A 42,050-nucleotide genomic window follows, 5' to 3' on the forward strand; every position below is an offset into this window, starting at 1 on the left:
TACCCGGACCTCCTTGCCGTTCAGGGTGTTTCGCTGTACCTGCAGTTTACCTGAACGCATCCTGATAGCACAAGCGTTCTATAAGAAAAATTTTCGAATAATGTCGGTGAGATCAACACCGGCGCCGACCGTGCACCTGCCAATGGCTGCTGGCGCAACGTGGCAAGCAGGCGTAGATCGTGCTCATCCTTGGCGCGCGGCTCGTACCCGCGGTGAAAGAGCTCTTGCTGCTCCAACGACAGGCACGGCACCGATCGAACGTCGAACCGCACAGGAAAGCAATCGGTCTCGACGACGTGGCGCCAGCCGCGAGATACCGGATGCAGAGACCAGCACTTCAGCCCGCCCCGAGGGCCAGCCCTGCGCCGCCAGCAGTCCGCGAGTGACGCGCAGAGCACCGAGCGACGCAGATCCACCTGCGTCACTCGGTGCGTGCGGCTGCGTCAGTCGACCTCAGCCCAACACACCCGCCGGGTCGGCATACGCCATGCCATGCGCTTCGGCGACCGGCTCGCAGACGACCTGCCCGTCGTACGTGTTCAGACCACGCGCCAGCGCCGGGTCGTCGCGCAGCGCGTCGCGCCAGCCGCGGTTCGCGAGGCGCACGGCATACGCCAGTGTCGCGTTGGTGAGCGCCCAGGTCGACGTGTTCGGCACGGAACCGGGCATGTTCGCGACGCAGTAGAACGTGCTGCCATGCACCTGGAAGGTGGGGTCGTCGTGCGTCGTGGGGTGCGTGTCCTCGAAACAGCCGCCCTGGTCGACCGCAATGTCGACGAGCACCGACCCGGACTTCATGTTGGCGACCATCTCGTTGGTCACCAGCTTCGGAGCGCGCGCTCCGGGGATCAGCACCGAGCCGATCACCAGGTCGGCGCCCAGCACCTGCTCGCGGACGGCGAGCGTCGAACTCGCAATCTGCCGCACCCGGTTGTCGTAGCGCCAGAACGTCATTCGCAGCTTTTCCAGGTCGGTGTCCAGGATCGTGACGTCGGCGCCCATGCCGAGCGCGATGTTCGCGGCGTTCTGCCCGGTGACCCCGCCGCCGAGCACGACGACCTTGGCGCTGGCGACACCGCCGACGCCACCCATCAGCACCCCGCTGCCGCCCTGCGCCTTCATCAGCGCGTGGGCCCCGACCTGCGGTGCGAGACACCCGGCGACCTCGCTCATCGGATAGAGTAGCGGCAACATTCCGGACGGCAATTGCACTGTCTCGTAAGCGATCCCGGTGACCTTGGTCTTCACCAGTTCACGCGTGAGCGCCTCATCGGCAGCCAGGTGCAGGTAGGTGAAGAGGGTCAGTCCCTCGCGCAGCCGGTGATATTCCTCGGCGACCGGCTCCTTGACCTTCATCACCAGGTCGGCCTCGCCCCAGACGTCGTCGGCGGCGTCGATGATCGTGGCGCCTTCGGCGGCATACGCCTCGTCGGCGATCGAGCTGCCCTCGCCCGCGCCGCGCTGGATCAGCACCTGGTGGCCTGCGCGCACCAACTCGTGCACACCCACCGGCGTGATGCCGACCCGGTATTCGCCGGACTTGACCTCTGTCGGAACTCCGATCTTCACTGCTGGCTCCTTCGATGCATCGACTGTCGGCCGGCGCGCGTGCGCCGTCCCGAATCGACGCTAGACCCCCGGCGACCCGCTCACGAGCTTTTCACCTCCGTGCGGCCGACCCGCCAGACACCAATCACTCCTGGCACGGCAACCCAGATCGCGAAGGCGACCAGCAGCTGGAGCATCCCGGTGCCGGTCATCTTGTCGTTGTAGAAGTTGCCGGTCGCCTGACTCAGGTCGACCCACGCCTCGGCCGATTTCAAGCCGGGAACCGTCGAGAAGACGGCGCTCCACACGTTCGGCAGCACGTAGAACACGACGACGGCGGCTGGAGTGACGAGCAACGCCATACCGAACGCCGTGCCCTCCATGAGTCCGATCAGCATCACCAGCGTGATGCCGCCGAATCCGGAGAGGCCGAACGACCAGCTGCCGTTGCCTGCGCGCAGCGTCGCTCCGAGCACATTGCCGACCGCGCAGGCGGCGAACATGACTGCCGTTGCAGCGATCCCAAGAGCAAGCACGGCAACACACTTCGCGAGCAGCACCCGGCGACGGCGCGGCACGAGCGTGAAGGTGACCAGACCGGTGCGCTGGCTCCACTCGCTGGTCACCGAAAGTATGCCGAGCGCGGGCAGCAGCAGCTTTTCCGGTGTCGAGGAGAAGTCGACCAGCTTGTTGAACGTCAGCTCCTTCGGCGCGAGCGCCACGACCAACACGCCGATCACGATGGGCGTGATCGCCGCGATGGCGATCAGCAGCCAGCGACTTGCCCGGGTGTCGTAGGTCTTCCGCAGTTCGGTGCGCACGAGGCGATCGAACGGTATGGCGAGATCGCGCTCGTCCGTCATCGGTGCCGGCACCGCCGCAACCGCACTCATCACGCCACATCCTCTCGGCCGTGGTCGGCGGTCAGCGTCAGGAAGAGGTCCTCCAGGTCGCCACCGGCCGCGTCGAGCAGGCTGCGCTTGCTGCCTGCGGCAATCACCCGCCCGCCGCCGATGAAGACCAGGTCGTCCGCCACCGCTTCAATCTCCGCGAGCAGGTGCGACGACAGCAACACCGCACCGCCGCGGTCCGCGAACTCCCGCAACAGCCCTCGCATCCAATGGATCCCAGCCGGGTCGAGGCCATTGGCCGGCTCGTCCAGGATGAGGACCTCGGGGTCTCCCAGCAGCGCGCTCGCAATGCCGAGCCGTTGCCGCATGCCCAGCGAGTAGGTGCCGGCCCGGCGGTCAGCTTCAGCCGGGGTGAGACCGACCCGGTGCAGCATCTCCTGCACCCGGTCGAGCGGTAGTCCCATGACCATGGCGTTCAGCCGCAGCACCTCGCGCCCGGTCCGGCCGGCGTGCTGCGCCGACGCGTCCAGCAGGACGCCTACCCGGCGGCCTGGGTTGGGCAGGTCGCCATACAGCCCGCCGAGCACCCGGGCGGCGCCGGCCGTGGGCGTGGTGAGGCCGACCAGCATCCGCAGCGTGGTCGACTTTCCCGCCCCGTTCGGGCCGAGAAACCCGGTCACCGACCCGTGCTGCACGGAGAACGACACGTCGTCCAGCGCGCGGTGTGGTCCATAGCTCTTGCTCAGACCGGCCACCTCGATGGCAGCCGGGCTCGATGATCGATCGTTCATTGATTGCTCCCGTCCGATGAACCAACAGTGTTGGAAACTGACGAGATACAGCCTCTTTGGGATCGGCCCCCGGATCGTCACCCCGCACGCCGATCTTTCGGCTACGCGTTCGGGCCGACGTCGTACGCCGGATGTTGAGCAACCCGGGCGGATTACGGCACGACCAGACCGGACTGGTAGGCGAAGACGACCAGCTGGGCACGGTCACGAGCGTGCAGCTTCATCTTCGCCCGGCCGACGTGCGTGCGCGCGGTCGCCGGACTCACCACGAGCTCCGCGGCGATCTCGTCATTCGTCATCCCCAGAGCCACCAGCGCCACGACCTCGCGCTCGCGTCCGGTGAGTCGCTCGAGTCCGGACGGGACGACGGAGGGTCGCTGCGGATGTGCCACGAACTCGGCGATCAGCCGGCGAGTCACACTCGGCGACAGCAGCGCTTCTCCCGACGCGAGCTCGCGCACTGCGCGCACGAGGTCGGCCGGCTGCGTGTGCTTCACGAGGAAGCCGCCCGCTCCTGCGCGCAGCGCGTCGAACACATACTCGTCGAGCTCGAACGTCGTCAGGATGAGCACGCGGACGTCCACGAGCCCCGGGTCTCCGGCTATCCGGCGGGTCGCCTCGAGCCCGTCCATCCAGGGCATCCGGATGTCCATGAGCACGACGTCCGGCCGCACCCGTGCGATCAGCTCCAACGCCGCCGCACCATCGTCCGCCTGGCCGACGACGGCGATGTCCTCCTCCGCATCCAGAATCATTGCGAAACCCGCCCGCACCAGAGGCTGGTCGTCGGCGAGCACCACGCGGATCATCCGCCGCGCCTCCATCGCGCGCTCACGGCGAATCCGCCATCCGGAGTGGCGCCCGCGAGGAACGAGCCGCCCGTGGTCGTGACGCGTTCTCGCATTCCGCGGATGCCGGCGCCGGTCCCCTTTGCCGCGCCGGTGCGGGCCGGACCGGCATCCACGATCCGGACGTCGATCTCGGAGTCCGGCCGCGCGGTCACCGACACGGCCGCCGCGCCGGACGCCGAATGACGCATGACGTTGGTGAGCGACTCCTGCACCACCCGGTAGGCGGCGGTGCTGACCGACGACGGGACCTGTTGCGATGGAGCGTTCATCGTCAAGTCGACTCTGAGCCCGGATTGGGTTGTGCTGTCTACCAACCGGGCGATGTCCCACAGACCGGGCGTCGGCAGCAGGTCTGCGGCCCGACCGTCCTCGCGCAGCACGGCGAGGATGACCGACAGTTCCTCCAGCACCTCACCGCTGGCCCGCTGGATCACGGCCAGTGCCTCACCCGCCACCTCCGGTCGCACGCTCAGCAGATGGATCGCGGCGCCCGCTTGGACGTTGATCGTCGCCATGGCATGCGCGACTCCGTCGTGCAGATCCCGCGCGATGCACAATCGGTCCTCGGCGAGGCGACGAGCGAGCTCCTGCTCTCGGGTGCGCAGGATCGCGGCGTTGCGCTCGCGACGCTCGGCGATGTAGCCGCGCTGGGTCCGGATCAGCTCGCCGAGCGCGATGCCCGCAACACCCCAGCCGATGTAGAGGACCGACTCGAGGAGGCCACCATGTCCGGCGCCGATCGCGGTGACGGACAGGGCCGTCATCATCCCGGCGATGCCCACCACCGAAGTGCGCCGGTCAGTGCGCAGGGCCAGCACCACCAGCACCACCCACCCGGTGATCCAGACGGGGCTGTTGGGATAGTCACGAGCAACGAAGACGCACAGGACTGCCGTCACGGCAATCGTCGCCAGACGTGGCCAACGACGGCATACGCCTGTGCTGATGCCCGCGATCACCAGCAATACCAACGCAGTTCCATCGAGCGGGCGCTGTCGACCGTCGGCCGGAATATGGGCTGACAACGCAAGCACCACGACGGTTGCCGCGCCGCACAGGACTGCGTCGGTCGTCCAGTGAGGGTTCCGCAGGGCAGCCGGCAACGTCATACTTCAATCGTCCGCGCCGCGTGAACCCGCGTCATCAGCGTGACGACGACATTCCGGCTACGCCGTACGACGTATGTCGAGGTGCGTTGCGTATGCCGCAGCTGCTCGCGCCGCACACAAACCGCGACGCAGGACAGGCTGCGCTTGGTTGGGACAGCCTTCACTTCCTTGCGAGCACCCCTCAGATCGACGATTCTGGACTGCATCCAGTTACGGCGAAAGGTAGCGAGCAATGGCAACAACCAAGTCCTCCACGGCGACGACGTCCGAATTGGCCTCCGGTGCCTCGCAATTCCTCACCCCCGTGGTGATCGACCTCGAGGCGCTCGTCGTCAACGGCAAGCAGGCACACTGGCACACCCGGGGCGGCAGCTTCATCGGCGTCCACGAGTTGCTCGATGACGTCGTCGCGCACGCCCAGGAGTATGCCGACACGGCCGCCGAGCGCGTCGTGGCCCTCGGACTCCCGCTGGACTCACGGCTGCAGACCGTCGCGGAGAAGACCACCCTCCCGGCACTCAGCGAGGGCTTCCAGCAGTGGCCGGACACGGTCGCCGAGGTCGTCGCGCAGCTCGACGCCGCCCTGGTCACCGTCCGGACGGCGATCAAGGGTCTCGACGAGGTCGACCTGTCCAGCCAGGACGTCGCGATCGAGATCGAGCGCGGCCTGACCAAGGACCGCTGGCTGCTCGAAGCACACATCGCCGGCTGAGGGCGGACCCACGAAGGGGCGGCCGGCCAGTGGCCGGCCGCCCCTTCGCCTACGTGCACACACCGACCCCCGATTTTTAGGTAAGGCTTGGCTTAGTTACAGTCAGGGGTATGACGCGTCATCGCCGAGGTCCCTCGACCCACGTGCTCGTCGCCGGCACCGAGCACGACCTGCGCGTGCTGCGCACCCTGGTCGCCGCGCTGCCTGCGGACGCATTCGGCCAGATCCTGCTGGAGACTCCGCTCGCGGCCGGCATGCCGGCACTCGTCGCACCCGAACGCGTCAGCGTGCAGTGGCTGCCCCGGCCCGAGGGTGCGATCGCGGGGGCACGGCTGGCCGAGAGCCTGGCCGGCTGGGCCCGCGAGTGGCTGGTGGACGGCGACCGCGATCTGCTCGACTGCCACCACCTCTTCATCGGTGCCGCGGGCTTGCGCCCGGTGCAGATCGTCCGGGAGGTGCTCTTCGTGGACACCTGCCCGCACGTCGAGTCGCTCGGCGACATCGCGGTCACCCTGCCTGCACCGGGAGCGCTGCCCGGCTGAGCTCAGGACACCGTGATCGCCGCGTCATCGATCACGAAACTGGTCTGCTTGCTGGAGTTCTCCGACCCGGTGAACTTCAGCGTGACCGGCTGCCCGGCATACGCCGACAGGTCGAACGTGTGCTGCCCGTATCCGGTGTTCGCGTTGAGGTTGGAGTAGGTGTAGAGGTTTCGCAGCACGTTGCCGGAGCTGTCCAGCAACTGCACCTTCAGTGTGTCGTTCTTCGCGGTGGTGGTTGTCTCGGCGGTGTCGATGTGCAGCCAGAACGTCAGCGATGCGCTGCATCCCGACGGCAGCGTGACCGTCTGGGCGAGGGTGTCCGTATGCGTCCTGCCGTAGCCGTCGAGCCAGGCATCCCACGAGCCGGTATGTGCGGGCTCGCGGCTGCCGTCATACAGGATCTTGGACGACGACACGGTCCACGGCGACGCGGTGCCGCTCTCGAAACCGCCGTTCCCGAGCAGCTGCCCGCTGCATGAGGTGCCGCCTCCGCCACCCCCGCCGGACGATCCGCCGAAGTCGTTGTCGAAGGCCTGCTCGACGCCGTTGATGACGCCGGTGTCGCTGACGATCAGGCCGAGTTCGCGGTTGTCGTTGAGGGAGTTGTTGGAGAAGTTCTCCGAGCCGAGGAAGACCCGCTGGTTCGCCGTGCCGTCGTCGACGACGATCGCCTTGGCGTGGATGTAGTAACCGGTGGAGCTGGTGTAGGTCTTCACCTGACCGCCCGCCGCGGTCACCTCGTTCAGCTCGGTGGTGTTCGCGTTGTCCTCGTTCTCGGCGACGACACGCACGGCGACGCCGCGCTGGGCAGCCGCGACCACGGCGTTGACCAGGGTCGGGTCCTCGAACTCTTCCTGCTCGATGTCGAGGGACGTCTTCGCGCTGTTGATGAGCGCGAGCAGCTGCGACTGGGAGTCGGTGGGCGACCACACCAGGTCGGCGCCGTCGGAGGGGGTGATCGAGTGCTTGGCGTAGTCGGCGTTGAAGACCGACTCGATGGCCGACACGTCCGCCTGGTTCGTGTCGAAGACCCCGAAGTCGCGCGACGTCGCGTAGTAGGTGGTGTCGAAGTTGCCGGTGCTGATGTAGGACTCCCGGTCGTCGACGGTGATCGTCTTCTGGTGCGTGTAGGTGAACGCGGAGGACGAATACGTAACGCCGGCTCCCGCGTTCTGCAGGGCCGTGTATGCCGGGCCGTCGATCGACGAGTGCTGTGCGTCGAAGATGACCCGCACCTTCACGCCGGCCTTCTCCTTGGCCACCAGGTCGTTGACGAGGGTGGTGTCGCGCAGCTCGTAGATCGTGATGTCGATCGACGTGGTCGCGGAGTTGACGAAGTTGTAGATGGCGCTCTCGCCCTGGTCGGGCAAGGTGACCAGCGAATAGTCGCTTGCGGCATGCGCCGTCGCGGCGAACGGGACGAAACTTGCCGCCGCGACGGTGGTCGCAACGGCGACGGATCGGACGAGCCATGGGATGGCTTTCACGGACTGCCTCCTGGAAGGTGGGAAGGAAGCGAAACCGTCCGGCCCAGAGGGTGATCGGGCTGGCCGGATCGGCTCTCGCGCATCGCATCGTATGAGCGATCCGGCCGGCAAAACCGGCTGCTGAGCGAACGCGAACTGAACACAGACCTGCTCTTTGCCGTTCAATCAGCTTGTGCTCGTGGGTCTTTCAGCTTCCTTCCCGCCTCCACGTGACGCGTCGCCGACGCGTCACGTGGTCACCACGGCCACTGCCACGGGACCAGCCAGCAGAAAGTGGTCGAACTCGCGGCGCCGGTCGCATCCGTCGCGGTGACAGTCACCCACGAAAAGCCCGCAGTGCTCGGTGTGCCGGAGATCAGACCGGTCGACGGGTCGATGGACAAGCCGGCCGGGAGGCCCGCCGCCGAATAGGTCAGCGCGCCGCCGTCGATGTCGTACGCCTGCGCCTGCAGGGACGTTGCGGACCCGATTGCCGAGGTCTGAGTGCCCGGGTTCATGACCGTGACCGAATTGGTCGCACTCTTCTCGAAGTCGTGGTCGAAGGCACGCTCGACACCCCAGGTCACGCTCGGGTCGTTGATGATCAGGCCGAGTTCGCGATTGTGGTTCAGGGAGTTGTCGGAGAAGTTCTCCGACCCGACGAAGACCCGCTCGTTGCGCGTGCCGGCGTCCACCACGATCGCCTTCGCGTGAATGTAGTAGGCCGTGTCACTGGGACTCGTGTATGTCGCAACCTTCCCGCCGGCTGCGGTGACCTCGTTCAATTCTGTGTTGTAGTCGTGATAGTCGTTCTCCACGACGACACGCACGGCAACGCCGCGCTTCGCGTCCGCGATGACTGCGCCGACCAGGGCCGGGTCACCGAACTCCTCCTCCTCGACGTCGAGTGACTTCTTCGCACTGTTGATGAGCGTGAGCAGATGCGCTTGGGAATCCGTCGGGGACCAGACCAGGTCAGCGCCGTCGGACGGGGTGATCGGCTGCTTGGCGTAGTCGGCGTCGAACACGGCCTCGATCGCTGACACGTCGCGCCGGTCGGTGTCGAAGACCCCGTAGTCGCGCGTCGTCGCGTAGTAGTGATCGTCAAAGTTGCCGGTGCTGATGTAGGACTCCCGGTCGTCGACGGTGATCGTCTTCTGGTGCGTGTAGACGAAGGCGGGGGACGAGTAGGTGACGCCCGCGCCCGCGTTCTGCAGGGCCGTGTATGCCGGGCCGTCGACCCACGAGTGCTGCCCGTCGAAGATGACCCGCACGTTCACGCCGGCCTTCTCCTTGGCCACCAGGTCGTTGACCAGAATGGGGTCGCGCAACTCGTAGATCGTGATGTCGATCGACTTCCGCGCCGACTCGACGAAGTCATAGATCGAGTTCTCACCCTGATCGGGCAGCGCCACGAGCCGGTACCGGCCGGCCCCGGGCGCGCCCCACGCGGGGCTGACGCGATCGGCCGCATGCGCGACGCAGGCGGAGGGAATGAACGCGGCTGCTGCGACGGTGGTCGCTGCGGCAACGGTCCGGACTAGCCAATGAGCCCTCACGGGTGGCCTCCTCTATCGGTGGATGGGAAGCGGCAGCCACCGTGGCGCACGAGAGTGCTCGAACCGTCCGGGACGGGCTGTCACGCGCCGCATCCTATGGACGAAACAGCAACTTGCGGTGGTCTCGTGAATGAACGGAGACGGAATACAAACCGCCTCTTTGCCAATCAATCAGCCTGCCATCACTGGACATCCAGCACATCGGGAGAAATGCGCGGCCGACGGGGCAGCCGTGCCGCCATCCGCGTGGCGGGGACGCTCCTCGGCATTCCTCCGACCACCGGCGAGCACCCCTGACATGATGGGACGGAGACATTCCCTCGCTCGCACGCGGCCGCTTCCGGCAGTGCCACCGCGGCAAGGGCAGCTCGACCCGGCATCCACCAGGAGGTAGTTCGCACCATGAGCACGACCCCGACATACCAGGTGACCGACCCCGTGACCGGCGAGGTCGGCCAGACCTTCCCCTTCGCGACCGACGCCGAGATCGAGGAGGCGCTGGCTGCCTCGGCCGCGGCGTTCCAGGCGTGGCGCGCGCGCCCCGTCGAGGAGCGCGCCGCCATCGTCAGCAAGGTCGCTCAGCTCTTCGCCGAACGCGCGACCGACCTCGGCGCGCTGATCACCACCGAGATGGGCAAGCGCCCCGCGCAGGCGGTCGGTGAGGCCGAGTTCAGCGGCGAGATCTTCGGCTACTACGCCGACAACGGCCCGAAGCTGCTGGAACCGACGCCGCTGCCCGGCCACGACTCGGCCTATGTCGAGCGCCTGCCGATCGGCCCGATCATCGGCGTCATGCCGTGGAACTACCCCTACTACCAGGTCGCCCGGTTCGCCGGTCCCAACCTGGTCGCCGGCAACACGGTGCTGCTGAAACACGCCGAGAACTGCCCGACCTCGGCGCTCGCGATCGCCGACATCATGCGTGACGCGGGCGTGCCCGAAGGCGTCTACCTCAATCTTTTCGCGACTCACGAGCAGATCGCCACGATGATCGCCGACGACCGCGTGCAGGGTGTCTCGCTCACCGGCTCCGAGCGCGCCGGGCGGGTCATCGCGGAGACGGCCGGGCGCAACCTGAAGAAGGTCGTGCTCGAACTCGGCGGCTCCGACCCCTACATCATCCTCGACAGCGACGACGTCGCTGCCGCCGCGAAGACCGCGTGGGTGACCCGCATGGAGAACGTCGGGCAGGCGTGCAACTCCAACAAGCGGCTGATCGTCGCCGACGACGTGTATGACGAATTCGTCGCCAAACTCACCGAATTGGCGTCCGCCACGTCACCCCGCAAGCCCGGTGACGACTCCGCCAAGACCTACTCGCCGATGGTCTCCCGAGCCGCCGCTGAGCGGCTGGCCGAGCAGGTCCAGGACGCGGTCGACAAGGGCGCGACCCTGCACGTCGGCGGCGAGCTGGCGGACGACGCGAGCGCCTATTACTCACCCGCCGTGCTGACCGGCGTCACCCCCGAGATGCGCGCCTACCGCGAGGAGCTCTTCGGCCCGGTCGCGGTGGTCTACCGGATCGGCAGCGACGACGAAGCCGTCGAACTGGCCAACGTGGTCGACTACGGCCTCGGGGGTGCCGTCTTCAGCACCGACGTCGACCGTGCCCGTGCGGTGGCGAGCCGCCTCGAGGTCGGTATGGCGAACGTCAACACCCCCGCAGGAGAGGGCGCCGACCTGCCGTTCGGCGGGACCAAGCGCTCCGGTTTCGGCCGCGAGCTCGGCCCTCTCGGCATCGAGGAATTCCTCAACAAGCGGCTGTTCTACGTCGAGAGCTGACCGGGCCTTCACGCACTGAGCAGATGCCGAACGGACGTCATACGCGACCGTTCGGCATCTGCCGTTTTCGCCGACCAACCGCCCGCGCACCTCATACGTCATACAGTCAACGAACGTTCGAGGAGGCGCACCATGAAGATCTACGCGCGACGACCGGCGGCACTGGGTGCCGCGCTCGCGGTCGCGACGGCAGGTATGACGCTCGCGGTGGCACAGCCGTCGCACGCGGCGGTACCGGCAGCGACGCTGGCGAGCTGCCCGACGCACCCGGTCACCTATTACGGGCAGATCGGCAGCTGCGTCAAGCTCGCCCAGCAGCTACTGATCAAGCACGGCTACTCGGTGGGGTCGTCGGGCGCCGACGGCGTCTTCGGCAAGGACACCCTGGCTGCGGTCAAGCGCTTCCAGGCGGCGCGCAACCTCGACGCGACGGGTGTCGTCGACACGCTGAACTGGAAGGCGCTGCTGGCGTTCGGCCCGACCGGCGCGACCTGCGTCGCCAAGACGACGAAGGACCTGACCACCGCGGAGCGGGTCGGCCAGTTGCTGATGGTCGGCATTGAGCAGAGCAACCAGACCGAAGTGCACACGATGATGAAGGACTACCACGTGGGCAACCTGGTCTACCTCGGCGGCTGGAACGGCAACGGCACCGTCGGGCGCACCTCCGACGCCAACCAGGCGCTCGCCTACACCTCCTGGACCGGCAACGTCCCGCTGCTCATCGCGGCTGATCAGGAAGGCGGCTATGTCCAGCAGCTCAAGGGCACCGGCTTCACCACCCTGCCCACCGCGCTCACCCAGGGCGGCTGGTCCTCCAGCCACCAGCGGTCGACGGCCGCCACGGTCGGCCAGCAGCTGCGCGACGTCGGCGTCAACGTCAACCTCGCCCCGGTCTCCGGCACCGTGCCGCAGTCGCTCGGCACGGGCAATGGCCCGATCGGCTACTACTACCGCGAGTACGGCTACACGCTCTCGACCGTGTCACGCGCCGTGACCAATATCGTCTCGGGCCTGCAGAGCCGCGGCGAGATCGCCACCCTGAAGCACTTCCCCGGCCTGGGCCGGATCAAGAACAACACCGACACCTCGAGCACCGGCATCACCGACAACACAATGACGATGACCGACCCCTACCTGACGCCCTTCAAGTCGGGCATCTCGGCCGGCGCCGGCATGGTGATGGTGAGCCTCGCCTGGTATCCGAAGATCGACGCCTCGAACCAGGCGGTGTTCTCCTCAAAGATGATCACCACGTTGCTGCGCGGCAAGCTCGGCTTTAAGGGTGTCGTCGTCAGCGACTCACTGAGCGCCGTTGCGGTGGAACATGTTTCGGTCGGCGACCGCGCCGTGCGCTTCATCGCAGCCGGTGGCGACATCGCGCTCACCGGTAGCCCCAGCGAGATCCCCGCCATGTCTGCGGCGATCCTCGCGAAGATGAAGACGAGCCCGACTTTCGCGGCCCAGGTGAACGCCGCGGTCAACCGGGTGCTCACGCTCAAGTCGCAGCACGGGTTGCTCTTCTGTTCGTGAGACGGGGATTTCGTTCCTCATCCCCATCTCACTCACCTGATGTTGTTGGTCCGCCCTTCGGGCGGCACGCGAGATGGGGACCGGTTCCTCATCCCCATCTCACTCACCTGATGTTGTTGGTCCGCCCTTCGGGCGGCACGCGGTGCTTGTAGGTTGCAGGAGTGTCCGACATACCTGCCCTGCACGGTCCGCTCCCCCTCACCGACGGCTCGGCGCTGAGCGAGGACGGCCTGGCCGCGGCATACCCATGGCCGGACCGGAACGTCTGGGTGCGCGCCATGATGGTCACCACCCTGGACGGGGCTGCTGCCGGGTATGACGGGCTCAGCGGTTCAGTGTCGTCCGACGCCGACCAACTCGTCTTCAACGCGGTACGCCGGCACGCGGATGCCGTGCTGATCGGCGCGGGGACGCTGCGCGCCGAGCAATACACGCCCATGCGCGCGAAACCCGAGGACCAACAACAGCGTTCGGCGGACGGACAACGGCCGGCGCCGGTGCTCGCCGTGGTCAGCGGCTCACTGAATCTGCCCTGGGACCTGCCGGTATGGCGAGAGTCCACTCACCGTCCGCTGGTGCTGACCTCGGCGCACGCCGACCCCGGTCAGCTGGCGATCGCCGGTAAACACGCCACCGTCGTGACGCTGCAGGACATCACGCCGACCACGATCGTGACGGCGCTGACCGAGCGCGGGCTGACCCGCATCGTCTGCGAAGGCGGACCTCGGCTGCTGCGCGACCTGGTCGCCGCCACACTCGTCGACGAGGCCGACATCACCCTCAGCCCGGTCTTCGCCGGCACGGCGCACTCACCCACGACGGCCGCACTGGCGCAGGTCAGCACGTTCCGGCTGGGGCACGTGCTCCAGGGCGACGGCGCCCTGATGATGCGCTACCTGGCCGACCGATGATCAGCCTGGCCGCGCTGTCCGCGCTCGCCGACGAGTTCTCCGCAGAGCTGGCGACGCCGGTCGCGCCATTGCGGATCGCCGGGCAGGACTTCGACACCGACCAGCGACCGGTGCTGATGGGCGTGGTCAACCTGTCGCGCGACTCGTCATACCGGGAGAGCGTCGCGGTCAGTTCCGCGTCGGCGCTGCGCAAGGCGCGGGTGCAGGCGGCAGGCGGCGCGGACCTGGTCGATGTCGGTGCCGAGTCGAGCCGTGCCACGGCAGCCCGCGCGGGAGATGGCGAGCAAGAGCAGCACCTCACTCCGGTGATCGAAAGCCTTGCTGCTGAAGGCATTGCGGTGTCGGTGGAGGCATACCGGGCGTCGGTCGCCCGCGCCGGGCTGGCCGCGGGAGCTTGTGTGCTGAACCTGACCGGATCCGATGACGACAACAGGATGTTCGAGCTGGCCGCCCGGTATGGCGCGACAGTCGTGCTCTGCCACGTCCTCGGCCCGCACGCACGCGCCCTCGACGGCCGGCCGGCAAATCCCGATCCGGTGCCGGCCATGCTCGACGGCTTCGGGGCACGCATCGAACGCGCCCGGCACCTCGGGGTGCCCAGCCTGGCGATCGACCCGGGGCTGGGCTTCGGTTTCCACCTGGACGACCAGCGCGCCCGCGCCCGGCACCAGACCGTCGCATTGCTGCACAGCTTCCGGCTGCGGCAACTCGGGGTCCCGATCTGTCATGCGTTGCCGCACGCCTTCGACGTCTTCGAGGACCAGTTCCGCAGCGCGGAGGGCTTCTTCGCCGTGCTCGCTCACCTGGGCGGCACCGGCATCTACCGCACCCACGAAATCCCTTTGGTGCGAAGCGTGCTGGACGCCTTGCACAGTTTCAGTGTGATGCCGGCAGGTGACTGACCTCAGATCAGGTAACGCAGCATCGGGCTGTCCGCCGGGAGTGCTTCGACGACCAGCGGGGACGCCGCGGCGCGTGCCAGCAACGCGTCGAACGTCGCCGGATCGCCGAGTTCGACCCCGACCAGTGCCGGGCCGACTTCCCGGTTGTTCCGTTTGACGTATTCAAAGAAGGTGATGTCGTCGTCGGCTCCGAGGATGTCCTGCAGGAAGCGGCGCAGTGCGCCCGGTTCCTGGGGAAACTCGACGAGGAAATAGTGCTTGCGTCCTTCGTGCAGGAGCGCGCGCTCGATGACCTCGGCATACCGGCTGACGTCGTTGTTGCCGCCGGACAGGATCGCCACCACCGTCGATCCAGGTGCGATTCCGCGGTTTTCGAGGTCTGCCATGGACATTGCGCCGGATGGTTCGGCGATGATGCCGTCGACCTGGTAGAGCCGCAGCATCTCCTGGCAGATCGCGCCGGTCTCGACCGTCACGACCTCGACGCCGGAGTTCCGGATGATCTCGAAGGGGTGCTCGCCGACCTTGCGCACCGCGGTGCCGTCGGCGAACGTGTCGATCTCGGCCAGGTCCAGAGGCCGGCCGGCTGCGAGCGCGGCCTGCAGACTGGCGGCACCCGTGGGCTCTACCCCGACGACCCGGCAGCGGTCGGCGCCGAACTCCGCGGGTGCTTCGGCGAGGGCGAGCAGCGCGCCGGCCAGCAGTCCCCCACCACCGACCGGCACCAGGAGTATGTCGGGGGCATGTCCCAACTCCTGCAGCACTTCCCGCACGACGGTGCCCTGCCCGGCGATCACGCGCGGGTCGTCGAACGCAGGCGCGAGCGTCGCGCCGGTGCGGGAGGCGTCGAGGACCGCGGCCTTCGACGCGTCATCGTAGGTGTTCCCGTGCAGGATCAGCCGCACGTGGTCGCCGCCTAGCTGCGCGACGCGGTCCCTCTTCTGCCGGGGCGTGTTGCGGGGCAAGTAGATTCGCGCGCGGACACCGAGTTCGGCGCAGGCGAGCGCGACTCCTTGCGCATGGTTTCCGGCGCTCGCACACACGATGCCCTGCTGTCGCTCCTGCTCGGTGAGGCTGTGCAACAGGTTGACCGCGCCGCGGATCTTGTAGGACCGGACCGGCTGTAGGTCCTCGCGCTTGAGCAGCACCCGGGCGCCGACCAGTTCGCTGAGCCGCTCGTTCGGCTGAAGGAGGGTTCTGACAGCCAGCCCTTCGATGGCCGCGGCGGCACGCGCCACCGGACCCGCCGCGGCGGGTGCAGACGCCGGTTGCTCGTGTGCGACGGCTGACACGCGATCGTCTCCTGTCTGGCTGGCCGGCTTCGGTCGACTCGATCGGCCTGCAAATCTACGACGACCGCCCACATTGCGGACGATTCTCTCGCGGTATGGGACGGTTGGCGCACGCCGCGTCCCGAAGGCGCGACGGTCGAGCTTCCGGGACAGGAAACCGCGCCCCGGCATACGCAACCCTCGACCGTCGAGACTTACGTCGCGAAAACAAGCCCGCCGATCAGTTCTTCTTCCGCCGCCCGGCCAGGATGCTGTATGCCGCGAGGATCACGCCGAAGAGGAAGATCAGCGTGCCCATGACGTTGACCTGTGCCGGGATGCCGAGCCGGGACGAGCCGTAGACCCAGAGTGGGAAGGTCACCGTCTGCCCGGCGTTGAAACTGGTCGTGACGAAGTCGTCGATCGACAGGGCGAAGGACAGCAGCGCACCGGCGAGGATGCCCGGCATGATCATCGGCAGCGTCACCTTGCGGAACGCCACCATCGGTGTCGCGCCCAGGTCCAGTGCCGCTTCCCGCAGCGAACCGTCCAGCCCGGCCACCCGCGCCTGCACCGTCACCGCGACGAACGGGATGCAGAACATGATGTGCGCCAGCAGGATCGTCCAGTAGCCGCGCGGGATGTTCAGTGTCAGGAAGAGTGACAGCAGGGACGTGCCGAGCACCAGCTCCGGCGTGGCGATCTGGGCGAACACCACCAGGGAGACGCCACCCTTGCCGCGGAAGCGGTAGCGGCCCAGCGCCATACCGAGCGCTCCGCCGATGGCGACGGAGATGATCGTCGCCAGGACGGCGATGGTGAGCGAGTTCTTCAGCGCGTCGGTGAGTCCGCCGATCGCGAAGAGCTCCTTGTACCACTTGAGGGTGAAGCCCTGGAAGGTGATGTTGTAGCGGCCCTTGGTGTTGTTGAAGCCGAACAGGATCATCACGAAGATCGGCAGGCACAAGTAGAGCAGGACCGCCCAGGTGTAGACCGGCAGGATGTAGTAGGTCCACTTGCGCTTCGGCCGACGCGCCACGGGGGCGGATTTCACGGAGGTCGTCATAGCGCCGCCGCCTCCATCACGTCCTTGGTGCCGAGCGCCCGGGCATAGGCGAAGATGCCGATCAGCAACGCACCCATCAGCGTGAACGACAGTGCCGACGCGGCCGGGTAATCGTTGTTGGTGAGGTAGAGCGTGTAGATGACATTGCCGATCATGGTGGTCTTCGCGCCGCCGAGCAGCTGAGCGTTGACGAAGTCGGACGCCACCGGCACGAAGGTCATCAGCACGCCCGCGAAGATGCCCGGCACGGTCAGCGGCAGGACTATCCGCAGTAGTGCCTGCAGCTTGCTGGCATAGAGATCGTTGGCCGCTTCCATCAGCCGCGGGTCGAGCCGCTCGATGGAGACGTAGAGCGGCAGCACCATGAACGGCAGGTAGTTGTAGGTCAATCCGCAGATCACCGCGACCGGGGTCGCCAGCAGGTGGAAGTCGGAGCCGACCAGGTGCAGGTGCTTCAGCGTGCCAAGCACGAACCCGTTGTCGGCCAGGATGAACTGCCACTGCAGCGTCCGGATCACGAACGACACGAAGAACGGCAACAGGATGATCAGCAGATAGGTCGACTTGTGCCGCCCGCCGCGCATCGCGATCCAGTAGGCCATCGGATAGGCGAGCACGATCGTGAGCAGCGTGACGATGATCGCGTAGATGATCGAGCGGACGAACTGGTCGTGGTAGAGGCTGATCGTGTGCCAGTAGGTCGACACGTGGAAGGTCTGGCTGAAGCCGTTGATGAAGTCGCCGGTCATCAGTGACAGCGACAGCAGGTAGACCATCGGTATGACGAAGAAGATCGCCAGCCACAGTCCGCCCGGCAGCGCCAGCCAGTAGCCGGTGAGCCGGCCGAGCCGCTGACGCAGCGGGCTGATCCGCACGTCGTCGTCCGGCAGTGCGCGGCTCATCGCCCGGCTCCGTAACGCGTATGCCGCGACTCGATCATCACGACTCGTAGACCGGCTCGAAGATCTGGTTCCATACCGGCACCTCCTCCGGCTTCAGCGTGGCGTAGCGATAGAGCTTGGATTCCATTGCCTTCGTGGGGAATACGAGCGGACTGTCGGCAATCTGCAGCAGCGACTCGCGGTCGTCCTTGTCCGTGGCGGCCTTCGCGTCGGCGAGGATGTATCGCTTGGCCTCCGGCACCGGCGTGAAGTAGTTGACATATTCGGCCACCATCGCCGCGATGTCCGGCTGGTAGTAGAAGTTGATCAACTCCATCGCGGCAACCGGGTTACTGGCGTAGCGAGGGATGCACAGGTTGTCGGTCCAGACGACCCCGCCCTGCTCGGGGACCACGAACTTCAGGTCGAGTCCGGGCGTGGAGGCGTTCGCCTGGAAGATGTCGCCCGACCAGGCCATCGTCACCCACAGGTCGCCTTTGGACAGTGGCGCAATGTAGTCCTGCTGGTAGTAGGCCCGCACGAGGCCCGAATTTCGTTGCTGGGTAAGTCTTTTGGCGGCTCGTCGCCAGTCGGACTCGGTCGACTTCGCCGGGTCGACGCCGATGCCGACGATCGCCAGATTCGGCAGATCCTGGTTGTCGGCGAACATGCCGACCTTGCCCTTGAACGCAGGGTCGAAGAGGTCGTCGAAACTGGTGATCGGCCGCTTGACGTACTTCGGGTTGTAGGCGATGCCCGTGATGCCCGACTGCCATGGCACCGTGAACTTGTTCCCGGGGTCATAGGTCGGGTTCTTCACGGTTGGGTCGGCATACTTGAAGAAGTTCGGCATGCGCGAATGATCAAGCGGGACAAGGTAGTTCAGCTCGCGCATCTGCGTGAGGTAAATGCCGTTCGTCAGCACCATCAGGTCGTAGCCCGTCGCCTGGTGGGAGGCGAGCACCGGCTGGATCGAGCCGACGAAGGAGTCCATGTCCTGGATGACTTCTTCGTACTTCACCTTGATGCCGGTCGCCTTGGTGAACGCGTCGACCGACGGATGGGTGTTGCGACCGTGCACCTTGCCGACATCGATGTAGAGCGGCCACTGCGCCCAGTCGACGAACTTGGTCGGCTTCTTGTCCGCCCAGTAGCCCTCGGGTATGACGCTGGCTCGCGCACCGGCCACCGAGCAGCCCGCGAGCAGTCCGGCGCCGGCCATCAGCCCGGCCGCGTGGATGATATCGCGGCGGCTGAAACGGCGCTGCGTCATACCCCGCAGATCGGCCTGGGCCAGCGGGTCGAGTTCAGCCGGCGTCATCGGCAGCTCCCGTCCCGTCGGCCGGCGCGCCGGTCAGCAGCAGCGAATGCTGCGGCCGCCAGCTGAGCCAGACCTTCTCGCCACGGCGCGCGGTCGCCTCCGCGGTCGAGCCGTTCTGTTCCAGCACGGTGAGCGTCTCGCCGCCGTTGAGCCGGATCTCGTAGGTGTTGGAGGTGCCGAGGTAGACCATCTCCGACACGGTGCCCTGCACCGAGCACTCACGGTCGCCACTCGGCCGCTCACCGTGGGTGAGCACGATCTTCTCGGGGCGGACGCTGACGGTGATCTGGTCACCGACCGCACTGTCGTCGGCCGGCACCAGCACCCGGCCGTCGTCACCCGCATCGATCACGGCCACGCCGTCGGCATACGACGTGACGGTGCCCTCCATGATGTTCGATGTGCCCAGGAAGCCAGCAACGAAGCGAGTTTTCGGTCGCTCGTAGAGTTCCTGCGGGCTGCCGACCTGCTCGATAAGTCCGTTGTTCATGACCACGATGCGGTCGCTCATCGTCAGTGCCTCACCCTGGTCGTGCGTCACGAAGACGAAGGTGATGCCGACGTCGCGCTGGATGCGTTTCAGTTCCACCTGCATCGCCTGCCGCAACTTGAGGTCCAGGGCGGCGAGCGGTTCGTCGAGCAGCAACGCACTCGGCCGGTTGACCAGCGCCCGGGCCAGCGCGACCCGCTGCTGCTGCCCGCCGGACAACTGCTGCGGGCGGCGTTCACCTCGATCGGCCAGGCCGACGAGCTGCAGCATCTCCTCGACCCGCGAGTGCACCTCCGCCTTACCGATTCGCTTGCGTTCCAGGCCGAACGCGACGTTCTGGGCCACGGTCATGTGGGGGAACAGCGCGTAACTCTGGAAGACCGTGTTGACGTCCCGCTTGTATGGCGGCACGCCGACCTGGTTGCGGCCGTGCAGCAGGATCTCGCCGGCGGTCGGCTCCTCGAATCCGGCGATCATCCGCAGGGTGGTGGTCTTGCCGCAGCCGGACGGCCCGAGGAGGCTAAGGAACTCGCCCTCGCCGATCTCCAGGTCGAGCCGCTTGACCGCCTGGAAGGTCTCACTCTTGGAGAAGAACGTCTTCTCGACGCCACGCAGCTCAATGGCTGCCGGACCCTCCCCCGGTGCTGCATCGTGTGGTTGTGCGTGCATCTGACTCGTCATCGGTCAGCTCCCATCGAGGGTCATGGAAGTTCTTTCAGAACAGACACAGGAGAAACTGAGCCTCCTGTGCCACTGGCCTTCCGCTTGGCGAGTCACGATAGCGGCAGCAACGGTTCCCGCGGTGGTTTCCCAGAAAAATATTTGAAAATCGTGTGGAACGTCAGAATTTCGTGCGGATTCCGTCGCAAAACAGCTTGCGCGCCTTCGCTGTCATACGGGACGATCGCGGGTATGACGGTGCGACCTCTGTGGTGGGACGGCGCGAAGACGGCCGACCGGCCCCCGATCACCGGCGACGTGACCGTCGACGTGTGCATTGTCGGAGCCGGTCTGACCGGCCTCTGGTCGGCCTACTACTTGCTCCAGACCGACCCCACGCTGTCCGTGCTCGTGGTCGAGGCAGAACACACCGGGTTCGGCGCGAGCGGCCGCAACGGCGGCTGGGTGTCCGCGCTCTACCCGACGTCGCCGGAGGTGCTCGCCGCCACGCACGGGGAGCGCGCCGCCCGCGACCAATATGCCGCGCTGCGCGAGAGCGTCGCGGAGGTCGGCCGGGTGGTCGCCGCCGAGGAGATCGATTGCGACTTCCAGCAAGGCGGCACTGTCGTGCTGGCGCGCACGCCCGCCCAGCTCGTCCGGGCGAAGGAGACGCTGGCGCATGCGGAGCACTGGGGTCTGGGAACGGTGCTGCTCGACGAGGACGAAGCCACCGCGCGGCTCGCCGCGACGGGCACGCTGGGCGCCACCTACAACCCGCATTGCGCGCGGGTGCAGCCGCGGCGGCTGGTCGACGGTGTCGCCGCCGTGGTCGAGCGGCTCGGCGGTCGCATCGCAGAGCGCACTCCGGTGGCGTCGATCGCGAGCGGTGAGGTGCGCACCGTTGCCGGACCGATCATCCAGGCGCGCAACGTGATTCGCGCAACCGAGGCATGGTCGTCGCAGCTGCCCGGGTCGACCCGGGCGATCGCGCCGGTCTATTCGCTGATCGTGGCCACCGAGCCGCTCAGCGAGCAGCAGTGGGCGCAGATCGGGCTGGCCGAGCAGGAGACCTTCAGCGATCACCGGCACGTCATCGTCTACGGGCAGCGCACCGCCGACGACCGGCTGGTCTTCGGCGGGCGCGGGGCGCCATACCACTTCCGCTCCGGCATCCGGCCGGAGTTCGACGAGGACCCGAAGGTCTTCGACACCCTGAAAACCACGTTGCGGCAGATGTTTCCGGTCCTGGCAGGAGTGCAGTACACCCACCAGTGGGGCGGACCTCTCGGCATACCCCGTGACTGGCAGCCCGGCGTCGGCTTCGACCCGGGCACCGGCCTGGGCTGGGCCGGCGGGTATGTCGGGGACGGTGTCGCGCTCACCAATCTCGCCGGACGCACGGTCGCCGAACTCGTGACCGGGCAGCGCACCGAGATCGCGAAACTCCCCTGGGTGCAACACCGTTCACGATCCTGGGAGCCGGAGCCGTTGCGCTGGATCGGGATCAACGCCGGGCTGCAGGTCGCCACTCTCGCCGATCGGGAAGAGCGGCTGACCGGCAAACCGGCCCGGCTCGGCAAGGTGCTGACCTTCCTCACCGGCCACTGAGCGGCCGCGGTACGTTCCCATCCGATCTCCAGCGTGATCGCATAGAACGCTCCCATGGTGGAAGCAGCAATCCCGTGGGAACGACTGGGGGCACTGGACTACGAAGCGCTCCGTGCCAAGCCCGACTCGAATGCCGTTGCGGCATACCGGGCCTGGTGTGAGGTGCCCGGGTATGACGAGGCCACCGGCTTCGACGAGCAGAAGGCGCCCGTGCCGCAGCACAAGCCGGACAAGTCCTTGTGGCGGCAGCGCTATCGCCTGGGCGCGTTCGCCCAGGCGAACGGCTTGACCTATTCATTCCGGTCGAATCCGAAGCGCTGGCCGGGAATGCTCACCGAGCTTCCGCGACGCTGGGGTGGGAACTTCCGGGATCTCTCGAAGATCCGCGACGTGCTCGAAGGCAGCAGCACCGACGGCCGCCGGTTCATGGCCTGCGCCATGGAACTCACCCAGTGCGGAGGCGCTGTCACAGGACGCGACATCATCTTCAACCACTTCACCGTCGTGGCGGTGCAGACCGGCATCCCGACCAAGCAGGCCTACCTCAAACACCGGTTGCGCAAGCACCCGGACGCCCAGGATCCGGTCGAAGGGAACTTCTCCCTGGACAACCTGTTCCACACCATATGGACGCCCATGCCCGAGGAGAAGGCCGCCCAATATCGCGGCACCCGTCGCGTGCTCACGCCGGAGCTACTCGAGCTGATCTTGCGAATCGCCCCTGGTCACAACCTTTTTCTTTCGGGTGACTGGCTCTATGTGATGAAGCCCTACTCGTTCCGAGGCGAAGACAAGAAGAACGCCGACCCGGACGTGCTGCGGGAGCGTTTCGAGATCGCGGCGCAACTCGGCCCCGCGCTGGCCGAAGCCAAGGCGACGCTCGCGAACAGGCCACGCCAGCAACCCAATCCGACGGGTGAGACCAAGAAGCAGCGCAAGGAGCAGGAGCGCCAGAGGCGCAACAGCGCCGAAGCCGACAAGAGGGCAATGGCCTTCGTGGAGAAGATGAAGCAGCAATATCTGGACGGCGGCGGCCAGGCGCGCTGAGCCGGGACAGTTGACCCGGCAACGCCGGATGTGACGATGGGGTGTGGCGACCTCCATCGACCAGCCGCTCGCGTTCATCCGTGCCCCATCGGTGCGCCACCGCCGACCGTCATCCCTGGTGCCGAACACCTGACACCGGTGAACAGCCCGGCAGCGGTCACCGCGGCGGTGCTCCGGTTGATCGGCCTGTCCGATCCGGGTGGCACCGCTCGTGGAAGTAGTGGTCCGGGCGCGACGTGAGCGAAAGGAAACAGCGCATGGGACGACTGATCGAGGCAACACACGTGTCGCTGGGCGGCGAGATAGGTGACATCGCCTGGGCGTTTCCCTACCTGGACGCCGAGCACCAGCAGTATTCATGGGAGCTTCTCGAGTCCGCGGAGGCATTGCTCCTCGGACGCAAGACCTACCAGGGACTGTCGGCAGCATATCCGGCGATGGAGGCGACCGCCGAGGGCGTCTTCGGTGAGTTCGTGCATCGGATGAACACCATCCCGAAATATGTCGCGACGACTACGCTGACTGAATTTTCCTGGAACGCAAGCAAACTCGGCGCAGATGTGGTGGAGGCGGTGCGTGCGCTGAAGGCGGAAGGTGACTTGGTGAAATTCGGCACCGGCCCGCTGGACGCGCTACTGCTGGAGCACCGGCTCGTCGACGAATACCACTTCTGGCTGGCACCGGTGGTGGCGCCGGCGACCGTACAGCCACTGTTCGAGGGCGTCACGGGCGCACCGTCATTGACGCTGGCCGATGTCACGCGATTCGCCAGCGGCGTCGTCGCGCTGCGGTATACCGCGCCGTGATCCCTCACCTCCCCCGTTCTCGCGAGTGACGGCTTCCTCGGCGAGCGACGGCGCAATTACGCCGTCGCTCGGCGTACTCGCCGTCACTCGGTCGCGGATTTCAGGCCGCCGTCTCCCCGTGGCGCGTCGAGCAGCGCGTCGATGTCCGCGACGATGGAGTCCGCTCCCCACCCCGTGGCCGCAATGGTCCACCTGACGAACCTGGCGCGGGTCATGATGCCCACCTCGAATCGTGCGCGCACCACGAACGACTTCGCGCCCGTCATCAGCACAGCGGCGCCCGAGATGCAGAAACCACGAGGAATCCTCATCTTCGGACCGAGCGCTGGATAGATCGTGACCTGGTCATCGGTGAACACCAACCGCGTCCGCACGCTGATCACCACGTCGACGCACCCCAACACCACGAACGCGATCGCCGCGGTGAGCGGGGCCGAGTTGAGGACCAGCAGCCCACCAATCGCCGTGAACCCCACACCGATCGGAATCCCCGCCCATCGCGAACCGGCGGATCGATACGTCACGGAGCCGGCCTGCACACGTCCATCATCGCCGCACCACCTTGCGTATGACGAGAGGTTGTCGCTATCGAAGGTCGCGCCAGGCTGGCCGGCGTCACCAGCCGCCCGATGCGTTCGCGCGTCAAAGACGAATGACCTTCACCTGTCGCGGGTAAGGCCAGGAATAACCGCAACGAGAGAGGAGTGGTTGCCATGAGCACCACGAACGACGGCCAGCGCGCGAAGGTCGACCAGCCGGACGGTGGCCCCGGCTCGCACCCCGCGGACGGTGGCGGCGAAGAGAACGATGTGGCCAGCGGAGGCGTCAGCGAACGCGCTCACGACGAGGACTCCTCGCGCGACGCCGATTCCGAACGTGACGTGAACCCCGATCGCGACGTGCACGGAGATCCCGAAACCCCAGCCTGACGCAGCCTTCCCGGCATACACCTTCCGGCGGCGATACTTGCCGGTATGACGGCGACCAAGGTGCAGACTGCCCGGCGCGCCCGGGTTCGGCGGAGACTGCGATCGTGACAGGCGGCTGGCTGACACCCGCGCCGGTGCGGAGGGTTCAGGCGCACCCGGACGCCGTCATACCGCGCGGTTGGCCCGCGTCGCTTCCGTCCGTCCGGCAACTGCTCGACGAGGGACTCGACCTGTCGCGGGCGACGGTGCTGGTCGGAGAGAACGGCACCGGCAAGTCGACGCTGGTCGAAGCGATCGCCATGGCGTTCGGGCTGAACGGCGAGGGCGGTTCCACCGGCGCGATGCACACCACCTGGACCAGCGAATCGCCGCTGCACGAATGGCTTCAACTGGTCCGGGGTGCCGGCGCTTCCCGGTGGGGTTACTTCGTACGGGCCGACACCATGCACGACCTGTTCACCTTCCTGGACAGCACACGCACGGAGAGCCATACCGGGGATCCGGAGTTTCACCGGTTCAGCCACGGTGAGGCGTTCCGGACCCTGTTCGACACCGGCCGCTTCAACGGCGATGGTTTCTATGTCCTCGACGAGCCCGAGGCCGGCCTGTCGTTCGCCGCGCAGCTGCGCCTGGTCGCGGAACTCATGAACATGCTCACCGGCGGTGGCGTGCAGGTCCTGATCGCCACTCACTCGCCCATCATCGCGAGCCTGCCCGGCGCAACCGTGCTGGAACTCGACGCGGACGGCTACCAGCCGCGCTCCTGGGCCGACCTGGACCTGGTGATGCACTACCGCAGCTTCTGCGACGCACCCCAGCGATACCTGCGCCACCTTGAGTGAACGGGTCGTATGGCGTCAGGCGCTCGGCAGGCCCAGCCTTTCGATCGCCCAGGGCGTCTGCCACTCCAGGATCGCCCACTCCCGCGGACCGTCCGAGGTGATCACGCGCAGGATCCGCACCTCGGGATCGAACCAGAGGATCTGCCCCCGCTCGCTGCCGCCCGCCGGTTGCGTCACACCTGGCAGTTCAATTGTCTCGACGTGTAACTCGTTGTCCTTGAAGCGGATTCGGCGATTACAGAGTTCGGCTGTGCCGCGCCGCCACTTCTTCCCGTCGCGGAACGCGCACGGCAACCGCCCGTCCGCTTGCAGCCGCCGGGCTCGGCGACGCTGGAAACGCCGACCGAACACGCCACCGACGAAATCGGTGATCGCATTGGCGATGAAGTCGAAGACGAAGTCGAGCATGCCGAGCATCCTCCTGCACACCTGGCTCATGGGCGTCATCGACATGTCATGAAACTTGTCATATCGACCAAACGTGTCAAAAAAGTGGTCGATACTTCACACGTTGTGGCAGGCTCGCTCGGGTGAAGCCCGCGTGGGAAGCCGACCGACCCTTCAACGCCCTCCCGCCGCCTCCTGGCCCAGAGCAGTTGGAGACCAAGGCGGTGCTCAAAGCTGCAATCGCTGCGAACATCGCGCTGGCTCGCCTCGATCAGGCCGCGGCCCTGCTCCCCAATCCGACCGTGCTCATCAACGCCATACCGCTCCTGGAAGCACAGGCGAGTTCGGAAATCGAGAACATCGTCACCACCACGGACGACCTCTTCCGGCACATGGATGACGACGACGCGGCGGACCCGGCGACCAAGGAAACGCTGCGCTACCGCACCGCGCTGCGGCGAGGTTTCGAAGCGACAGCCGCACGTGGAGTCACCCGCCGCATGGCCGAAGCTGTCTGCACCGCGATCAAGTCACGTGAGATGCAACTCCGTGTGCTGCCGGGCACCCGCATCGTGAACCCGGCGACAGGGAACATCGTCTACAGCCCCCCGGAGGGCCGTGAGGTGATCGCCGAGAAGCTCACCGAGTGGGAACGTTTCATCCACGCCGAGGACGGGATGGATCCGCTCGTCCGGCTCGCCGCCGCGCACTACCAGTTCGAGGCGATCCACCCGTTCACCGACGGCAACGGCCGCACCGGACGCATTCTCAATGTGCTGATGCTCGTCGAGGCGGGGCTGTTACGGCAGCCGATCCTCTATCTCTCGCGCTACATCATCGCGAACAAGTCGGACTACTACCGAGGGCTCTTGGGCGTGACCGCGCGCCAGGATTGGGAGAGCTGGATCATCTTCCTGCTCAACGGTATTCGCCAAGCCTCAGACGATGGCGTCGCGGTCATCGCCGCCATCCGGGACCTGCGAGACGACTTCGCCCAGCGTGCACGCCTCGCCACCAGGGGCGGCGCCGACAGCGAACTCCTCGCCGTCATGTTCGAGCAGCCCTACACCCGGATTCGCACCGTCGTGGACCGTTGCGGCGTCTCACGGCCAACGGCGACGAAGTGGCTCGAAGCTCTGGTCGACGCCGGACTGCTGGCCGACACGAAAATCGGCCGGGACAGACTCTTCGTCAACCGCGAACTCACTGACCTGCTCGTGCGATTTTCGGCGAGCGCGCAGGAACAGGGGTGAGGGCACAGGCGTGGGTGCGTTGCCCGACGTGTCGGCGGAGGAGGCCGAGTTCAGCGACGTCGCGCCGGCACGCTGTCCTTGCAGGCTCGGGTGTGGTGTCCAGGACTTCGCTCGATTGTCCATCCGCCCACCGCGGGTCGCGGACCCCGCCACGAGGGAGGCGCTGCGAGTACCCCCACCGGGCGGGACTCCCCCGCCCGCGGGAAACCGGCCACCATGGAGACGAGCCACGGCATACGCCGGGCAGTAACGCCGCCACGACAAAAGGAACCGCATGACCGACAGCACGTTCGAGCAGATGTTTCCGCTCGGTGAGAAGTCGGTGAGAAGAACGACGCCTTCGCGGCATACTTCATCGGACAGAGCTACCTGGCGCCACTCGCGTCGGGAAGCGTGCCGGTCAGCAACGTGACGTTCGAGCCCGGCTGCCGCAACAACTGGCACATCCACCACGGCATCGACGGCGGAGGCGACCAGATCCTGTTGTGCACCGCGGGCAGCGGGTGGTTCCAGGCCGACGGTGAGGAGCCGGTCAGCCTCGTCCCCGGCACGGTCGTTCGAGTGCCGGCGGGCACCAAGCACTGGCACGGCGCAAAGGCCGACTCATGGTGCTCGCACATCGCATTCATCACCCCCGGCGAGGGCGCCCGCACCGAGTGGCTCGAACCCGTCACCGACGAGGTGTATGGCGCACTGCCCACGAATGGCGACAACGTATGCCGATCCTGAACGAAACGTTCGTGCTCTCGGACGGATTCGAGATCCCGAAGCTCGGCCTCGGCACCTGGTTCATCGACGATGACGTCGCCGCCGGCACGGTGCGCACCGCGATCGAGATCGGCTACCGCAACATCGACACGGCCCAGGCGTACGGCAACGAGCGCGGGGTCGGCGAGGGGGTGCGCACCAGCGGCATACCGCGCGAAAACCTCTTCGTCTCCACCAAGCTCGCCACGGAGATCAAGGACTACGACCGAGCGGTCGTGGCGACCGACGAGTCGCTCGCCACCCTCGACATCGGGTATGTCGACCTGATGCTGATCCACGCCCCGCAGCCGTGGGACAGCTTCCGCAGCGGCGACTACGCAGAGGGGAATCTCGCCGCCTGGCGGGCGCTGGAGGAAGCCCAGCGGGCCGGACGGATCCGGTCCATCGGTGTCTCCAACTTCCTGCAATCGGACCTGGACAACATCCTCGAGCACGGCACGATCGCACCGCAGGTCAACCAGATCCTGGCGCACGCAGGCAACACCCCGAGTGAGCTGATCGCCTATTGCGCGGGCAAAGGCATCCTCGTCGAGGCCTATTCACCGATCGCGCACGGCGAGATCCTGACGATCCCACGACTCGTCGCGATGGCGCAGAGGTATGGCGCGACGGTTCCGCAACTGTGCATCCGCTACACGGTGCAGCTCGGCGCCGTGTCGTTGCCGAAGACAGCAAACCCCGAGCATTTGCAGTCGAATACACAGATCGACTTCGTCATATCGGACGAAGACATGACCACGCTACGAGAGCTGGACGAACGCGACTACGGCGACTCCAGCGCATTCCCGGTCTACGGCGGCAAGTAGGGAGCTCACCATGGCGAAAGTGACAGCAGGGCGGGACGCACTGGGCGACTTCGCGCCCACCTTCGCGGCGCTCAACGACGACGTGCTCTTCGGGCAGATCTGGTCGCGGGAGGAGCAGCTCTCCCCGCGGCTGCGCAGCATCGTCACCGTGACGGCGCTGATGTCCAGTGGCGTGCTCGATGGTTCGCTGCATCATCACCTCGGCCTCGCCAGGACCAACGGCGTCACTGCGGAGGAGATGGCGGAGATCCTGACCCACGCGGCCTTCTATGCGGGGTGGCCGAAGGCCTGGGGGGCGTTCCGCATGGCCAAGGAGATCTACGAGGCCGAGTGACGATGGCTGCCCGAAAACGAAGAACTGACAAGGACATTGCCTGGCTTCCTCGCCCGGATGAACGCCGGCGAGCCCGCGCTGCCGGGCAGCGACCTGGCGCAGATGATGGACGACCGGGCCAACGAAGCGATCGAACTTTGCATGACGCTGAACACCCGCTACACCACGCCCGAGGAGCGCGTGGAGATCATGTCGCGGATCACCGGCCGCCCGGTGCCGGCGTCGTTCCGGATCTTCCCGCCGTTCACCACCGACTGCGGGAAGAACCTGCAGTTCGGCGAACGCGTCTTCGTCAACAGCGGATGCCGCTTCCAAGATCAGGGTGGCATCACCATCGGTGACGACGCGCTGATCGTTCACAACGTCGTCATCGCCACCCTCAACCAGACCTGGACCCTGCGTTGCGGGCGACGACTGTCCCACGGCCGGTCATCCTCTGCACCAGCGTGTGGATCGGTGCCAACGCGACCATCCTGCCCGGCGTCACCATCGGCGACGGCGCGGTCGTGGCGGCCGGAGCAGTCGTCACCAAGGACGTCCCGGCCCGGACCGTCGTGGGCGGCGTGCCTGCGCGCCGGATCCGGGACATCGGCGGCTGAGCCGGCCACCTGCGCTCGCGCAACGGATAGTGTCGCGCCATGGAGTCCGCCACCCGCCAGTCCGGCCTCGCCGACGCCGCGGTCAGCCTGCTCTCCGAGCTGGTGTCGATCGACAGCGTCAACCCGACTCTGGTCGACGGCGCAGCGGGCGAAGCCGCCATCGCCGCTCACCTTCGCGCACGACTCGACCGGGCGGGCTTTGCCACCGCGATCGTGGACGCCGGCGACGAGGTGACGCGGCCGAGTCTGGTCGCGGTCGGGCGGGACCGGACGAGGCGCCTTGCGTCATACTCAACGGTCACCTGGACACCGTCGGCGTGGCCGGTATGGCGCAGCCGTTCACCCCGCGCGTCGACGGCAATCGGCTCTACGCGCGCGGCGCCGCCGACATGAAGGGCGGTCTCGCCGGGCTCGTGGTCGCCGCAGAAGCACTCGTCGAGAGCGGTGCTCTCGTCCGGCCGGTGCTGACCCTGGTCGCCGACGAGGAGGACGCGAGCATCGGCAGCGAAGCGGTGATCGCGGCACTCGGAGATTTCGCCCTCCGGCCGGTCACGTGCCTAATCGCCGAGCCGACCGGGCCCGAATTGGCCCGGTCCTTGCGGGGATTCGGCGTTGTGCGGGTGAGATTCGCAGGTCGCGCGGCACACAGTTCGCAGGCCGAACTCGGCCGCAACGCCGTCACACACCTGGGGCGGCTGTTGCACCGGGTCGACCAGCGCGCAACCGACATGCGCGCCGTTGGCGGCGACCTCATGGTCACGGTCGTGCGGGGCGGGTCGTCCCCGTTCGTCATACCCGATGCGGCCGAGTGCATCGTGGAGCTGCGGACATCCCCGGACGGCCACGGAGCCGAGGCGCTCGATGAGGTGACGGCACTGCTCGACGCCGGCTGGGATGCACGCGCCGAACGCGTGGCGGCACGGGACGGCTGGCGGCTCGACCGGAACGGCCCGGCTGCCGATCTCGCGGCCCGGCTCGGCGCAGCAGTGTCGACCGGGACGGCATTCGACGCCCCCTACTGGATGGAGGCGCCGCTGTGGCAGGCCGTCTGCCCGACGCTGATCTGCGGGCCGAGCGGCGGCGGGCTGCACGCCGCCGACGAATGGGTCGACCTGGACCAGGTGCGGGCGTTCCCGGCCGCGCTGGTCTCGGTGCTCGGTGACTGGGTGCCCGATGCCGACTGATCCACGCGAATTGCGTTGCGACGCACCGCTGCTCGACGCCTGGCTGCGCTTCCAGGAGGCGGAGCCGACCCCGTTCACCATCCCCGGGCACAAGCAGCGGCACGATCTGGTCGGGGACGTGGTCGCGGGCGACGTGCCGCTGTATGCCGGGCTCGACACGATGAAGCTCACCGGTGGCGTGCTCGCCGACGCCGAAGCGCGTGCCGCCCGCCTGTGGGGTGCCGATGTATGCCGGTTCTCCACCGGCGGCGCGACCCACGCCAATCAGGCGCTCGCCCTCGCCGTTGCTGGTGATGGCGACACGGTCGTGGTCAGTCGCACCCTGCACCGGTCGATGCTGCTCGGGCTGGTCCTGGCGGGCCTGACGCCGGTCTGGGTCCGGCCCGAGGTGGACTCGGCAACCGGGCTGCCGATGGGCGTTGCGCCCGCGGCCGTCGCGCGTGCATTGGCCGAAAACCCTGATGCGCGAGCTGTTTTCGTCGGTGATCCGTCGTATGTCGGGACGGTCGGCGATGTCGCGGGTCTCGCGGAGGCGGCGCACGCGCACGATGTGCCGCTGGTGGTCGACGCCGCGTGGGCCGCGCATTTCGGCTTCCACGAGGCGCTGCCGGCGCACGCCATACAGCTGGGAGCGGATGCGATGATCACCAGCGCCCACAAGACGTTGCCGGCGTGGAGTCAGGCGGCGCTTGTGCTGGCGCGCACCGAGCGTATCGATCCAGCGCGACTGGACGCGGCGGTCGAGGCAACCGCGACGACCAGCCCGGCCGGTGCGATCCTCGCCAGCATCGATGCCTCCCGTGCCCTGCTCGCCCGTGACGGTGAGACCTTGCTCGGAGCGATCATCGAGGTGACCCGGCGGGCACGGGAGCGGTTGCGTGCCGTGCCAGGGCTGGTGGTGCTCGACGGGCCGGACGTCGACCCGGTCAAGCTGGTCGTGCTGCTGAGCGGCACCGGCGCCGACGGGAACCTCGTCGAGCAGGACCTGCTCACTGCGGGCCTGCCGGTCGAGTCGGCCGACCGCGACGTCGTGATCGCGATGGTGTCGCTCGCCGACACCGGGCAGACGGTCGGGGCGCTGGTCGCGGAGCTGGTGGCGTCGGTTGAGCGTCGCCGCGGCATACCGCGTCCGGTTGTCGGGCCGGCGTCCTATCGGGTGGAGCCGGTCAGCGCCATACCTCCGCGGCAGGCCTTCTTCGCGCCGGCCGAGACTGTCGCCGCCCGGGATGCGGTCGGGCGGGTGAGCGCCGAGCTCGTCGCGCCATACCCACCGGGCATCCCGGTCCTCGCGCCCGGAGAGGAGATCACCCGCGACGCCCTCGACGCGCTCGGTCAGGCGCGCGCCGCCGGCCTGCGGATTGCGTATGCCGCCGACCCCACCCTCGCCACGCTGCGGGTGACAGCCTGAGCGAAGCGTGCGCCCGGGCATCTCGACGTCACCTGGTGAGAACGTCGCGCAGACATCCCACGAAGACTGGGTTGTCCGGCCCGCGGCCAAGGGCGGCGACCCGAACGACAACTGCCGAATCCTTGGGAAGTGCCTCGGGCAGCACGAATCGCCACTCGGCCTCCCACGGAGAATCGAAGCCGGCAATCGAAAGGCAGTTGTCCCGATGCAGAGACAGTTCCGCTCCGCCAACTGTGACCTCCGGCCAGAGGGGGAGCAGCACTCGGTTTCCGGGGGCCTCCGGAGGTCGCGGCGCCCAGCCTTCCAGAGCGTCCCGTCCGGCGTGCTTCACTCCGAGGTTATGTTGCGGCTCGATGCCTGCGTCCCGCGCAGCTCCGAGGGGATCACCCGCACTGCCCGGTATGAGTAGCCGTCCTGCAGAAAGTCGAGGTGCTCGGCGACGAAACGCACCCGCTGTCCAGCAGCCAGGGCCCGGTAGCCATCCGTCGCGATCGCCGAGAAGTGTACGAAGCACCCACCCGGAGTCTCCACAGAACTCAGCGCACCCCAGCCCTGCTCGGCATCGAACCACTCGACAACACCGTCGATCCGTCCGGTCGAATTCCCGTCCGCCATACGCCGAGGGTAGGCGCCTCGGTATGAGATTGGGCGGACTGTTTGCATGGCCGATCTGAAGCGAGCAGGCAACCGTGGGCTGTATGCCGATCGCGCGACGTGGATCAACGAGGGTCGGGCCTGGGTGTGTCCGGCCACGGGCTACCCGCAGTCCTGGACCGTTTTCATCCCGCGCTCTCGCAACGAGAGCGTGACGGTTCAGGTGTCCTCACTGGCCGAAGCAGCGCAGGTTGCCGACCAACGTGGCGTCGAGCTGACGATCTCCGCACGGACATACCCCTACCTGGTCCAACAGGGCTTCGCTCCTCCTGAGAGACAGGATACGTTGCCCTTCGCCGATGCTCGCGCGACCGACTTGCGAGAGCTGGACCAGCAGATGGCTCTGCATCAGAGGGCCGCTGGCCTCCTCGGGCTACCCGCGCCCGTCGCCGCCGGGACCGCCGGCGAGTGCGGGTTCGTTGTCCGCGTGATCACCGCCGACACGGTCGCATTGGATAGCGCCTGGATCGTGGGCCGGATCAACCTCGATCTCGACGCAACTAACACCGTCATACACGTGTCCGCCGGATAGCAGCGACAGCACGACCAAACCTCTCCATGGAGGGCAGTCTGGGTCGCGACCCCTGCTGGCGCAGGCCGGACCGCTACTCCAGCCTCCCAGGGTCGGACGACCCGGCAGGTTCCTCACCGTCGTGGTGATGTTCGGCCGTCGTTGTACCGGACGTGGGGTTGCCACCCATCATGTGCAGCATGCCGATGCCGCCTGTGCGGATGAATCGGGTGCACAGCAGGCCGGCCAGGACCAGGAAAGCGATGTTCAACCAAGTGGTGTAGTTCCAGCTGACTCCGGCGTGGCCGACGAAGGCGTGGCCGGCTGCCGGGACAAGGTGGAGGATCTGGAAGATTGCTTCCACGGCATAACCGGCGAGCACCATGCAGACATAGAACACGCCGGTGATCCGCAGTGTCATGGCCCATCCGTAGTACTTCCGGTAGATCGCCAGGATGGGCAGGATGAGCAGATCGGCGAACAAGAATGACGTGACGCCACCAAAGCTGATTCCGCCGTTCCAGAGCACGGCGGCCAGGGGCACGTTCCCAATGGAACATACGAAACTGGCGATCGCGATGATCGGGCCGATGATCGGGCCCCAGATCGCCGAGAGCACCGGGTGCCCGTTCAGGAAGAGGTGTTGCCAGAACGACACGGGCACCCACGCGGCGATAGCGCCGGCGATCAGCAGGCCAATGAGTATGTCGCGAACGACCGCCGCCCACTCCATCACGAAGATGTGGCTGACCGAGGTCACGCCACGTCGTGACGCCAGCCGCGACCAGATCGAACCGTGACCGCCGATGGACATGTCCATGCCGGCGTGACCCTCCATCGAACCGGCGAGGCCCTTGTCGGCCTGGGCGCGGGCGTCACGAATCATGTTCTCGCGCAGCATGATCCGGAAGGCGAGGGCGACCAGCACAATGATAATCGGTCCGCCGACGAACTCCGCCAGGGTGAATTGCCAGCCCAGCAACAACGCGAGGATGATGCCGAGCTCGATGACCAGGTTGGTGGATGCGAGTTCAAAGACCATCGCCGCGGTGAAGCTGGCGCCCTTGCGGAACAGTGACCTGGCCAACGCGACGGCTGCGTAGGAGCAGGACGAGGAGGCGACCCCTAGACCGGTGGCCCTGGCCAGTGTGCTGGGGCGGTCATCGCCCAGCAGGTCCGAGACCTGCTCGCGGCGGACGACAGCTTGCACCACGGCGGCCAGCAGGAATCCCAGGATCAGTGACCAGCAGATCTGCCACGCCATCGTGCCGGCCATGCGTAGGGCGTCGATTACCGCATCGATCATCGGCACACTCCTCGTGCTCGCTCGTCGCAGTGCGGGTGCAGGGCGGCAACTGTTCAGTCCACACTTGTATACCCCATAGGGGTATACAAGTGTGGACTGGGTCGGTCACCTTCATCCCGGGCATGTGGTCGGCGATCAGGACGACCTTGGTGCCATTGCTCAGGTGTCTGCTGCCGGCTTTCGCGCAAAGAGCGCATGGGTGCGCGATCCCGGTCGATCCAAGTAGTAATAAATTACTGATACTCTCCGACAGTGCGAGCCGCCGGTCGACCACCGAAGGACTCGGCCGAGTCTGTCAGTCTCGGCCAGGCTGTGATTGAAAGACGCCGCGCTGTGGGGATGACGCGCTCAGTCCTCGCGGAGAGATCAGGCTTGTCGGGCAACACCCTGATGAAGGTCGAGCAGGGCCACACGCGAGATCCGGGTGTGCTGAAGGTCGCCGCCATTTGCCGGGCGCTGTCCGTGTCGATCGATGCGCTCGTTCGAGACGCGGAACACAACCAAGGACGTCGGAAGGTAACTGCGATGACTCACGGAATCGTCTCTGTCGGATATGAGGGCCGGACGATCGACGACTTCGTCACCGATCTCGTGCGCGCGGGTGTGCAGACGGTGGCTGATGTTCGCCTCAATGCGATCAGCCGGAAGGCGGGTTTCTCCAAGACTCGACTTCGCGAAGCGCTTGCCACAGCAGGCATCGACTACCGCCACATGCGCAGCCTCGGCAACGCACGCGAGAACCGTCGGCCATTCTGGGAAGGTCGTGTCGAGGAGGGGCAGCGCGTCTTTCGCGAAACGCTACAGTCCCCCGAGGCCGAGTCGTCCATGGTCGAGTTATCGGAGCTGGCGCAGGATCAAATCGTCGCGGTGCTCTGTTACGAGTCCGACATGGACAGGTGTCACCGCAAGGTGATCATCGACGCGATCGCTGACGCAGCCGAGGTACCGGTCGCTGACCTCCCGACCTAGGAACCCTTCTTCGGGTAGTAGACGCCGAGGATGCTGAACGTCTGCGGGCGCTTTGCCTGATTGCCCACGTAGAACGCCACCTGCCGATCCGGGGCGCACATCTCCTCGAAGAACCGCGTACGGATCGCGGCCTGAGCATCCGCATCTGAGCGGTCGTGAAGGTGTTGTTGAAGTGCGACGAACTCCCAGTCAATAATCGACTGCTCGTGGGTACCGCACTCCGGGTCAGCACACCGCCACCTATAGAAACCCCTAAACCGCGGCGCTTCCAGCGGCGTCTTGTCCTGGACTTCTTCAAAGACCTCGAACCCCAGCTGGTTGACATAGCCGTCGATCTTCGACTGCTCGTCCTTGCTCCATCCCGGGTGGTGCTCCAACCGGAAGCCCAAGATCTCGGCTGGTCGCACAAGCGCAAGTGACCTGGCTGTTGCGTCGGCCGCAGCGTTTCTGCGGAGGCAGCACATCGAATCATCGATGATCGGATCAAGGAGTTCCTGGCGTCTCCGCCACGCTGGCAGGCTGGATTCGACGTGAAGGGTCGACATGTTCGGCCGCCACGACTCGAACCGGGCCTCACCTGCTGGGGTGCACTCAACCGTCACGATGTCGTACTTCTTGAACTGCTCCGTTGCCGCGGGCAAGTGTCTGAAGTTGATTGGGTAAAGACGGATCCACCCCGTCGGCCCGAGCGCTCCGAGCCGAACGCCGGCCACGCAGACTGTCTCGCCGTACGCCAGAGACGGGTTCGGCGCAGCCTTCACCGTGATCAAAACCCGGAGGTGCGCTGTCTCGCGCGGCTTCTCCGCCTGATGCTCGACGGTGTCTCCAAACAACGTTTCCATCGCCTACCCCTTTGTGCGGCCCTGCCCCACGAACGTAGCGCGATCTGCGGATCCGTTCAGCGAAATGCTCGCTGAACAGCGCTGCTCGGCCATTGGCTCCGAACCCCGGCCGACAACGACGTTCTGCCAAACCAGAACCGATAGAGCGGTCGCGAGTCGTGCCCCCAATGTCACTTTCGGCTACTTGTCCGACCCCGCAGATAGATTCCGACTGTGGACGATGACGACGCGACCAACCCCGCCACACGCTGGCTGTATCACTAGACCTCAGCCAGTGGGTTCGACGGCATCATCAGGGGCCAAACGCTGTGGGCCACAGACGCTAGTAGACCGTCGTATCTAATGTTCTGGGTATAGGTGCCGGAGTTTGATGCGGGCGTCGGTGGTGGTGAATTGCCAGTCGACTTGGCGTTGGTTGGCGTTGGTCGCCGACTGCCAGGCGGCGAGCTCGGCGTTGAGTCGGTCGAGGTTTCGATGCGCCGGCTGAGGCATTGCCGGGTCAGGGCGGACAGTTCGATCTCGGCGATGTTGAGCCAGGACCCATGCTTGGGCGTGTAGTGAATCTCGAGACGTGAGGCGAGGTTTCGGGCCTTGACCGGTTCGAACGCTTCGTACAGGGAGCCGAGCGTGTGGGTGTTCAGGTTGTCCATCACCAGCACGACCCGTGGTGCTGTGGGGTAATCGATGGTCAGCAGGTGATCGATCTCGGCGGCCCAGTCGATGCGGGTCCGCCGAGGGCGGGCATCGACGCGGCGGCGGCCGGCCAGGGGCTCGACCCACACGAAGATCGAGCACGTGCCGTGCCGCACGTATTCGGAGTCCTCCTTGCGGTCGCTGCCCGGGCGTACCGGCTTCGGGGCACGGGCGTGCGCCAGGAGCTGGTACGGCTTCTCATCCATACACACGATCGGAACATTCGCGTTGTAGGGACGGTGGTAGACCTCCAGCACGTCTTCCATCCGGGCCACGAACTCCCCGTTGGCGTGCGGGGCGATGGTCCAGCACTGTTTCAGGTGAGGACGAAGCCCCCCTTTTTCAGGACCCGCCCGATCGTGGAGTGATCCAGCGGCGGGATACCGTCGGTCAGCACCACGTGTTTCTCCAACAGTCGCAACGACCACCGGTCATAACCAGGTGGTGGGTTGGTGCAGGCCAGCGCGATGACCCGCGCCTCGACGTCACCGGTCACTTTCGCCGGCACCGGCGGCTCGGCGCGCTTCTTACGCCCGATCGCGGCCTGGGCATCACCGCCGGACCCGGTGAATCGTTTGGCCACCCCATACACCGTGCCCTCACACACCCCGACCTGCTGCGCGACCACCCACCGGTCCGGTGCCGGGCCAGCAGTCTCGTCCAATGCCAACAGAATCCGCGCCCGCGTGATCATCCGCGCCGGATGCGTCCCCGACGTCACCAACCGCGTCAGCTTCCGACGATCAGCCGCCGTCAACGTCACCACGTGCTCTTTCGGCCTCGACATGAAGATCTCCTTCCCTAGTCAAGTATCGACCAGGAAAGTCAACCGAACCTATACCAATATATTTAGGAGCGACACGCCACTAGGTTTCTGAACGACGCACAGGAACTTGAGTTCGGGCGCGAGGCACTACGCGAGACGCTGCGTCAGGAGGTACATCCGGTCCGTAGAGACCCCGAGTACCCCTTTACGCCCAGCATGCAGACCGCGGCTTCGATCTACGGTCAACTCGATCAGCTACTCGATTCCGGCAACGACGCCCGCTCGCAGAGCGGAGCACACACCGCATACGTCACGTGCTTCTCGGCGCAGCGGCGACAGCTGTCACAGTGGAGGTCGTACGGAACAGACGAGTACCCGAACCGCTTGGTCGTGGACACAAATACTCTCCTCGACAACCCCGATCTAAGCGCCTACATATCGCTGCTCGGCTCGCGGTATATGGCACACGTGTTGCCCGTCGTGCTTCGCGAACTCGACGATCTCAAACGCGGTGGTCGCAACCCGGAGATCCGAGAGGCGGCACGCAGAGCCGACCGAAGGCTGAAGGGCCTACGAACGAACGGTGGCGATATCCGTACCGGTGTGAAGGTTGCCGGTGACGTATGGGCGCGCTTCGAGCACGTTGAGCCTAGAGATGATGGACGTCTCCCCTCCTGGTTGGACCTGACCGTCCCTGACGACCGGCTGGTTGCCTCAGCGCTCCTCCTCCAAAGCGATCACCCAGGAGCGAAGCTCACTGTCGCTACCGGGGACCTGAACCTGCAGACGAAGCTCGCGGCGGTTCGCCTTCCCTTCATCGAACTGCCCGTCTGACACGGGGTCAGATCCGGCGGCAGCTGCGGCAAGGGGCGGGAGTTACCCGCGGGGTGGGTGGAAGATCCCAGCGCGGAGATCGCGCAGGCGGATGAACTCCATGACGAGATGCATTGCCTCCAAGGTCGGGTAGAGTGCCATCGCCGACGAGCTCGTCAGGCGAATCTCCTGCACGCCCGGGGTATGGCTGACTTGAGTCTCCCGCGTCAACGCACCTAGATAGGCCCACGGCCGGCCGTGCGCCAAGCCCGAACACACCCGCCACAAAAAGGTCAGTGGTAAGCGCGTCTCTCCCTCGACCTCTCGGATGATTGAGGTGGCGTATAGCCGACTGGTGACCTTCGCCCAGTCCAGGCCACGGCGATCCGACGCTTCCTTGATCTTCTTCTTGACTTCTGCCTCGGTTGCCCCACCGACATTTGCGACGTTCCTGGCTGCTTCCTCTTGGTCGTGAGCATTGCGCAAGTACCAGCGAAGAGCACGAGTCACGCGTTCATCGCGCCCACGCGAAGCCAGCATCCAGTAGCCCGTGGCGGCATTCTCGATGACACCACGGGCGAGAGTCGAGGACGCTGCGAGGTGATGGAAGCCCGCATCGGCAACTAGAACCTTCGCGGCATGCAAATGATCAACAGCCGCCGTGAGACACAGACTCGCCGCATGCGATACGGGGTACGCCGCGCATGCCGCCTCGTCACCTGCCAAAGCGCTGCCAGTCAGAACTGGAAACTCATCAGGCATGCCGACTCGCTGAGCAAGGCGATCAATCAGTGGGCTCATCTCCGCCCACTTCGCAACGATCGCCTCTTCGGAGACAATCCCCGAGTCTGCGTTGGAAGTGTCGGGAGTCATCCCGACAGCGACGAGCGGTCTAGGCCTGCGGCTGATGCACATGACGGAGAATCATTAGCCATAGTGATAGATCACCCATACATCCATAACTTCAAGTAATGATTAACTACAACGGGCAGTTGATCAATCTTCGCTGCATCTCGACAACAGTCAGAAATTCTGCGCCATGTTCGTAAACCGCGAGTAGTGCCCCTGGAACGCGACGGTGATCGTGTCGGTCGGACCGTTCCGGTGCTTGGCGACGATCAGGTCCGCCTCCCCTGCACGCTCGGACTCCTTGTCGTAGGAATCTTCGCGGTGCAGCAGGATCACCATGTCGGCGTCCTGCTCGATAGAGCCGGACTCACGAAGGTCGGACATCTGCGGTCGTTTGTCGGTGCGCTGCTCGGGGCCGCGGTTGAGCTGGCTGATCGCGATCACCGGCACGTTGAGCTCCTTGGCGAGCAGCTTCAGCGCACGAGAGAACTCCGACACTTCCTGCTGGCGGGACTCGACACGCTTGCCCGACGTCATCAGCTGCAGGTAGTCGATGACCACCAGCCTCAGGTCGTTGCGTTCCTTCAGCCGCCGGCACTTGGAGCGAATCTCCATCAGCGACATGTTCGGCGAATCGTCAATGAACAGCGGCGCATCCGCCACCTTGCCCATCGTCGTGGCAAGCCTAGTCCAGTCTTCGTCGCGCATGGTGCCTTTGCGCATGTGCTGCAGTTGTATGCCGCCCTCGGCTGACAGTAGCCGCATGGAGATCTCGGTCTTGCTCATTTCCAATGAGAAGACGGCAGACGTCATACCGGCTTTAATAGAACAGGCGCGCGCAATGTCTAGTCCTATCGTAGATTTTCCAACGGCCGGCCTCGCCGCAATGACGATCATCTGACCGGGATGCAGACCGTTGGTGAGCGCGTCCAGATCGGTGAACCCCGTCGGCACGCCGGTCATCTGGCCGCCGGTGCTGCTGGCGGCGTCGATCTCGTCGGCCGTCTCGGCGATGATGTCGCCGAGCCGCACGTAGTCCTCGGCCTCCTTGCCCGCGGTGACGCCGAACACCTCGGCCTGGGCGGCGTTGATCACGTCGACGACATCGCCGCCGCCGTCGGCATACCCCATCTGCACGATGCGGGTGCCCGCGGTGACGAGCCGACGCAGCACCGCACGTTCGGCGACGATCTCGGCGTAGTAGCCGGCGTTGGCGGCGGTCGGAACGCCCTGGATGAGCTCGTGCAGGTAAGCCTGTCCGCCGATGCGGCTCAGCTCGCCGCGTTTGGTCAGCTCGTCAGCGACAGTGATCGCGTCGGCCGGCTCGCCCCTGCCGTAAAGGTCGATGATCGCTTCGTAGATCGACTCGTGCGCCGGCCGGTAGAAGTCGCGCCCGTCCAGCGCCTCTGCCGCATCGGCGATCGCGTCCTTGGACAACAACATGCTGCCGAGCACCGATTGCTCGGCAGGCACATCCTGCGGCGGCACCATGCCGCCCCCCTGGCTACCCTCGGGCACGTAGTCCGGGGGCAGTTCAGCAATCGCCACGCAGGCACTCCTCGAGACCGGATTCGAACATGCGTCGATTGCACCACCGACCTCCGACAAGCCACTGACGGGGCGCTCACGACACGCGAAACCGCCACGCTAGATCGCCGCCGGGCAACGTGCAAACCCCTCATCCACCAGCCTTGTGGACACCCTGTGGACATCGTCCGTATGCCGGTGCACACCCTGGGGACAAGATTGTGGATATCGTCTTCACCAGAGCATCCGCAGACCGCTGACCTGCGGAAACATCGACATCGGGATGTGCACAAGAAAACATTTCGGCGACCCTGAAACACCCGGCCCCCAGTGGGATGAACGGGTCGAACGGTGCCTCCTGTGGTATGGCGACCGCCTCTCCCCGCCCTGCCACCGGTGTGTTTTGTCCCTCCATATTCGGCCGTTTGAGCGCTACGAAATCGTCCGAATGAGCGCTACACGGTCGGCCATTTCAGCCCGCCGGGCGCCGGTGAGCGTGCTCGCTCAGCATGGCGACACCGAGACCACCGGGAGGCACGCACGACGTCACACGGCGACGTGCGCACAGACCCGACCTGTGCCCAAAACCGCGGGATGACGCCGATACAAGCGCTGCCGCGGGCAGGCTGCGCCCGCCCTTGCCCTCGATGACTTCGGCACCGTCTCGGACATTGTGGACTGGGCGCTGCATGGTCGAGCCGGGTGGCCCGAGGAGCAATGACGGCACGTGCTGAAATGGCCGGAATTCCAAGATGAACTGGCCGGAGAGTTACTGCTCACACACAACCGGACTCGCTCGGCGGGTAGGTACCCCGGTCGGTGGGGCCCTGGTCTGCGCTTCTCAGCGGACCAGGTGGGTGGTGGCTTCCAGCACCTGCACCTGCTGTACTGGACCCGTGACCG

Annotated in this window: 44 protein-coding genes and 1 pseudogene; 22 read left to right on the top strand and 23 right to left on the bottom strand. The window is 66.3% G+C overall.

Going from position 1 to position 42,050, the window contains the following annotated elements; genetic code table 11:
* Positions 1-20: 20 nt before the first annotated feature.
* From EFY87_RS21410 to EFY87_RS18705, 6 genes are all read right to left on the bottom strand, one after another.
* Positions 21-425, bottom strand: a complete 405-nt coding sequence (locus tag EFY87_RS21410; RefSeq protein WP_425459374.1) for a nucleotidyltransferase domain-containing protein — start codon at positions 423-425, stop codon at positions 21-23.
* A 28-nt stretch (positions 426-453) separates the two neighbouring features.
* Positions 454-1,569, bottom strand: a complete 1,116-nt coding sequence (gene ald, locus EFY87_RS18685) for an alanine dehydrogenase (protein ID WP_123273003.1) — start codon at positions 1,567-1,569, stop codon at positions 454-456.
* Between the two features lie 80 nt (positions 1,570-1,649).
* Positions 1,650-2,441 carry an ABC transporter permease gene (locus tag EFY87_RS18690; protein ID WP_123273004.1) on the bottom strand — a complete coding sequence of 264 codons (792 nt, stop codon included), beginning with the start codon at positions 2,439-2,441 and terminating at the stop codon, positions 1,650-1,652.
* On the bottom strand, positions 2,441-3,190 hold the full coding sequence (locus EFY87_RS18695; RefSeq protein WP_123273005.1) for an ABC transporter ATP-binding protein: 750 nt from the start codon (positions 3,188-3,190) through the stop codon (positions 2,441-2,443). Before EFY87_RS18695 ends, EFY87_RS18690 begins: the two co-directional genes overlap by 1 nt.
* Positions 3,191-3,342: 152 nt before the next feature.
* Positions 3,343-3,999, bottom strand: a complete 657-nt coding sequence (locus EFY87_RS18700) for a response regulator transcription factor (protein WP_123273037.1) — start codon at positions 3,997-3,999, stop codon at positions 3,343-3,345.
* Positions 3,996-5,150, bottom strand: a complete 1,155-nt coding sequence (locus EFY87_RS18705) for a sensor histidine kinase (protein ID WP_123273006.1) — start codon at positions 5,148-5,150, stop codon at positions 3,996-3,998. Before EFY87_RS18705 ends, EFY87_RS18700 begins: the two co-directional genes overlap by 4 nt.
* Before the next feature lie 232 nt (positions 5,151-5,382).
* Here EFY87_RS18705 and EFY87_RS18710 point away from each other — a divergent pair, with 232 nt between their 5' ends.
* Positions 5,383-5,862, top strand: a complete 480-nt coding sequence (locus EFY87_RS18710) for a Dps family protein (RefSeq protein WP_123273007.1) — start codon at positions 5,383-5,385, stop codon at positions 5,860-5,862.
* Between the two features lie 110 nt (positions 5,863-5,972).
* Complete coding sequence (locus EFY87_RS18715; RefSeq protein WP_148043403.1) at positions 5,973-6,404, top strand: siderophore-interacting protein; 432 nt, start codon at positions 5,973-5,975, stop codon at positions 6,402-6,404.
* Positions 6,405-6,406: 2 nt separating this feature from the next.
* On the opposite strand, the gene EFY87_RS18720 is transcribed toward EFY87_RS18715, so the two are convergent.
* Together EFY87_RS18720 and EFY87_RS18725 are read right to left on the bottom strand one after the other, a co-directional pair.
* Positions 6,407-7,891 (bottom strand): phospholipase D-like domain-containing protein, encoded by a 1,485-nt coding sequence (locus EFY87_RS18720; protein WP_220093710.1) that lies wholly within the window; start codon positions 7,889-7,891, stop codon positions 6,407-6,409.
* A gap of 236 nt (positions 7,892-8,127) precedes the next feature.
* A complete protein-coding gene (locus EFY87_RS18725; RefSeq protein WP_123273009.1) occupies positions 8,128-9,429 on the bottom strand; it encodes a phospholipase D-like domain-containing protein in 1,302 nt (433 codons plus the stop codon).
* Positions 9,430-9,831: 402 nt separating this feature from the next.
* On the opposite strand from EFY87_RS18725, the gene EFY87_RS18730 reads away from it, so the two are divergent.
* The 4 genes from EFY87_RS18730 to EFY87_RS18745 all read left to right on the top strand — a co-directional run bounded on the left by EFY87_RS18730 (position 9,832) and on the right by EFY87_RS18745 (position 14,557).
* Positions 9,832-11,211: an NAD-dependent succinate-semialdehyde dehydrogenase gene (locus EFY87_RS18730; protein WP_123273010.1), complete on the top strand. Its 1,380-nt coding sequence runs from the start codon at positions 9,832-9,834 to the stop codon at positions 11,209-11,211.
* A 132-nt stretch (positions 11,212-11,343) separates the two neighbouring features.
* Positions 11,344-12,744 (top strand): glycoside hydrolase family 3 N-terminal domain-containing protein, encoded by a 1,401-nt coding sequence (locus EFY87_RS18735; RefSeq protein WP_123273011.1) that lies wholly within the window; start codon positions 11,344-11,346, stop codon positions 12,742-12,744.
* 161 nt (positions 12,745-12,905) lie between these two features.
* Complete coding sequence (locus EFY87_RS18740) at positions 12,906-13,655, top strand: dihydrofolate reductase family protein (protein WP_123273012.1); 750 nt, start codon at positions 12,906-12,908, stop codon at positions 13,653-13,655.
* The gene (locus EFY87_RS18745; RefSeq protein ID WP_123273013.1) at positions 13,652-14,557 is read left to right on the top strand and encodes a dihydropteroate synthase; all 906 of its coding nucleotides are present in this window, start codon (positions 13,652-13,654) and stop codon (positions 14,555-14,557) included. The genes EFY87_RS18740 and EFY87_RS18745 overlap by 4 nt, the downstream gene beginning before the upstream one ends.
* 2 nt (positions 14,558-14,559) lie before the next feature.
* On the opposite strand, the gene ilvA is transcribed toward EFY87_RS18745, so the two are convergent.
* The 5 genes from ilvA to EFY87_RS18770 all read right to left on the bottom strand — a co-directional run bounded on the left by ilvA (position 14,560) and on the right by EFY87_RS18770 (position 20,267).
* Positions 14,560-15,849 carry a threonine ammonia-lyase IlvA gene (gene ilvA / locus EFY87_RS18750; protein WP_245988752.1) on the bottom strand — a complete coding sequence of 430 codons (1,290 nt, stop codon included), beginning with the start codon at positions 15,847-15,849 and terminating at the stop codon, positions 14,560-14,562.
* Positions 15,850-16,069: 220 nt separating this feature from the next.
* Positions 16,070-16,894, bottom strand: coding sequence for an ABC transporter permease (locus tag EFY87_RS18755; protein WP_123273015.1), 825 nt, complete (start codon positions 16,892-16,894; stop codon positions 16,070-16,072).
* On the bottom strand, positions 16,891-17,796 hold the full coding sequence (locus EFY87_RS18760; protein WP_123273016.1) for an ABC transporter permease: 906 nt from the start codon (positions 17,794-17,796) through the stop codon (positions 16,891-16,893). Before EFY87_RS18760 ends, EFY87_RS18755 begins: the two co-directional genes overlap by 4 nt.
* A 37-nt stretch (positions 17,797-17,833) precedes the next feature.
* Positions 17,834-19,096: a polyamine ABC transporter substrate-binding protein gene (locus tag EFY87_RS18765; protein ID WP_123273017.1), complete on the bottom strand. Its 1,263-nt coding sequence runs from the start codon at positions 19,094-19,096 to the stop codon at positions 17,834-17,836.
* Positions 19,083-20,267: an ABC transporter ATP-binding protein gene (locus EFY87_RS18770; protein ID WP_123273018.1), complete on the bottom strand. Its 1,185-nt coding sequence runs from the start codon at positions 20,265-20,267 to the stop codon at positions 19,083-19,085. Before EFY87_RS18770 ends, EFY87_RS18765 begins: the two co-directional genes overlap by 14 nt.
* Positions 20,268-20,498: 231 nt before the next feature.
* Here EFY87_RS18770 and EFY87_RS18775 point away from each other — a divergent pair, with 231 nt between their 5' ends.
* The 3 genes from EFY87_RS18775 (at position 20,499) to EFY87_RS18790 (ending at position 23,707) form a co-directional block, all read left to right on the top strand.
* On the top strand, positions 20,499-21,854 hold the full coding sequence (locus tag EFY87_RS18775) for an NAD(P)/FAD-dependent oxidoreductase (protein ID WP_123273019.1): 1,356 nt from the start codon (positions 20,499-20,501) through the stop codon (positions 21,852-21,854).
* A gap of 54 nt (positions 21,855-21,908) precedes the next feature.
* A complete protein-coding gene (locus tag EFY87_RS18780; protein WP_123273020.1) occupies positions 21,909-22,901 on the top strand; it encodes a hypothetical protein in 993 nt (330 codons plus the stop codon).
* Between the two features lie 257 nt (positions 22,902-23,158).
* Positions 23,159-23,707 carry a dihydrofolate reductase family protein gene (locus EFY87_RS18790; RefSeq protein ID WP_123273022.1) on the top strand — a complete coding sequence of 183 codons (549 nt, stop codon included), beginning with the start codon at positions 23,159-23,161 and terminating at the stop codon, positions 23,705-23,707.
* Positions 23,708-23,790: 83 nt separating this feature from the next.
* Here the strand turns inward: EFY87_RS18790 and EFY87_RS18795 are convergent, their stop codons facing one another.
* On the bottom strand, positions 23,791-24,231 hold the full coding sequence (locus EFY87_RS18795; RefSeq protein ID WP_148043405.1) for a hypothetical protein: 441 nt from the start codon (positions 24,229-24,231) through the stop codon (positions 23,791-23,793).
* Between the two features lie 189 nt (positions 24,232-24,420).
* Between EFY87_RS18795 and EFY87_RS18800 the strand changes: the two genes are divergently transcribed.
* Both EFY87_RS18800 and EFY87_RS18805 read left to right on the top strand, forming a co-directional pair.
* The gene (locus EFY87_RS18800) at positions 24,421-24,636 is read left to right on the top strand and encodes a hypothetical protein (RefSeq protein ID WP_123273024.1); all 216 of its coding nucleotides are present in this window, start codon (positions 24,421-24,423) and stop codon (positions 24,634-24,636) included.
* 104 nt (positions 24,637-24,740) lie between these two features.
* The gene (locus EFY87_RS18805; RefSeq protein ID WP_245988753.1) at positions 24,741-25,478 is read left to right on the top strand and encodes an AAA family ATPase; all 738 of its coding nucleotides are present in this window, start codon (positions 24,741-24,743) and stop codon (positions 25,476-25,478) included.
* Between the two features lie 15 nt (positions 25,479-25,493).
* Here EFY87_RS18805 and EFY87_RS18810 read toward each other — a convergent pair whose 3' ends face one another.
* A complete protein-coding gene (locus tag EFY87_RS18810) occupies positions 25,494-25,925 on the bottom strand; it encodes a hypothetical protein (RefSeq protein ID WP_158607716.1) in 432 nt (143 codons plus the stop codon).
* 83 nt (positions 25,926-26,008) lie between these two features.
* Here EFY87_RS18810 and EFY87_RS18815 point away from each other — a divergent pair, with 83 nt between their 5' ends.
* The 4 genes from EFY87_RS18815 (at position 26,009) to EFY87_RS18830 (ending at position 29,026) form a co-directional block, all read left to right on the top strand.
* Positions 26,009-27,118 (top strand): Fic family protein, encoded by a 1,110-nt coding sequence (locus tag EFY87_RS18815; protein ID WP_245988754.1) that lies wholly within the window; start codon positions 26,009-26,011, stop codon positions 27,116-27,118.
* A gap of 408 nt (positions 27,119-27,526) precedes the next feature.
* Positions 27,527-27,847, top strand: a complete 321-nt coding sequence (locus EFY87_RS18820) for a cupin domain-containing protein (RefSeq protein WP_220093711.1) — start codon at positions 27,527-27,529, stop codon at positions 27,845-27,847.
* Positions 27,835-28,692 (top strand): aldo/keto reductase, encoded by an 858-nt coding sequence (locus EFY87_RS18825; RefSeq protein ID WP_123273026.1) that lies wholly within the window; start codon positions 27,835-27,837, stop codon positions 28,690-28,692. Before EFY87_RS18820 ends, EFY87_RS18825 begins: the two co-directional genes overlap by 13 nt.
* A gap of 10 nt (positions 28,693-28,702) precedes the next feature.
* Positions 28,703-29,026: a carboxymuconolactone decarboxylase family protein gene (locus EFY87_RS18830; RefSeq protein WP_123273027.1), complete on the top strand. Its 324-nt coding sequence runs from the start codon at positions 28,703-28,705 to the stop codon at positions 29,024-29,026.
* Between the two features lie 158 nt (positions 29,027-29,184).
* On the opposite strand, the gene EFY87_RS20435 is transcribed toward EFY87_RS18830, so the two are convergent.
* Complete coding sequence (locus tag EFY87_RS20435) at positions 29,185-29,322, bottom strand: hypothetical protein (protein ID WP_158607717.1); 138 nt, start codon at positions 29,320-29,322, stop codon at positions 29,185-29,187.
* 150 nt (positions 29,323-29,472) lie between these two features.
* Between EFY87_RS20435 and EFY87_RS20115 the strand changes: the two are divergent.
* The 4 genes and pseudogenes from EFY87_RS20115 to EFY87_RS18850 all read left to right on the top strand — a co-directional run.
* Positions 29,473-29,625, top strand: a pseudogene (locus EFY87_RS20115) (DapH/DapD/GlmU-related protein); the annotation flags it as partial.
* A gap of 39 nt (positions 29,626-29,664) precedes the next feature.
* Positions 29,665-30,018, top strand: coding sequence for a zinc-binding metallopeptidase family protein (locus EFY87_RS18840; RefSeq protein ID WP_123273028.1), 354 nt, complete (start codon positions 29,665-29,667; stop codon positions 30,016-30,018).
* Positions 29,952-30,809 (top strand): M20 family metallopeptidase, encoded by an 858-nt coding sequence (locus EFY87_RS18845; RefSeq protein WP_123273029.1) that lies wholly within the window; start codon positions 29,952-29,954, stop codon positions 30,807-30,809. Before EFY87_RS18840 ends, EFY87_RS18845 begins: the two co-directional genes overlap by 67 nt.
* Positions 30,799-32,217 (top strand): aminotransferase class I/II-fold pyridoxal phosphate-dependent enzyme, encoded by a 1,419-nt coding sequence (locus tag EFY87_RS18850; protein WP_123273030.1) that lies wholly within the window; start codon positions 30,799-30,801, stop codon positions 32,215-32,217. The genes EFY87_RS18845 and EFY87_RS18850 overlap by 11 nt, the downstream gene beginning before the upstream one ends.
* Positions 32,218-32,544: 327 nt before the next feature.
* On the opposite strand, the gene EFY87_RS21225 is transcribed toward EFY87_RS18850, so the two are convergent.
* Positions 32,545-32,832, bottom strand: a complete 288-nt coding sequence (locus EFY87_RS21225) for a cold shock domain-containing protein (protein WP_123273031.1) — start codon at positions 32,830-32,832, stop codon at positions 32,545-32,547.
* 46 nt (positions 32,833-32,878) lie between these two features.
* Here EFY87_RS21225 and EFY87_RS18860 point away from each other — a divergent pair, with 46 nt between their 5' ends.
* Positions 32,879-33,403 (top strand): hypothetical protein, encoded by a 525-nt coding sequence (locus tag EFY87_RS18860; protein ID WP_123273032.1) that lies wholly within the window; start codon positions 32,879-32,881, stop codon positions 33,401-33,403.
* A gap of 73 nt (positions 33,404-33,476) precedes the next feature.
* Here EFY87_RS18860 and EFY87_RS18865 read toward each other — a convergent pair whose 3' ends face one another.
* The gene (locus EFY87_RS18865) at positions 33,477-34,688 is read right to left on the bottom strand and encodes a permease (protein WP_123273033.1); all 1,212 of its coding nucleotides are present in this window, start codon (positions 34,686-34,688) and stop codon (positions 33,477-33,479) included.
* Positions 34,689-35,000: 312 nt separating this feature from the next.
* On the opposite strand from EFY87_RS18865, the gene EFY87_RS18870 reads away from it, so the two are divergent.
* On the top strand, positions 35,001-35,657 hold the full coding sequence (locus tag EFY87_RS18870; protein WP_281276227.1) for a DUF488 family protein, N3 subclade: 657 nt from the start codon (positions 35,001-35,003) through the stop codon (positions 35,655-35,657).
* Here EFY87_RS18870 and EFY87_RS18875 read toward each other — a convergent pair.
* From EFY87_RS18875 to EFY87_RS20745, 3 genes are all read right to left on the bottom strand, one after another.
* Positions 35,654-36,499 carry a hypothetical protein gene (locus EFY87_RS18875; protein WP_220093712.1) on the bottom strand — a complete coding sequence of 282 codons (846 nt, stop codon included), beginning with the start codon at positions 36,497-36,499 and terminating at the stop codon, positions 35,654-35,656. The two genes, EFY87_RS18870 and EFY87_RS18875, sit on opposite strands and share 4 nt — an antisense overlap.
* 260 nt (positions 36,500-36,759) lie before the next feature.
* Positions 36,760-37,620, bottom strand: coding sequence for an IS630 family transposase (locus EFY87_RS20740; protein WP_220093713.1), 861 nt, complete (start codon positions 37,618-37,620; stop codon positions 36,760-36,762).
* Positions 37,509-37,979 (bottom strand): helix-turn-helix domain-containing protein, encoded by a 471-nt coding sequence (locus EFY87_RS20745; RefSeq protein ID WP_220093714.1) that lies wholly within the window; start codon positions 37,977-37,979, stop codon positions 37,509-37,511. Before EFY87_RS20745 ends, EFY87_RS20740 begins: the two co-directional genes overlap by 112 nt.
* Positions 37,980-38,174: 195 nt before the next feature.
* On the opposite strand from EFY87_RS20745, the gene EFY87_RS18885 reads away from it, so the two are divergent.
* Complete coding sequence (locus EFY87_RS18885) at positions 38,175-38,792, top strand: PIN domain-containing protein (RefSeq protein WP_123273035.1); 618 nt, start codon at positions 38,175-38,177, stop codon at positions 38,790-38,792.
* A gap of 42 nt (positions 38,793-38,834) precedes the next feature.
* Here EFY87_RS18885 and EFY87_RS18890 read toward each other — a convergent pair whose 3' ends face one another.
* Both EFY87_RS18890 and dnaB read right to left on the bottom strand, forming a co-directional pair.
* Positions 38,835-39,644 (bottom strand): hypothetical protein, encoded by an 810-nt coding sequence (locus EFY87_RS18890; protein WP_123273036.1) that lies wholly within the window; start codon positions 39,642-39,644, stop codon positions 38,835-38,837.
* Positions 39,645-39,794: 150 nt separating this feature from the next.
* The gene (dnaB, locus tag EFY87_RS18895; protein WP_425459375.1) at positions 39,795-41,168 is read right to left on the bottom strand and encodes a replicative DNA helicase; all 1,374 of its coding nucleotides are present in this window, start codon (positions 41,166-41,168) and stop codon (positions 39,795-39,797) included.
* Positions 41,169-42,050 lie beyond the last annotated feature (882 nt).

The sequence above is a fragment of the Flexivirga caeni genome (genome assembly GCF_003724155.1).
Classification (GTDB): domain Bacteria; phylum Actinomycetota; class Actinomycetes; order Actinomycetales; family Dermatophilaceae; genus Flexivirga; species Flexivirga caeni.

Excerpts from the sequence above, each read along its gene's own strand:
- EFY87_RS18690 (WP_123273004.1), bottom strand. The coding sequence starts at position 2,441 with ATGAGTGCGGTTGCGGCGGTGCCGGCACCGATGACGGACGAGCGCGAT.
- EFY87_RS18695 (WP_123273005.1), bottom strand. The coding sequence starts at position 3,190 with ATGAACGATCGATCATCGAGCCCGGCTGCCATCGAGGTGGCCGGTCTG.
- EFY87_RS18700 (WP_123273037.1), bottom strand. The coding sequence starts at position 3,999 with ATGATCCGCGTGGTGCTCGCCGACGACCAGCCTCTGGTGCGGGCGGGT.
- EFY87_RS18705 (WP_123273006.1), bottom strand. The coding sequence starts at position 5,150 with ATGACGTTGCCGGCTGCCCTGCGGAACCCTCACTGGACGACCGACGCA.
- EFY87_RS18710 (WP_123273007.1), top strand. The coding sequence starts at position 5,383 with ATGGCAACAACCAAGTCCTCCACGGCGACGACGTCCGAATTGGCCTCC.
- EFY87_RS18715 (WP_148043403.1), top strand. The coding sequence starts at position 5,973 with ATGACGCGTCATCGCCGAGGTCCCTCGACCCACGTGCTCGTCGCCGGC.
- EFY87_RS18730 (WP_123273010.1), top strand. The coding sequence starts at position 9,832 with ATGAGCACGACCCCGACATACCAGGTGACCGACCCCGTGACCGGCGAG.
- EFY87_RS18735 (WP_123273011.1), top strand. The coding sequence starts at position 11,344 with ATGAAGATCTACGCGCGACGACCGGCGGCACTGGGTGCCGCGCTCGCG.
- EFY87_RS18745 (WP_123273013.1), top strand. The coding sequence starts at position 13,652 with ATGATCAGCCTGGCCGCGCTGTCCGCGCTCGCCGACGAGTTCTCCGCA.
- EFY87_RS18755 (WP_123273015.1), bottom strand. The coding sequence starts at position 16,894 with ATGACGACCTCCGTGAAATCCGCCCCCGTGGCGCGTCGGCCGAAGCGC.
- EFY87_RS18760 (WP_123273016.1), bottom strand. The coding sequence starts at position 17,796 with ATGAGCCGCGCACTGCCGGACGACGACGTGCGGATCAGCCCGCTGCGT.
- EFY87_RS18765 (WP_123273017.1), bottom strand. The coding sequence starts at position 19,096 with ATGACGCCGGCTGAACTCGACCCGCTGGCCCAGGCCGATCTGCGGGGT.
- EFY87_RS18770 (WP_123273018.1), bottom strand. The coding sequence starts at position 20,267 with ATGACGAGTCAGATGCACGCACAACCACACGATGCAGCACCGGGGGAG.
- EFY87_RS18775 (WP_123273019.1), top strand. The coding sequence starts at position 20,499 with ATGACGGTGCGACCTCTGTGGTGGGACGGCGCGAAGACGGCCGACCGG.
- EFY87_RS18780 (WP_123273020.1), top strand. The coding sequence starts at position 21,909 with ATGGTGGAAGCAGCAATCCCGTGGGAACGACTGGGGGCACTGGACTAC.
- EFY87_RS18790 (WP_123273022.1), top strand. The coding sequence starts at position 23,159 with ATGGGACGACTGATCGAGGCAACACACGTGTCGCTGGGCGGCGAGATA.
- EFY87_RS18800 (WP_123273024.1), top strand. The coding sequence starts at position 24,421 with ATGAGCACCACGAACGACGGCCAGCGCGCGAAGGTCGACCAGCCGGAC.
- EFY87_RS18810 (WP_158607716.1), bottom strand. The coding sequence starts at position 25,925 with ATGACGCCCATGAGCCAGGTGTGCAGGAGGATGCTCGGCATGCTCGAC.
- EFY87_RS18825 (WP_123273026.1), top strand. The coding sequence starts at position 27,835 with ATGCCGATCCTGAACGAAACGTTCGTGCTCTCGGACGGATTCGAGATC.
- EFY87_RS18830 (WP_123273027.1), top strand. The coding sequence starts at position 28,703 with ATGGCGAAAGTGACAGCAGGGCGGGACGCACTGGGCGACTTCGCGCCC.
- EFY87_RS18840 (WP_123273028.1), top strand. The coding sequence starts at position 29,665 with ATGGAGTCCGCCACCCGCCAGTCCGGCCTCGCCGACGCCGCGGTCAGC.
- EFY87_RS18845 (WP_123273029.1), top strand. The coding sequence starts at position 29,952 with ATGGCGCAGCCGTTCACCCCGCGCGTCGACGGCAATCGGCTCTACGCG.
- EFY87_RS18850 (WP_123273030.1), top strand. The coding sequence starts at position 30,799 with ATGCCGACTGATCCACGCGAATTGCGTTGCGACGCACCGCTGCTCGAC.
- EFY87_RS21225 (WP_123273031.1), bottom strand. The coding sequence starts at position 32,832 with ATGGCGGACGGGAATTCGACCGGACGGATCGACGGTGTTGTCGAGTGG.
- EFY87_RS18860 (WP_123273032.1), top strand. The coding sequence starts at position 32,879 with ATGGCCGATCTGAAGCGAGCAGGCAACCGTGGGCTGTATGCCGATCGC.
- EFY87_RS18865 (WP_123273033.1), bottom strand. The coding sequence starts at position 34,688 with ATGATCGATGCGGTAATCGACGCCCTACGCATGGCCGGCACGATGGCG.
- EFY87_RS18875 (WP_220093712.1), bottom strand. The coding sequence starts at position 36,499 with ATGGAAACGTTGTTTGGAGACACCGTCGAGCATCAGGCGGAGAAGCCG.
- EFY87_RS20745 (WP_220093714.1), bottom strand. The coding sequence starts at position 37,979 with ATGTCGAGGCCGAAAGAGCACGTGGTGACGTTGACGGCGGCTGATCGT.
- EFY87_RS18885 (WP_123273035.1), top strand. The coding sequence starts at position 38,175 with ATGCAGACCGCGGCTTCGATCTACGGTCAACTCGATCAGCTACTCGAT.
- EFY87_RS18890 (WP_123273036.1), bottom strand. The coding sequence starts at position 39,644 with ATGACTCCCGACACTTCCAACGCAGACTCGGGGATTGTCTCCGAAGAG.